We start from the raw sequence: 57472 nt of genomic DNA, 5'->3' as shown, positions 1-57472 counted from the left end.
TTCCTGGCGAGGAATGCGTTGGATGAAGCTGCCCGCCCCGCCATCTTCTGAACTCTCCGCTTGGCCTGCATCACCCGACATTTCAGATGCTGCAAGAAACCCATTCCGCTCAAGAAAACGCGGAAGCAGGGGAAGAGTTCCGGCAAGAACCACCGCGATGAGAAGATAGCGCCACATGCGGGCCGTACTCCGAGGTCTGAACACCCCCGGAGCGTAGACGACAAACCTTATTTTTCGCTGAAAACCCGATCAGCCATCGCCTGAATGGTTGCGGCATCCGGCGCACTTGTCTGAGCCCCCTGTGCCGTACACGCCAGACTACCAGCTGCAATCGCCTCACGCAAAGCTCGCTCTGTCGGCAGATCGCGCAGGCGGGCGGCACAATAGGCCCCGCAAAAGGCGTCCCCGGCCCCGGTCGTGTCCACAACCTCTATGGGAGGCGGCAACAGGCGATAGCGCACGCCCCCCTGTCCAGCGAGAATACCGTTGGCACCCAGGGTAACGATCACCAGAGCCCCCTTCGCACTCAACTGATCGATGAAAGCCTCAGGAGAGGACGGAAGGCCGAGCCGTTCGGCCAACTCGTCTGCTTCGCTCTCATTGACGATCAGCACATCGGTTTTGGCCACCAACGGGGCAAGATCGCCTGCTGGCACGGGCGCCGGGTTCCACACCACTGGACAGCCACGTTCAACCGCCAACTCGATGGCGCCAGCCGTTTCTTCTGGCCTCAGTTCCCCCTGCAGAAGAAGCAAGTCACCGGGCGCCAGGTCCGCTTCCAGCCACTGAGCCTGAACGTGAGCATTCGCCCCGCTGGCGACCAGAATCTGGTTTTCACCGCTGGTCTCCACACCGATGAAGGCAACGCCAGTCTTCCCTTCCAGCTGGCGCACGGGACGAAGATCGACCCCGCCATCGCGCATGTGCTGAAGGGCAGGGTCGGCAAAGGCGTCCGAGCCGACGGCACCCACGAAGCGCACTTCGGCCCCCGCCCGCACCGCTGCGGTTGCCTGGTTGGCACCCTTGCCGCCTGCCAGCAACCGGTAAGCCGGACCGACAGCCGTCTCTCCCCGCTGGGGCAAGCGTGGAACATCGACAACCAGGTCGAGATTGATTGAACCGAAAACCGTGAGCGCCATGCTGTGTACCTTACTTGGTTCCGTACATGCGGTCGCCCGCATCACCAAGACCAGGAACAATGTAGCCTTTTTCGTTCAGCTTCTCGTCAATCGAGGCGGTGAAGATCGGCACATCCGGGTGTGCCCTGTTGAACTTCTCAACGCCTTCCGGAGAGCCGAGCAGACACAGAAAGCGTAGATTGTTCGCACCACGCTCCTTCAGCTTGTCAACGGCTGCAATCGCGGAGTTTGCTGTTGCCAGCATAGGATCGACCACTACGACGAGACGCTCATCGAGGTTTTCCGGCGCCTTGAAGTAATACTCCACTGGCTCCAGCGTCTGTGGATCGCGGTAGAGGCCGATGTGGGCGACACGGGCGGCGGGGACCAAATCCAGCATGCCTTCCAGTAGTCCGTTGCCGGCACGCAGGACAGAGGCAAACACCAGCTTCTTGCCATCGAGGATCGGGGCCTCCATTTCCTGCAGCGGCGTTTCGATCTTCTGCATCACCACCGGCAAGTCGCGTGTCACTTCATAGCAAAGCAGCAGCGAGATCTCGCGCAACAGACGTCTGAACCCCTGGGTCGAGGTATCCTTGTCGCGCATGATCGTCAGCTTGTGCTGAACCAACGGGTGATTGACGACAGTAGCTCCGGACATGGTGTGTCTCTCTATTCAAGCGCCACAAGGGCAGGCTGCGTACAAAATTGGATCTGCTATGCCCGGAATGGTAGCCAAAAAACACCCCCGGGGGACAGGAAACTTGCCAGCTGGCGCTTCAGGTCAGAGTTTTCCAACGCTGCGGCCCGGGCGGCTGGTCTGGTTCCTGTCGCAATGACCACCGTCATCGGCAACATCGCGCCATCTGCCAGGAAGATCCGACGCAACTCCTCAGCAAGCCCGTCCACCGCTGCCAGGCTCAGCGCACGCAGTGCCAGGCCGGTTGCCTGTGCCTCCGCCTCACCCAACTCAGCATCTGATGCCTCCAGCTCCAGCACACCGGCCCCGATCAAAAGAGCAACATGGTCAAAGTCGGCAATCGGCGGCAGCACTTCGAGATTTTCCATCTCGATACCGGCCCAGGCAAGGGGTTCGAGCAGGCTATAGGCGATGCTCACCAACGGCGCCTGAAAGGAAAGAATACGCGACGGTGCAGGCTCTACATCATCCGCAGGAAAGTCTTCCCAAGCATCGGCCAGGATCAAGTCTCCACGTTCGGCCCCTCCCGTCCAGAGTGGCGCCAGCCCATTGAACAGGGTTTTGAAAAGCATCCCGGTATCAACAGCCATACGATCGGCTTCCTGCCACACCTTCAGGACGCCATGTCCCGGTCGCAGAGCTCCCTTCTGGCTGAACAGATCCGACCTGAGGCCAACCACCTCGCCGAACCGCTGAAGATGGCCAGTCATGCATTGCAGAGCCTGACTGTGGTCATCCCCCTCCATTTGCAATGCCGGTCCCAACTCCTCCTCGGAAAGGGCTAGCAAGGCCTCCGCGTTCACTTGAAAAGATCGGGCAGGGTCCGCTGAGAAATACCCACGCGACATCAGCGTCAGGGCAGCAATCGCCAGCCCTTTCTCGCCATTCACGTCGTTGCCGGTGAAAGGATCTTCAAACCTCCAGGTTGGAGCCACATCGATGTTCATGACAGCTGTCAGGACAGCAAGATCAGCGGCTGCGATCAACATCTCTTCGGCGGTCACAAACCCCACGCCCGATGCGACGATACCCCAGCGGTCGGTGTCGTCGGCTTCCAGCCATCGCCAGCACCCAAGTGGCGGCATCTGCATGTCTGGAAAGGCGCGTTCCATGCCCTCCGCCAGCAGCTGTGCCAAAGGGGCCAAGCGCTCTGCCCGCACGGTGATGCGTGGCACGTCGCCAGCGCAAGCCGCCACCCAGACCTCATGAGCAGCTTCGCGCATTTTCACAGGATCGGAAACAGCGGCGGTTTCTGGCAATGGGGAGGGTTCAGACATGGTCAGTCATACTCGTCAATTTATGCGGCACCGCAATATTTCCTTGCATCCAACAGCGGATCGGGGAACCATTAAAGCACCGGTTGTGTTGCTCAATTAGTCTTTAACGTGCCACGTGTGCAGGTGCGAATGGACACCAAGGTCCCATTCCGCTTCTTAGCCTGTCTCAGGCGCCGTGGCCAACAGCCTTTCGAAAGGCGCGGTTTCACATTGGCTACCCCAGCCCTGCAGGCCGCTGCTGCTTCTGCCACACTTGCCACATGCAAAGGTAGACATGTCTTCGATTTTTTCCATTGCCGCCCTTCTGACAGGCTCTGCCCTGCTGCTGCTCGCTGGTGGCTTGCACGGTCTTCTGCTTCCGCTGCGTGGACTGTCGGAGGGTTTCTCCGACAGCTCTCTCGGCCTGCTGGGCGCCGGTTGGGCCGCTGGCTACATGATCGGCTGTTTGGTCGTGCCGGTCATCGTCAAGCGCGTGGGCCACACACGCAGCTTCGGCGTCCTGTGTTCCCTCGCCGGCATCACGCTCCTGCTCAATCTGCTGCTGATGCATCCGCTTGCATGGATTATCTTACGCGCATTGTCCGGGTTCTGTTTTGCTGGCGCTGCAATGATCGTCGAGAGCTGGCTGAACGAGCGTGCCACGAGCAACACGCGTGGGCGGATTTTCGGCATTTACACGATGATCAACCTCGGCGCGACGACTGTGGGTCAAATGCTGCTGACAGTTGGTGACCCGACAGGCTTTGTCTTCTTCATCATCGGCTCGATCATCTATTCCCTGGCGTTGCTGCCCACCGCCTTATCGACGGCCGCAAGTCCTGCGCCGTTGACCCAGGCCCGCCTGGACCCGAAGAAACTCTGGAAGAACTCGCCCATCGCCGTGGTCGGAATCTTCCTTGTCGGCATTTCAAACGGTGCCTTCGGCACGCTCGGCGCAGTCTATGGGCGGCGCATCGGCTTGGAGGTCTCCGACGTCGCCATCATGATGTCGCTGGCGCTGCTGTCTGGAGCATTGATCCAGCTTCCAGTCGGCTATGCGTCAGATCGATTGGATCGACGGATCGTGCTGATTGCCATGGCCATGGCCGCAATGGCCCTTGGCTTTTGCCTGACACTGTTTGGCGGTATCAACCCGGTCGCGACCATTGCAATGGTCGCAGCCTTCGGCGGCATGATCTTCTCCATGCAGCCGGTGATCGTCGCCCACGCAAGCGATCACGCCGAGCCGGGCGAATTTCTCAAAACCAGCGGTGGGTTGTTGTTGATCTACGGCATTGGCACGATGGTCGGGCCAGTCGCGGCAGCCCCGCTGATGACTGCCACCTCCCCCAGTGCCTTGTTCCAGATCACCGCAGCCGCGCATCTGACAATTATCGTCTTTGCCGTCTGGCGCATGACCCAGCGAGCTGCAGTTGATGCAGACGAGCGCACAGACTTCGTTCCATCCCTGGCCACCGGCCGCTACAACACGCCGGAGACCAGTACGATGGATCCGCGCTATGACGAGGAGCTGGAAGATCAGGCGGATAGTGACGACGAGGCCTATCACGATCCTGCCGTCGATGAAGTTCGACCTGAGGCACCAGAGGCAGATCCCGACGGGCTGAATGCTGACGCTGGCAAAAAGATCTGACCCGACCCCGCGGTTTTGTTTGTAAAAAGGGTCAGGCGCTGTCGAGACGGACAATCAATCGTTGCTTGGTCGCTGCGTCGCAGAAGGCCGCCTCGATGGCTGTACGCGTGAGTGCCAGCTGTTCTTGCCGGCCCCAGCCAAACGTCGTGGACACGGAGGAATATTCCTTGCCCAGGGTGGTATGGAAGAACGGCGGATCATCGGAATTGAGCGTAATGCGGACGCCGGCCTTGCGCAGCATGTTGACGGGGTGGAACCGCAGAACCGAATAGACCCCGAGTGCGGTATTCGATCCGGGACAAACTTCCAGAACGATGCGGTCGCGGACCAGTCGCTCGACCAAAGACTTGTCTTCAATGGCCCGAACGCCGTGACCAAGCCGTTTAACGCGCAGAAAATCAAGCGCCGCGATGATGCTGTCCGGCCCGCCGAACTCTCCCGCATGGGCGGTAAGGCCAAGCCCGGCATCTCCGGCCATACGGAAGGCCTTGGCGAAATTCGCCGGGTGGCCGTCACGTTCATCGCCTGCCAGCCCAAAGCCTGTCACCATCTTGTGGGGATTGGACACCACAGTCTTGGCCACACGCTCCACCGCAGCAGCGCCGAAATGCCGGACGCCGATGGCGATCATTCGACCTTCAATGCCCGTCGCCTCCTTCGCCCGCTCGATGCCTTCGGCCAATCCCTCGACATAGGCAGAATAGGACAGGCCGGCGTTTTCGGCATGATCGGGCGAAATGAAAATCTCACCGTAGATCGCCCCTTCCGCCGCCAATAAGCGGAAGTAGGTTTCACTGAGCTCTGCATAATCTGCCTGAGTGCGAAAGACCGAGCTGGCCAGATCATAGGCCTGAAGGAAACTCGTAAAGTCCGACCACACATACCGCCGTTTGTTGTCGAGGATCGACGTCACGTCGATGCTGTATTTGGCCGCCATGCGCAACACAAGGCTCGACGGCGCCGCGCCTTCGATATGGCAGTGCAGTTCCGCCTTCGGCACAGTGATGTGTTCGATCATCCTGCTCTGCGCTCGTTCATTGTCCAACTGTGTAGAAAAGGGGCGACGGTCAATGTCATGAGAGCCGCCCCGCGACTCGATACCTAGCTTAGGAAACTCTGGCCGTGCTGCCCAGTCTCAAGGCCCAAATGATCGGCGATGCTTTCTCCAATATCCGCAAAAGTCTTGAGGCCGCCGATTGATCTTGCCTTGCGTGAGGGCGCAGCAACCAGCACCGGCACGTGCTCACGGGTGTGGTCCGTGCCTTCCCAGGTGGGATCGCAGCCATGATCTGCGGTGAAGATCAGAATGTCATCGGGCTGCAAGCGAGACAGCATTTCCGGGACACGCCGGTCAAACTGCTCAAGCGCCGCCGCATATCCAGGCACATCCCGGCGGTGGCCATACAGACTGTCGAAATCGATGAAGTTGGCAAAGACAAAATCACCGTCCTGCGCCTTGGCCATGGCCTCCAACGTCCGGTCGAACAACTCGTCGTTGCCAGCTCCTTTCAGCACGTCGGTAACGCCCTGATGTGCAAAGATGTCGGAGATCTTGCCAATAGTGATCACCTGACGGCCTGCGGCTTTGGCACGGTCGAGCAAGGTCGGCTCCGGTGGCAGAACCGAATAATCACGACGGTTTGAGGTTCTCTGAAAATCGCCGGACGACCGGCCGACAAACGGGCGGGCAATCACCCGGCCAATGTTATAGGGGTCCGCCAGTTCGCGCGTGATCTCGCACAGCTTGTAGAGTCGTTCCAGACCGAAGTGCTCTTCATGCGCCGCGATCTGAATGACGGAATCTGCCGAAGTGTAAAAGATCGGCTTACCGCTCTTCACATGCTCTTCACCCAGCTCTTCGATGATCACTGTGCCCGAGGCATGCTTATCACCGAGAATGCCGTTGATGTCGGAGCCTTCGACAATCTTCTCGATCAACTCTGCAGGAAAGGTCGGCACGGTATCTGGGAAGTAGCTCCAGTCAAACGGAACCGGAACCCCGGCAATCTCCCAATGACCTGACGGCGTGTCCTTGCCGTTGGAAACTTCCGCGGCATAGCCATAGAGGCCTGTCGGCTCCATCGTTCCGTTCAGCCCCGGCAGGTCTTGGCCGGTTGAAAGCCTGGCTGCGGCGCCCAGACCAAGGCGATCCAGATTCGGCAAATGCAGCGGGCCCTCCCGCAGGCCCTCCTGGTCTCCCCTTCCCTCGGCACAGGCCTTGGCGATGTGGCCGAGCGTATCGGACCCGGCATCGCCGAAGTCCGCAGCATCTGCCGCGCCGCCAATCCCGAAACTGTCCAGCACACACAAAATTGCTCGGGACATGGGTTTCCCTTCCTTCTTGCCGGCTGCTTTTGGGTTGCCGGCTATTCTTATTATTTTAAGGTTCAAGGGCGCCTTACGGCGCTATCCGCTCGACCACGGCGGGCCGCTCCGGCACATCGATCGGGGACCCGATCCGATAAGCGGCCTGAAGCGCCTGCGTGGCAAGCGCTACCTGAGATTGATCTCGGGCATGAACCAGCGCGATCGGCGCGTCCGCATCAACCGTGTGACCGACACCGGCCAGCTCGGTAAAGCCGACGGCCGGGTCAATCACATCGGCGGCTGCCTTGCGGCCACCGCCCAGCTCGACCACGGCAACACCAACGCCGCGCGCATCAACGCCCACGACGGTTCCGGCTTCCGCCGCATAGATCGGCGCGATGATCGGGGCTTTTTCCAGATGAAGTTCGGCTTTTTCCATGAAGTCCGTTGGACCACCGAGAGCCGACACCATCTGGCCAAACTTTTCGGCAGCCGCTCCGCTCTCCAAGGCCCGCGCCAGTTTGTCCCGGCCCTCTTCAGGCGTTGCCGCCAGACCTCCGGTGACCAGCAACTCGCCACCTTGCGCAACTGTGACATCCCACAGCCGATTGTCGATGTGGGTGCCCTTCAGGAAGTCGACCGCATTTTGAACTTCGACAGCGTTGCCGGCTGCCGAGGCTAATGCCTCGTTCATGTCGGTGAGAAGTGCCGTGGTCTTCAAACCAGCGCCATTGGCGACAAGCACGAGGCTTTCGGCGAGCGCCTTGGCATCTTCCAGCTTCGCCATGAAGGCACCGGTGCCCCACTTCACATCAAGCACCAGGCCCTGCAGTCCGGCGGCCAGCTTTTTGGAAAGAATCGATGCGGTGATCAGGTCGAGGCTTTCCACCGTCCCGGTAACATCGCGGATCGAATAGAACCGCTTGTCGGCAGGTGCCAGATTGCCGGTCTGACCAATGACGGCACAGCCGATCTCGGCAACGACTTTCTTGAAAAGAGCGTTGTCAGGCTGGGTCTGATAGCCCGGAATGGTGTCGAACTTGTCGAGCGTCCCGCCGGTATGACCAAGGCCACGACCGGAGATCATCGGCACGGCGGCACCGCAGGCAGCCAATGCCGGGGCCAGCATCAGAGAAACGTTGTCGCCGACACCGCCCGTCGAATGCTTGTCGAGCACCGGCGCGTCAACACCGGACCAGTCCATGACGTCGCCGCTGTCACGCATGGCCAGGGTCAGCGCAACACGCTCGTCAATGGTCAGCCCCTTGAAGAAAACGGCCATGGCAAGTGCCGATACTTGACCTTCCGTGATCGAGCCGTCGGCCAGTCCTTGCACGAAGAAGGACACTTCCTCAGCACTCAAAACACCACCATCACGCTTCTTGCGGATCAATTCCTGCGGCAGCATCTCAGTATCCTTCCCCAGCCGTTTCGCCTGAACCGGAGATCACCCCGGTGAGCGCATCCAGCAGGCCGCTGGCGCCAAAACGGAAGGTTGCGGCACAGACCCAGTTGTGGCCGAGGATCCTGTCGGTCAGCTCCAGATAGGCAGCGGCGTCTTCCAGGGTGCGGATGCCGCCGGCCGGCTTGAAGCCGATGTCCTTGAGCTGATCGCGACGGGTTTCCTCGATCAGCGTCAGCATGATTTCGGCGGCTTCCAGTGTCGCATTGACCTGCACCTTGCCGGTAGACGTCTTGATGAAATCTGCACCTGCAGTGATGGCAATTTCCGAGGCGATATGGATCAGCAACGGATCCTTGATCTCTCCTGTTTCCAGGATGACCTTCAGCAAGGCCGGAGCAGGAACAGCCTCGCGAACGCGGATGATCATCTCCTCCGCGTAGCCTTTGCGGCCAGCAAGAAACGCCTTGTACGGCATGACCAGATCAATCTCGTCAGCCCCGTCTTCCAGCGCCTTCACCGTTTCCGCCACGACAGCCATCGTGTCTTCGCCGCCATCGGGGAAGTTGACCACCGTGGCCACCTTGACGGTCGTGCCACGCAATTCAACGACCGACTGCGCGGCGAAGCGCGGCCAGACGCAGACAGCTGCCACAGAGCCATGTTCGCTGACGGCGCGCTGACACAGTTTGGTAATGTCTTCTGCCGTGCAGTCATCGTTGAGGTTGGTCAGATCGACCAGGCCCAGGACCCGTTTTGCCAGTTCCACCTGAGTGCTGTCAGTCATTACCGATTTCCTTTACGAAGCCCCGCACGAGCTGCTTCATCCGGTCCATGCCGGTCAGGGCAACGCTTTTCGTTTCGTCGTGGGACAGAGCTGTTGAATGCATGCCCGCCCCGTAATTCGTGATGATCGACATGGCCGCCACCTTCATGCCGAGGAAACGCGCCATGATCACTTCCGGTACTGTCGACATGCCAACCGCATCGGCGCCGAGCATCTTGGCCATGCGGATTTCAGCCGGCGTCTCGAAAGACGGGCCGGAGAACCACATGTAGACACCCTCTGCGACGGCTTCACCATTTTCGCGGGCGACTTTTTTCATCGTCTCGCGCAAGCCTTCGTCATAGGCCGTGCTCATGTCGAGGAAACGCTTTTCGTCCTCCTCGCCAATCAAGGGGTTCTTGCCGGACCAATTGATATGGTCGGAGATCAGCATCGGCGAACCGGGTGCAACCTCCTGGCGCAGGGAGCCTGCCGCATTGGTTGCCAGCAGAATGTCGCAGCCAAGTTCACGCAGGGTCTCGACCGGCGTGCGCATGATAGCCGGATCACCGTTCTCGTAATAGTGCGCGCGACCTGACAGAATGACGACAGGCACGCCTTCCAGAGTGCCGGCAACCAGCTCACTGGAATGCGAGGTCACGGTCGAGACCGGGAACTCGGGCAGTTTGGTGTAGGACAGATGAACCGCGTCTTCGACTTCCTCCGCCAGGCTGCCGAGGCCGGAGCCGAGGATCATGCCGATGCGATAGGAACCCGGACGAGCGGCGCGAACGATATCCGCGCACTCACGACCATATCCGCTCATGAGATCAAACCTTTTGTTCTTCGAGGACAAATCCTGCCGGCAACAGCTCCGCAACTGTCAAACTCCGGCGCACCCCGTTGAGATCCGCAATGTGAACCTTGACGTCGTCGCCTGCGAATTCCTTCAGCTTCTGCCGGCAGCCACCACAAGGTGAGCAGTTTGCCGCATCGCCGATCACAACAACCTCCGCGATCTTGCGACTGCCGCCGAGGACCATGGCGCTGATGGCGCCACCTTCGGCGCAGACACCTTCCGGATAGGCGCCGTTCTCCACGTTGCACCCGCAAAAGATCTTGCCGTCAGTGGTCAGGATGGCCGCACCAACCAGAAAGTTGGAATAGGGTGCATAAGCCATTGCACGGGCCGCTTTGGCCTTTTCGAAAAGTTCATCGACAGCGCTCATGTGCGCTCCTTCAGATAGGGCACACCGGATGCCTTTGGCGGAATGGCTTTGCCAATGAAACCAGCCAAAAGAATGACGGTGAGAATATAGGGAAGCGCCTGGAAAAACTGCACCGGCACCTCACCTATCAGCGGCAGCGCCTGCCCCTGCAGGCGAATGGCGATCGCATCGAGGAAGCCGAAGAGCAAGCAAGCGAACATGGCGTTGACCGGTTTCCACTTGGCAAAGATCAGCGCTGCGAGGGCGATGTAGCCCTTGCCCGCCGTCATGTCCTTGATGAAGCCCGACGATTGGGCGATAGACAGATAGCTGCCGGCGATACCGGTCAGGATACCGCAGATGATGACAGCCCGGTATCTCAGCAAAATGACCGAGATGCCGGCGGTGTCGACCGCGGCCGGATTTTCTCCGACAGCTCGCAGACGCAGGCCGAAGCGCGTGCGAAACAGCACCCACCAGGTGAGCGGCACTGCAGCGAAAGCCACATAGACCAGAATATTGTGTCCGGACAGCAGCTCGTAATAGATCGGACCAAGAAAAGGCACGTCCTTCACGGCTTCTGCGCCAGGCAGCACGATATCCTGGAAACGCCCGCCCTTGGGCAAGGGTGGCGTACGCCCTCCCTGATGGAACCAGCTTTGGCCCAGCAGTGCGGTCAGGCCGATTGCCAGGAAGTTGATCGCCACGCCGGAGACAATCTGGTTGCCCCGGTTGGTGATGGAGGCATAGCCGTGGAGCAACGCCAGCAGGATGGCCACGCCGATGCCCCCCAACAAGCCCAGCCAGGCATTCCCGGTGAGATAAGCAATAGCGCCAGCCCCGAAGGCAGCGCCCAGCATCTTGCCCTCCAGGCCGATATCGACGATGCCGGAGCGCTCCGAGTAGAGCCCAGCCAGGCAGGCAAGCAGCAGCGGCGTCGACAGGCGCACCGTTGAGTCCAGGATCAGAATGAGGGTTTGGAAATTCTCGAACATCTTCGCCTCCTATCCGGCCTGCACCGCGGGCACGCGGCTGGGGGTAAAAATCCGCACCAGAGCCGGGCGGAAGAGATTTTCCAAAGCGCCAGCGAAAAGGATCACCAGCCCCTGAATGACAACGATCATGTCACGGGTGATCGCCGGTTTTTCAAAGGAGAGCTCGGCGCCGCCCTGATAGAGCATGCCGAAGAGGATCGCCGCCAGGACGATGCCGACCGGATGGGCCCTGCCCATCAGCGCAACGGCAATTCCAACGAAACCGTAGCCTGCCACAAATTCAATCAACAGCCTGTGTTGAGACCCCATGATCTCGTTCAGCGCCATCATGCCCGACAGCCCGCCGGAGATCAGCATGGTGACAATGATGATCCGTACTGGCAACATGCCGGCATAGACAGCAGCTGTCGCATTGGCGCCGAAAGAGCGGATCTCATAGCCCAGGCGAGTCCGCCAGATCACCACCCAGACAAGCACGCAGGCAATCAGCGCAATGATCAGCGACAGGTTGACCGGCGCCGTGCCGAAATCGAACCAGGACTGCAGGTCATTGAGGAACGGCAGACGCCCCCCCTCTTCGAAGGTCCGTGTTTCCGGCTGCATCGAGCCGGGCTTGGCCATGACGTTGACCAGCAGATAGACCATCAGCGATGAGGCGATGAAGTTGAACATGATGGTGGTGATGACCACATGGCTACCGCGTTTGGCCTGCAGCCAGGCGGGAATGAACGCCCATGCAGCGCCCATCAGTGCGGCACCAATCACGGCCACCGGCATCGTCACCCACCAGGGCACATATTGATCCAGCGCCAGACACGCCAGTGCGACGCCGAGGCCGCCAACATAGGCCTGACCTTCGCCGCCGATGTTGAACAATCCCGCGTGAAAGGCGACCGCAACCGCAAGGCCGGTGAAAATGAAGTTGGTGGCGTAAAACAGCGTGAAGCCGACCCCCTCGCCAAAGCCGAGTGAGCCCCACAGCAGGATCTCCACCGCTTCCAGCGGATTTTCACCGATCAACAGCACCACAAGGCCCGAGACCAGAAAAGCGGCGGCCAAATTCAATAGGGGGATCAGGCCGTAGTCGACCCAACGGGGGAGCTGTCCCGCGCTCATGCTCTTTCTCCCTCAACGCCCGCCATCAGCAGGCCGAGTTCTGTTTCATCGGCGCCCGGCTCACGTTCGCCGACGATTGCCCCGTCGAACATCACGATGATGCGATCTGCCAGGGATCGAATTTCATCCAGTTCCACCGACACCAGCAGGATGCCCTTGCCCTGATCGCGCAGCTCGATCAGCCGCTTGTGAATGAACTCAATTGCCCCGATGTCGACACCACGGGTCGGCTGGCCCACCAGCAGGACCTCCGGATCTCGCTCGATTTCACGTGCAAGCACGATCTTCTGCTGATTCCCGCCAGAAAAATTGGCGGTTTTCAGATCCGGGTTCGGCGGACGAATGTCGTATTTCTCGATGGCATCGCGGGCTTCCTGCTTGATCGCAGAGCGGTCGAGAAGCCAGCCATTGCTGTATTGCTCCGACTGGTGGTAGCCGAGAATGGCGTTTTCATATTCCGAGAAGCTGTTGATCAGCCCCATGCGGTGCCGGTCTTCGGGGACATGTCCGAGCCCCATCCCCCGGATTTCTGCAGGATCAGGGCTTACCTTCGTCAGATCCAGGGTATTGCCAGCCAACGTGATGATGCCGTGATCGGCCTTGCGAATGCCCGCCAGAGTTTCCAGAAGTTCGGACTGGCCGTTGCCGGACACACCCGCGATACCGACAATCTCGCCAGCCTTCACCTGCAGGGAAACATCCTTGACCACACGCACGCCGCGACTGTCGGTCACCCGCAGGTTCTGAACGTCGAGCACGGTCTGCTTCGGCTGTGCCGGGGTCTTTTCCACCTCCAGCAATACGCTGCGGCCCACCATCAACTCCGCCAGCTCAGACATCGACGTATCCGCGGTCTTGCGGGTTGCGACCATTTCACCACGCCGCATGACCGAGACTTCATCTGTAATCGCCATGATCTCGCGCAGCTTGTGGGTGATCAGAAGGACCGTCTTGCCCTGATCCTTCAGTACGTTGAGGATCTTGAACAGGTGGTCCGCCTCAGACGGTGTCAGCACTCCGGTCGGCTCGTCGAGGATGAGAATTTCCGCGCCTCTGAACAAGGCCTTGAGGATTTCCACCCGTTGCTGCAGGCCAACGGCCAGCTCGCCGACGATCGCGTCCGGGTCGACCTTCAGCTCATAGTCCTGTTCCAGACGGTAGAGTTCTTCGCGGGCACGCTGGGTGCCGTCGGCAAGCCTTGCTCCGCCTTCGGCACCCAGAATGACGTTCTCCAGAACGGTGAAGGACTCCACCAGCATGAAGTGCTGATGGACCATGCCAATGCCCAGCCCGATGGCCTGACGGCTGTCGGAGATCTTCACCTCTACCCCATCGACATGGATGCTGCCGCTGTCAGCTTGATAAAAACCATAGAGAATGGACATCAGCGTGGATTTACCGGCGCCGTTTTCTCCAATGATGCCGTGGATTGTCCCCTTCTTGACGAGGAGATCGATATCCTTGTTGGCGTGAACCGCGCCGAAGCTCTTGTTCACTCCGCGCAGTTCGATGGCTGCTGTCTCAGTCATGCGCGCCCCGATTGTGAAATGGTTTTCATCTTGTCGTTTCCACTGCCGCCGCACACTGCTAGAGCGGGCAAGCTCCGTCGCTCACCACGTCATGAACCTGGATCTTGCCGCTGGCGATGGCTTCCGTCGCAAATCCAGCTGCCGACTTCATTGGTTCGGTAATCAGTTCATCATTGTTGTCGTCCAGCACCCAATCCATGCCGCCTTCAGCAAGACCCAGCACGCGGATGCCGGGCTTGAAAGTGCCTTCAGCAGAGCTTTTGAAGCTGTCGTAAACCGCCTGATCAACGCGCTTGCGGATCGAGGTCAGGATCTGGCCTGGATGCAGGCCGTTCTGGTTGGAATCCGTGCCGATACCCAGTGCACCCGCATCTGCCACCGCCTGCAGCACGCCAATTCCGGTGCCGCCGGCTGCCTGAATAATGACATCAGCCCCCTGTGCAATCTGGCTGCGCGCCAGCTCCGCGCCGCGGACCGGATCGGCAAAGGCAGCTGGCGTGTCACCGGCCATTGCCGACAGGACATTGATGTCCTTGCGACTGGCGGCAGCGCCCAGCTTGTAACCGCAGAGGAAGCGGCGAACGATCGGAATGTCCATGCCGCCGACAAAGCCGATGGTGCCGGTCTGTGTTGCCATGGCTGCCAGAAGGCCGGCCAGATAGGCCCCTTCCTGTTCCTTGAAGACATAAGAGGCGACGTTTGGCTGATCGACGACCATGTCTATGATGGCAAAGGGAGCATCGGGGAACTCCCGTGCTGCGGCCTCAACCGCCGAGGCCTGATTGAAGCCAATGGCAACAACTGGCACATGCCCACGACTGGCGAAATTCCGGAGGGCCTGGAGGCTTTGGGCATCCCTTTCCAGCTCGAACTCACGCACGTCTGCACTGGTCTCTTGACGGAAACGCTTCACACCCTGCAAGGCGCTTTCGTTAAAGGACCCGTCGAATTTCCCGCCGACGGAATAGACGATTGCCGGATCGGCACTGCCCCTCGTGGGGAGCGTGCAAATACCCAATGCAAACACAGCCATGGCGGCGAGCACGCGCTCTCTCAGAGTGACCATCGTTCCGGCTCCCCATTCAGTTGCGGCGAACCCCGCACCCGGACGAGCCGGATGCGGGGCATCAACACATCAGACCCTTACGGGCAGTTGCTGTCGCTCATGTAGTCGTGAACTTCGACCTTGCCGGAGATGATGTCCGCCTTGGCCTGTTCGACTGCAGCTTTCATGTCGGCAGAAATGAGCGAGGCATTGTTGTCGTCCTGCGCCCAGTCCACGCCACCTTCGGCAAGACCAAGAACCTGGACGCCAGAGGTCCACTTGTCGTTCATCGCATCTTCAAACGCCGTTGCAACAGCCACATCGACGCGCTTCAGCATAGAAGTCAGAACGGAACCCGGATGCAGGCCATTCTGGTTGCTGTCGACACCGATGCCGAGCTTGCCAGCATCAGCGGCGGCCTGAAGAACACCGATGCCGGTGCCGCCTGCAGCGTGGTAGACAACGTCCGCACCACGGTCGAACTGGGACTTGGCGAGCTCGCCGCCCTTGACCGGATCGTTCCATGCAGCACCAGTCGTGCCGGTCATGTTCTCGAAGACTTCAGCTTCCGGATTTGTCGCCAGCACGCCCTGCTTGAAGCCGCAGGAGAACTTGCGGATCAGCGGAATGTCCATACCGCCGATAAAGCCGACCTTGCCGGTTTCAGAGGCGAGTGCGGCTGCAACGCCGACCACATAGGAGCCTTCATGCTCCTTGAAGACCACGGAGCGAACGTTCGGCAGATCCACGACCATGTCGACGATGGCAAACTGAATGTCCGGGAATTCCTTGGCGACTTTCTCGACAGCATTCGCCTGGGAGAACCCGATGGCGATGATCGGGCTCTGGCCGCGCTTGGCGAAATTACGCAGCGCCTGCTCACGCTGGCTGTCGTTCTGAATTTCGAAGTCACGGTAGGCAACGCCCGTGTCTTCCTTGAACTTCTCTGCGCCAGCGAAAGCCGCTTCGTTGAATGACTTGTCGAATTTCCCGCCGAGGTCATACAGAACCGCCGGCTTAATGTCAGCTGCCATGGCGGCAGCGGTAAACGCCAGACCGGCTACGGCCGCGACGCTGATTGTCAGGAGCTTCTTCACGCTATTGTCCTCCGACACTGCTGGGTCACCTTTCGGCGCCCGTCTTAAATGACTTCCCCTCAAGACCCATCCGTCAGCTCTTATGCCGAACGGGCCAGCTGTGTTCCGGCCTGTGCCTTGAGAGCCCTTGCGAGCGTCTCATCGGCAATCAGGTCGGTTATGACACCGGTGCGCAGAGCTGCAAGAACGGCAGTTGCCTTGCTTTCCCCACCCACCAGCGCAATCACTCGGGCTCCCCTGACTTCATCAAAATGAAGTCCGACGGCGCAATCGCCCAGATGGGCGGGAGCCAACTTGCCGTCTGTTGTCAAAAAGCGCCCCATGAGGTCGCTGACGGCGCCACTGCGCGCCAGATCACCCTGCTCATCAGGGCTGATCATGCCACGTTCGATCAAGTGGCCTTCCGCCTCGACGGATCCAATCCCGATGATGAAAACATCGGCCTGCCGTGCCCGGCGCATGACTTCCTGAACGGATTTCTGGGCAAGGAAAACACGTTTTTCCTCTTCGTTCGCCGCAAAATACGGGACGGGCAGGTAATAACCTTCACCACCTGTGCGCCCCTGTAAAAGCTGCACCACATCATAAGGGTTGGCCGAGAGGCTGCGTGTCAGGGAGCCGCAGATCGAGACGATCTCAAGATCATCACGCGACTGACGCGGCATCGCCTCGAAGGCGGCCTTCAGGGTACGCCCCATGCCGACCCCGACACGCCGCACATCTTCAGAAGACAGAAGAGAGGACAGAACCTGACCGGCAGCTGATGACACGGCGCGAACGGCGGTTTCCTGATCGGCGGCTCCAAGATCAGGTGCCACGGTGCAACGCTGCAGCTGGAACGCTTTACACAAGTAGCTTTCCAGTTCGAGGCACTCCAGCGGGCGCCCTTCGATCTGGAACTTCACATGCCCAGCCTTCTGGGCATGGGCAATCAGGCGATGGACCTTGGCGGTGGAAATACCCATCTGCTCGGCGATTTCGCCTTGGGTACGCCCGCCAACAAAGGACAACCAGGCGGCACGGATCGCCTGATAGGTCGTCCAGTCTTCATCGCGTCCCTGCATCCAGCCTATGCTCCCTGCCATTCAATACCGGCCCCGCGATCTTGCGACCAGGACCACACTTAAAAGTTTGCCTTAGCGCCGTCATGCCAGAAGCATCAGGCAAGTCCCGCAGCGTTCTCCGATCGAGAGATGGATGCAACTGTGCGGAATTCACATTTTTCAGGCGAAGCATCCAAGTTTTCCACACTTCAAAACGACGCAGGAAAACCAGTCAGTGCAAGATTCTTCATTCCCTGAGAATTTCTTCAATTTGAGCCCTTTGCGCCAAAAAGGTCAAGCGCGAAGACTCAAAACCTCCTGATTAATGACTAATTTTACTGCACGCCGAAGAATTAACCAAAGTCAGGTGCAGCTCGCTCTGCGTGAGCCCGTGCCAGCAAACCTGACAAAAATTGCCGTGTCACTTAGAGCAAACCGAAATCTTATCAGCGACAAGCTTTGTGATTACGTCTTGCACCGCAACGGAAATTGATCAGTATTAGTTAGTCACTTCATTTGTTCGCACTTTCATCAATTACGGCAAGTGTATGTAAATAGGTGATTTTTACGAGAAACGATCAAATAATATTTTAATTTTAAACTGTGAGTACGGGGAGGAAAGGAGACCGGCCGAAAGGTCCTAAAAAGGAGAACAGTTATGCGTCTCGACTTGACGAGCAAGTTACGTGTTCGCGTTGCCGCCCTGGGTATTTTTGTCGGCCTGATCTCGAGTTCATTTCCTCTGACTGCGACCGCCCGGGACTTTATCCTTCCGGGCCGTGCCACTCTGCACGCGAACTACGATCCTGCGAATGAAGTCGACGTAGAGCTTCTTCTGGCTGTTGACGTTTCCCAATCCATGGACACGGACGAACAGGAAGTGCAACGCGCCGGCTATGTGGCCGCGCTGACTTCCGATGAAGTTCTCTCGGCGGTCAAATACGGACCGATCGGGCGGATTGCCGTGGCCTATATGGAGTGGGGCGGCATCGGTGAACAGTTCATTGTTGCCGACTGGATGGTCATCGAGGACGCAACCTCCGCTGCTGCCTTCGCCACACGAATCGCCGAAGCCCCGCTGCGACAAGTCCAGCGCACCTCCATCGCTGCAGCGTTGAAAAAGGCCGTCGAGCTGGTTGACAGCAACAAGTATGAAGGCCTGCGCCGAGTGATCGACATTTCCGGCGACGGCCCCAATAACCAGGGCGGATCCGTAACCAAAACCCGTGACGCCCTGCTGGCCTCCGGCATCACGATCAATGGGCTGCCCTTGATGATGAAGGCCAACGAGAGCACCTGGCAGGCCATGCTGCACCTCGATAAATACTACGAGGACTGCGTGATCGGCGGACCTGGCTCCTTTGCTATTCCCGTTCGCTCCAAGAAAGGCTTCGAGGATGCCATCCGGATGAAGCTGGTGATGGAGATCGCCGGATTGTCCTTCGAGGAGCCACTTGTCCATCGGGCTGCCGGGCGCCCCCCGGTCCGGTGCTCGATGTTCGACTGATCGCGATATCTGTGCCCTTTCCCTCAGCGCGGCAACCTCTTGGCCGCGCTGAGCGGCGACCATGGTGTCCTCTAGATGCCGCCAGGCCCTTTGCCTTCCGCCCCGTCCGGGGTAAAGCTAGCCGCCTCAGGTAGATGATCGGCTGAAAAGGGCCCGACAGGGATGACTGACAAACCAACTCTGGCGCTCGTTGCCCATGACTCCAAAAAGGAAGTCATGGTCGAGTTTGCATTGCGCAATCAGGAAAAGCTCGGGCATTTCGGTCTCGTGGCAACAGGCACCACTGGCGGGCGCATTCAGGAGAAATGCACCGACCTAACAGTCCGGCGCCTGAAGAGCGGTCCACTTGGCGGCGACCAGCAGATCGGCGCGATGATTGCCGAGGGAAAGCTGCAGGGCCTGTTCTTTTTCGTCGACCCGCTGAGCCCGATGCCTCACGATGTGGACATCAAAGCCTTGATGCGGCTCGCCCTGGTCTATGATATTCCCATGGCACTCAACCTTTCGACGGCTGAGATCCTCCTACGCTCAGCCAGATTGCAAGGGCTGAAAACCACCTCGGCAACCCCAGAAATCAAACTGACCGCCTCATGAGTTTCACAGACGCTTTCTCCAGCAATTTGTCCTTCCCGGTTCTGGTGGCAGACATCGGCGGAACAAATGCCCGCTTCGCCTTGGTTTCCAGCCCGGACGCCGAGCTGGAAATCTGTTCTGCGACCGCGACAGCGGATTATCCGGACATTTCCGCCGCCATCGAAGCCAACCTGCATCATTTCAAGGATCTGCGTCCCAAAACGGCAATCGTCGCGGTTGCCGGTCCTGTCACGGGAGACCGCATTCCACTGACCAATGCTGCCTGGGTGATCGAGCCACTCGACATGATCGTCAAGCTGGGGCTGGAAGATGTCATCATCCTGAATGACTTCGAGGCTCAGGCCCTGGCCTTGGCCGGCTACAAGGGAGCCGACATCGAGGCCATCGGCACGACCACGCCATCCAGCGTCGACCCGGCCAATGCAACCAAATTCGTGCTCGGACCGGGCACTGGCCTGGGGGCTGCGGCGATGATCCGCGCTGCCGGCACCTGGGTGCCGGTCCCCGGCGAAGGTGGCCATGTGGAAATTGGCCCGGTGGATGCCGAGGACTACCAGATCTGGCCGCACATCGAATTTTATGGCGGGCGCCTGGGCGCCGAGCAGATCCTTTCCGGCACAGGCCTCCCCCGTCTTGCCAGAGGCGTCGCGGCTTCCAAGTCAATGACCCGCAGTTTCAACACTGCGTCCGATATTACCGCTGCCGCCTCCGATGGCGATGAAGTGGCCGTGACCACCTTGCAGGTCTTTTCTCGTGCGCTTGGCCGGCTTGCCGGTGATTTTGCCCTCAGCCTGCTGGCACGCGGCGGCGTCTATCTGACCGGCGGCGTGACAGCACGCATCGACCAGTTCCTGATCGACGGAAGCTTCCGCCGATCGTTCGAGGCGAAGGCACCGCACGACGCGCTGATGCGCAGCATCCCGACTTTCATTGTTCGCCATCCCAACCCGGCGCTTGAAGGACTGGCGGCCTATGCCCGCATGCCTTCGGCATTTGCAGTGGAGACCGGTGGCCGGATCTGGAACAAATCCCAGGTATTGACGTCCGCAGGCTGAGCGGGTCGCCGCTTTTCCGGAAGCCAGAGAGCCCTTACCATGACGACTGCTGCGCGCATTCGTGCCGCTCTGCCCATCGATGCCGTCCTGCCGGACTTGCTGCGCGCCCTTGAAACATCCCCCAATGCGGTGCTGGTGGCTGATCCCGGTGCCGGCAAGACCACCCGTGTTCCGCTGGCGTTGCTGGATGCCGACTGGCGGGGTGATGGCAAGATCCTGGTGCTTGAGCCTCGCCGTCTGGCCGCGCGCGCTGCTGCGCGCCGCATGGCACAGGAACTGGGCGAAAAGACCGGAGAGACCGTCGGATACCGGGTACGCTTGGACAGTCAGGTCAGTTCTAAAACCCGGATTGAGGTGATCACGGAAGGGATTTTCACGCGGATGATCCTTGATGATCCGGATCTCACCGGAATCGCCGCAGTGCTCTTCGATGAATTCCACGAACGCTCGCTTGATGGCGACCTTGGATTGGCGCTGGCTCTGGAAGTGCAAGGCGCTCTGCGGGACGACATCCGTCTGGTTCCTATGTCCGCCACTCTGGACCATGCGCGTGTCAGCACGCTGCTCGGGGACTGCCCGGTCATCGCCTCGAAAGGCCGAAGTTTTCCGGTGGAAACGCACTATCTGGGACGCGACACCCAAAGCCGGATCGAACCGCAAATGGTCCGTGCCATCCGCAAGGCAGTCAGCGAAGAAACCGGTTCCATTCTGGCTTTCCTGCCGGGTCAAGGCGAGATCAAGCGCGTGGCGGAAATGCTGGGCGAGGCCCTGCCCGCCGACTGCATGCTGGCGCCTCTTTATGGTGGCCTGGACGGGAGAACACAGGATCTGGCGATCCAGCCTGCGCCAGCCGGCACGCGCAAGATCGTTCTTGCCACGGCCATTGCCCAGACCTCTCTGACCATCGAAGGCATCCGCATTGTCATCGACAGCGGGCAATCGCGGGTGCCGCGCTATGAACCACAGACCGGACTGACCCGACTGGAGACCGTACGCGTCTCACGGGCAACGGCTGATCAGCGCCGTGGTCGTGCGGGCAGAACAGAGCCTGGCATCTGCTACCGCCTTTGGGACGAAGCTCAGACCCTGGCGCTACCGGCTGCTGAAGAGCCTGAAATCCACAACACGGATCTGGCCGGGCTGGCATTGACACTGGCTCAATGGGGCAGCGTTGACCCTTCGGTTCTGAGCTTTCTCGATCCACCACCGGTGGCCGCCTATCAGGAAGCCGTCTCTCTGCTGGTGTCCCTGGGCGCACTTGACCCGGAACATCGGCTTACAACTGAGGGCAAGCGCATGGCGCGTCTGCCTCTGGCACCACGGCTGGCACACATGGTGATGAAAGCCGTGAAAGAGGGGCTGGGACATACCGCATGCCAAATTGCGTCGCTGCTCTCCGACCCAGGCCCAGGCGGGCGTGATGTCGATCTGCGCGACCGGTTGCGACGCCTGAGACACGACAAGTCGATCCGCGCTCGCGACACGCGTCAGGCGGCGCTCAACTGGGCTGCACTCGCCGGAGGGGATCGCAAGGCAATCGCCAGCGAGCGCATTCAGGAAGAAGCCTGTGGAGCACTTCTCGCACTAGCCTACCCCGACAGGATCGCCCAGGCGCGTGGCCAGCGCGGGCGGTTCCGTCTCGCCAATGGACGCGGGGCAGAACTTCCGGAAGAACAGAGCTTGAGCGCCAGCGCGTTTTTGGTGGTGGCCGATCTGCAGGGCAAGGCTGCCCATGGCCGGATCGTCCTCGCCGCACCGATTGAACGTGAGGATATCGATGCCCGGTTCGCTGAAGTCTATACAGAAGACGATGAAGTGAAGCTGGACGCCGAGGGGCGGGTTCGGGTCCTGCGCGTCTTGCGCTACGGAGCCTTGGATCTTGAAAGCCGCACCGTCACGGACCCCGACCCGGCAACGCTGGAACGCGCGATACTGACCGAAGTTCGCCGCCGAGGAGCGGAGCGCCTGCCCTGGACCAAGGATCAGAAACGCCTGCGCCGCAGGGTTGGCTACGTGCGGGCTCAACTGGATGACGCCTCCCTGACCGACATTCCGGATCTTTCCGATGCTGGGCTGACCGCGACAATGGACGACTGGCTGGCGCCCTATCTCGCCGGCATTCGCCATGTCAGCAACGTCGATGCAGACACGTTGGGGGCGGCCCTCAGCGGTCTGTTGTCTTTCGATCTGCAACAAAGACTGGAAGCAGAGGCCCCGTCTCATTTCACCGCGCCGACCGGGTCACGCGTGCCAATCGACTACGGGGGGGAAACAGGTCCAACTGTGGCGATCCGCGTGCAAGAGCTTTTCGGGCTGACAGCCCACCCCGCGATCTGCCGCGGCAAGGTACCGCTGACATTGGAACTGCTATCGCCGGCCCATCGCCCGATTCAGATCACCCGGGATCTTCCCGGCTTCTGGGCGGGATCCTGGCGGGATGTGAAAGCGGATATGAAAGGCCGCTACCCCAAGCACGTCTGGCCCGACGATCCGGCCCAGGCCAACCCGACTGCCAGAGCCAAACCCCGCGCCGGCCCCGGCCGCTGACCCGGATCCCTGCCCCCGTGCGCTCCGGCAGAATCCGTGGTACCCTTCTTTGACTCACCATATGTATGAGAGGCCCTTTCTTGAGCTCGGGGCAAATAACCAGACAAGGTATTATCGATGCGCTTGCAGCGCGTGATCATTTCCCTTGGGAAGTGATTGAAGGATGCCTGAGCGATCCTGATGAGTGCGTCCCCATTTTCCTGTTGTTGCTGGAGCGTGAGGCGCGGGGTCTCGAAATCTCTCCATCAGAGGGACGGGCTTGCTTCTTTGCTACCCATCTGCTCGCTGCATTACGCGTCACCGATGCACTGGCACCGCTGACCGCAATTCTCTGCAATTCGCCCGACCGCGCCAATCTGTTGTTTGGGGATGCCATCGGTGACAGCATCCCCATGGCCCTGATGGGACTCTGCGCGGGAAAAGCCGATGCAATCTGGGACCGTGTGGCTGCGCCTGGCGCCGATTGGGTCGTTCGGGAAGCCTATTTGCGTGCCTGGACCCATGAGGCTCTGCAGGAAAGAGTTCCCCCCGACCTGATGATTGAGCGCTTGCGTGGTTTTCCAAGCAAGATAGCGCCTGAGCCCGACAGCTACCTGTGGGCCGCGTGGATGACAGCCATCGCGGATTTGGGCCTGAGCGAGCTGAAGCCTCTGGTCGAAAGTTTGTTTCAAACCGGCCACATCGCCAGGGACCCTTTCGGCTACCTGCCGGTTGATCAAGCCGCTTTTTCGGAAGATCTTGCAGAGGCCGCGCTGCTGCGTCAGCAAGGAACAATCACATTGGCCAGCTGGGCGCAGCAAAAGGGCTACCGACCTTTTGCCCCCAAGGAAACCGATTTTCGCCATGCAGCACGGCATATCATGGCGCTTGGCCACTCAACGCGTCAGCAGCACCCCTATCCAGCTCCGCTGCTGCGCGTGGCGGAACCGGACGAGGACTTTACGCCTTAGAGCACTGCCTCAGCGGGCCTCCTATTCACAAAACTTAAGCGCAGTTCACCAAGGCGTGTCTTGCCCGGATCGACTTGACCACGCACATCAGGCCATCAGATTTCAAAGATCATGGCAGGTGGATCTTTACGGCATAACAAAAGAACGCCACCAAGATGCCGGACACGCCGCAGACCAACCGGGAGGACAAGACCTTGATGACAAGACGTGCCTTTTTGAAGACATGGAGCCTGCCCGGACTGGGGCTTGCTTTCGCCCTCATGAGCTCAGCGCTCATGGGCTCAGCCGTTCATGCCGAGGCGCGCAACTGGCAAGAGGTCTTGGATACGGCGCGCGGTCAGGAAGTCTATTTTCATGCCTGGGGCGGTGAGCCCGGCATCAATGCCTATATCTCCTGGGCAGCGGAAAAGGTCAGCGCGCAATACGGCGTCAGCGTTATTCAGGTGAAGGTTTCCGATACCGGCAATGTGGTCAGCCAGATCATTGGAGAAAAGGCTGCCGGACGCGAGACTGGCGGCAGTGTCGATCTGGTGTGGATCAACGGCGAGAACTTTGCCGCCCTGAAGCGTGCCGGGTTGCTGGCTCCGCCGGGTTGGGCCACCAGCCTGCCGAACTGGGCCAATGTCGACGTTGAGAACAAGCCGACGGTCGCCCTCGACTTTACCGTCCCGACCGAAGGGCAAGAAGCCCCTTGGGGCATGGCACAGCTGGTCTTCATCCATGACAGTGCCCGGGTTGAAACCCCACCAAAGACCCTTGCTGAGCTTGCCTCCTGCGCGGCCCGCAATCCTGGACGCATCAGCTATCCGCAGCCGCCGAATTTTCTCGGTTCGACATTCCTGAAGCAAGTGCTCATCAGCTTGATCAAGGAGCCGTCCAAATTGCAGCAGCCGGTGAACGAGGCGACTTTTGATGAAGATGTTGCACCGCTCTTCGCCTATCTGGATGCCCTGCATCCCAACCTTTGGCGTAAAGGCGCCGTGTTCCCGCAAGACAGCGCACAGATGCGTCAACTGCTGGCGGATGGCGAGCTGGATCTAGCCTTCTCGTTCAACCCGGGAGACGCCTCCAGTGCGATTGCCAGCGGATCGCTGCCCGAAACCGTCCGCACCTATACCTTTGATGGCGGAACACTCGGCAACACGCATTTTGTCGCCATTCCTTTCAACAGCTCAGCCAAGGAGGGCGCCATGGTGTTTGCAGACTTTCTGATGTCCGCTGAAGCTCAGGCGCACAAACAGGACCCCTCAGTTTGGGGCGACCCGACCGTGCTGAATGTCGCCGCCCTACCCGCTCCGCAAAAAGCACTGTTCGATGCATTGGATCTTGGGCCGGCAACCCTGTCGCCCGACGACCTTGGTCAGGTGCTGCCGGAGCCGCATCCGAGCTGGGTCAGCCAGTTGGAAAAGGCCTGGCTCCAGCGCTACAGCGACTCCTGAGCCAAGGTGACGCTGCGCACCGGGAAATTTTGGGTGGTTCTTCCCTGGGTCGTTCTGGGCCTGATACAGCTGGTTCCCCTGGCGGCAGGCGCCATTGGCCTGGTGCTGCCTTTGGCAGTGTCTCCGGCGTCAGGCCCGCTGGCTCCCGGCTTTTCCGGCCAGGGCCAAGCGTCCGCTGTGCAGCTTCTGCTTGCTCAACCCGGGCTGTCAAAGTCCGTGTGGCTCAGCCTGACAACCGGCCTGTTTGCCACCGCCCTTGCCTTTGCCGTCGTGGTTCTGCTGCTTGCCGGATGGATCGGCACACGGACACTTGGCATGCTACGACGCTGCCTGGGGCCGTTTCTGGCCTTACCTCATGCAGCAGCCGCCATCGGCCTGACGTTTCTGCTGACCCCTTCCGGCCTGATCTTCCGCGCGCTGTCACCCTGGGCCACAGGGCTTGATCGGGCACCGGACCTGACGATCGTGCAAGATCCGGCAGGGCTGTCCCTGATGTTGGCGCTGACCGCCAAAGAAATCCCGTTTCTATTGCTTATGGCCCTCGCCGCCCTGCCGCAAACCCGCTGCGAAGACTATTTGCGCACAGCCCAAAGCCTCGGGTACGGGCGTTTCAAGGCCTTCATTTGCCTCGGTCTGCCCGATCTCTATCCGCATCTGCGACTGCCCATTCTGGCAGTGTTGGCCTTTGCCGCCTCGAATGTCGATATGGCGACGATACTCGGTCCGACCCTGCCGGCCTCCCTGAGCGTGCGCATCGTTGCCTGGATGAACGATCCAGCGGCGGATCTAAGGACGGCTGCGGCCGCAGGCGCTGGCCTGCAAGGGCTTATCTGTGCCGTCTGCATCCTCCTTTGGCTGGCCGGCGAGCGTGTCGCCAGCACGGCCGTCAAGGCAATCGCGGTCGACGGAGCCAGAGGCCGTGCCGACCGGGTCTGGAAAGTCGTTGGCCTCAGCCTGACATGGGCGCTCTTCGCGTTGCTCAGCGGCGCCATCGTCTCCATCGCGCTTTGGTCAGTTGCCAGAGGCTGGTTTTTCCCCGACCTGCTTCCGGGCAGCTGGACGCTGGGCAGCTGGCGAAAAGTGTTGCTTCAGGACACCGGCCCGCTCGTCACCACCGTCGTGCTGGCTGCGCTCTCTAGCGGCCTGGCGCTGCTGCTGGTGATCTGGATCTTGGAAACCATGAGCCGGCGACAGCTGCACAACGGCTTGGCTCCGCGTGAGAGCTCGGCCTTGCGGGCCATGATGTTCTTTCCGCTGATCCTGCCGCAAGTCTCGCTGCTGCTCGGGATCCATGTATGGTTCCTCATTCTGCGGGCAGACGGCACCTTTTTCGGCGTCTTGTTCGCACATCTGATTTTCGTGCTGCCATATGTCTATCTGTCCATGGCAGGGCCGTGGTATCGGCTTGAGCCAAACCTGCTCCGCAATGCTCAAAGCCTGGGCCTTTCCGACAGCCACAGCTTTTTGCAAATCAAGCTGCCGATGTTGTTACGACCTCTCCTCACGGCTTTCGCCATCGGCTTTGCTGTTTCCGTGGCACAATATCTGCCAAGCCTGATGATTGGTGCCGGTCGCTGGCCAACCCTGACTACCGAAAGTGTGGCTCTGGCCAGTGGCGGCGCCCGGCGGCCTGCGGCGGTTTACGCCCTGCTGCTGATGGTGCTTCCTGCCTGCGTCTTTATCCTCGCTACTCTTATTCCCGCCGCAGCTTTCCGCCATCGTCGCGGCATGCGGCATTCCAGATGATCCGCCGACCATGAGCCAAACCCCAATGCCCCCTCACGCCAATACCTCAAGCGGTCTTGATCTGAATGCGGTTCATCTGCAGGTCGAAGGCAAAAGCCTGCTGACGATCGATCACGTGATTGCAGAGCAAGAAACGCTGACGGTAATGGGGCCCAGTGGCAGTGGTAAATCGAGCTTGCTCAATCTCATTGCCGGATTTCTACCTACCAGCTTTACGGTGACGGGAGATGTGAGGCTGGCGGGCCGCTCACTGCTCGGGCTCCCCCCGCAAGCCAGACACGTTGGCATCCTGTTCCAGTCGCCTCTGTTGTTCCCGCATCTATCCGTCGGAGAAAATCTTCTTGTCGGACTGAGGTCCGAGGCATTGGCAACAGGCTCATGGAAGCTGCGACGTGAGCGCCTTGCCGCACGCCGGACGACTGCAGAACAGGCACTGGCAAGTGTCGGACTGGATGGGTTCTTCGGGCGGGACCCGGCAACGCTCTCCGGCGGCCAGCAGACCCGGGCAGCGCTGATGCGGCTGCTGTTGAGCCAGCCGAAAGCCCTGCTTCTCGATGAGCCGTTTTCAAGCCTGGACACGGCGCTGCGCGGAGAAATCCGCAGCCTGACGTTTGAGCGGGCGAAAGCCGCCAGCCTACCGGTGCTGCTGGTCACGCATGATCTGGAAGATGCGGAAGCAGCGCAAGGGCCTGTCATCGATCTCGGTCGATAACAGATCGCCTCCTCACGTGGACTGCTGACCGGCCTATTCAGCTTACGAGAAAGCGCCGGGTGTGTCGGCAGGCACAGCGTTCAACTGACCATACTGATCGGACCCGATACGCTCGATAAGCTCAAGCTGGGTTTCGAGAAAGTCGATATGGGCTTCCTCGTCCTGAAGCAGGCTTTCAAAGAGTTTCATCGACACGATGTCGCCCGCCTCGACGCAAACCTGCCGCGCTTCGTGGTAAAGTGCCCGCGCCGTGTACTCTCCGGCCAGATCGCACTCGAGGCAGTCCTTCAGGCCAGTGCCGATCCGCAAGGGGTCAACCACCTGAACATTGGGCAAGCCTTCGAGGAACAGGATACGGTCCATCAGCTGTTCAGCGTGCAGGCGCTCCTCCTGGGACTCTTCCATCTCCTTGCGAGCCAGGGCCGCATAGCCCCAATCGTCCAGAAACCGGGCGTGCAGCCAGTACTGGTTGACGGCTGTCAACTCGTGGCGCAGTGCCTTGTTCAGGTATTCAATGACGCGTGGTTCGCCCTTCATCGAGCGTTTTCCTTTTCTTTTCAAAGCTCTCTATGAAGGTAGCGTTGCCTGCCCCTGTGAGCAAGCGCTTTGCAGCAGGCTTCAGGACGCAAGAGAGAAGCGCGAAAGGAGGTTTCGGCATCTTCAGCACTGGTCGCCGGCGCGTTTCGATCTATTTATAATCAGGCCCCAACAGCGAGACGAAGACGGCCATAGGCTGTGTTTTCGCCGGAGCGGTCTTCAGCTGTTTGTTCGTGGATGAGGCGAACAACATTCGGAAAGCAGTTGCCGCACTTTGGACGACAGCCTAAACGACGGAAGACAGCACCCGGTGTCGGCACTTTGCCCTGTGGGTCCGCCCGCATTTCGTCAGCCACCTTGCGCAGCTGTTTGTCCGACAACACATTACACGAGCAGATGATCATTCGGCCGTCCGGTTGTTGTTCGTTTTTGGTATGCGATCTGGCATAGATGAGATAGACCGCATATCTAAAGTGAACCCTTAAAGTCAACTTTTACTAACCTACTTGGCATCCCGAAATCAAGGCACCTCGCATGACCGCACAGACCTCCAAGGACGAACGGCCTACTATCGTATTGACTGGCGCAAGCCGGGGCATCGGCCATGCGACGGTGAAAAAGTTTTCTGCATCCGGTTGGCGCGTGATCACCTGTTCACGCCACGCTTTCTCTGACAAATGCCCTTGGCCGATGGGCCCGGAGGACCACATTCAGGTCGATCTCTCGGATCCGGAAAACCTCGGTTATGCCATCCAGGAAATGCGCAAACGGCTGGAACCCAACGGATCGCGGCTTCACGCACTTGTGAACAATGCGGGCATCAGCCCAAAAGGCGATGGCGGTGAACGCCTGAATTCCATGAACACGCCGATGCACACCTGGCGTCATGTCTTTCAGGTCAACTTCTTTGCGCCAATCATGCTGGGACGCGGTCTGTTCACAGAATTGAAGAACGCTGGCGGCAGTATCGTCAACGTCACCAGCATCGCAGGCTCGCGCGTTCATCCTTTTGCTGGAACGGCTTACGCCAGTTCAAAAGCCGCTCTGGCGGCGCTGACGCGCGAAATGGCCGCAGACTTCGGGCCGCATGGTATTCGCGTCAATGCCATTGCACCCGGTGAAATCGACACTTCGATCTTGTCACCGGGCACAGAGAAGATGATTGATGACCTGCCGCTGCGCCGGCTGGGCCGTCCGGACGAGGTCGCCGACACGATACATTATTTGTGCAGCGCACCATCTTCTTATGTAACCGGGGCCGAAATTCATATCAACGGCGGACAACACGTTTAAATAACAGATGATATTTGTGCCAAGGACAGTCTTAAGACTATAGTATATTTCCCTGTTATTTTAACTAGACCGATAGTTTACAGGGAATAAACGTTTCTACCCTAAAGTTCGGCCTTCAATAACGAGGTCGCATTGGGGCAGGAGCACCTATGACGAAATATTGGGGTGGATTGAACAACCTTCGTATCGGGAGAAAGATCGGAGGCGCGTTCACGGCAATTCTCATACTGACAGCGATTGTCGGAGCGGTGGGGATTGTTTCTTTGAACAGTCTGGAGTTGCGGATCCGCAACGTTGCGCAGGCGCTCGGCATCCTGGAAGATCTGAACAACGTCAACTCCGTTCAGCATGCCTATCTGGAAATGCCGACGGCAGACAATGCAGCCACCACCAGAGAAGCCATCGAGGCCCTCGGCAGCCACTTGAGCAAGCTGAAAGCCGATAACACCAGTCCCGCCTCAATCGCCAATATCTCGGAAGCTCAGGATGCCGTGACCGGGCTTGGCGGCACCTTCTCCAGTCTGACGTCCGCTTTCGATGCTCGCCTTCAGTGGGAAGCGAAGGTCGATACGGCCGTTCAAGACCTCAGCCAACTTGCTGCTGAAGTCGACAAGAACGCCGAGACACAGCGCCAGTCCGCCACTTCGGAAGCCCAGACTGCCCGCTTCAGCCGCGACCGCGCGACCCAGCTTTCCGGCTTGATCGGCGGCATCGAGCAAGGCGCTCTGCAAGTAGGGCAGCTGTTCACGGCCGCGGGTTCCTCGCACAACGGGCCGGAAATGCAACAAGCCCTGGCCAAGGCCGAAGGTCTTCTGCCCTCGGCAGAGCGAGTGATAGCCCAGGCCTCAGCCGAGCCCTCAGTTGAACTTGCTCCCTTGGGGGAAGCAACCGTACTGATGCACGAGAAGCTGAGCGCCCTGGTGGCCAGCACCGATTTCATGTCGATCTTTTCCATGAAGGTCGACGTGCAGGACATCGTCAAGAAAGTCATCGCCCAGGCTGGCACGGTTCGCGACAGCTTGCAGTCCAGCATTGTCTCGGTGGAAAAGACGACGGAGCAGGCCAATTCAAAACTGCAGGCGGCCGACAGTGTTTCACGCGCCGCCAGCGCCTTGAGTGCCGGTGCTGAGCGTGTCAAATCCGCCAGCCTCGAATATCTGACCAACCGCAACGGCACAACCGCAGACGATGTGCGCGCCCAGTTTGAGGCAGCCGTCGGTATTGAGCCTGACCTTGCGCGCCACGCGGCCCGGTTCAAGAGCCTGGAAGCTAATCTGGCCGGCTTCGCCGACATCAATGCGCGCTTTAGCGAAGCCTTCGATGGTATTGTTGCAGCCAAGGCAGAAGCCATCCGCCAACAGGATATCATGGCGGTTCTGGCTGAAGATGTGACCCGACTGGTCGACGCGCTTTCCACAAGCCAAACCAATGAAGCTTCCCAGTCCTCGCAGATGGCGATGATTGCCATCGGCGTCGCCGTGGTGGTGGCCTGCCTTCTCGGTGTGCTGCTGGCGATGGCTTTGAACATCGGCGTCTCGCGGCCAATCCGTTCGTTGACGTCCGTCATGTCCAGCCTTGCGGCCGGAGATCTATCCGTCACGATCGACGGTCTCAAACGCAAGGATGAGATCGGCGATATGAACCGGACGGTCCAGGTGTTCCGCGACAACGCTACGGAGCGTCAACGTCTGGAAGAACATGCAAAGGCCGAACAGGCAACCAACACGGCACGCCAGGCGCGTATTGAAGACCTGATCAACAGTTTCCGCAGCACATCCGCCGGGCTGCTCGGTTCTGTTCAAAGCACGGCCCGTGAACTGGATCAGACGGCCCATACGCTGGATTCGCTGGCCAAGACCAGTTCCTCCCATGCCACAGAAACCACGCAGGCCTCTGAAGTTGCGACAAGCAATGCCGAAACAGTGGCGAGTGCCGCAGAGCAACTCGCAGGCTCGATCGCTGAAATCTCACGCCAGGTGAGCAGCACGACCGATATCGTCGGGCGCGCAACAGAAGGTACCCGCATCACCAACCAGAAAGTGGAAGGTCTGGCGTCAGCCGCCAACAAGATCGGTGAAGTCGTGACACTTATTCAGGCCATCGCCGAGCAGACCAATCTGCTGGCACTGAATGCCACCATCGAGGCAGCACGCGCCGGCGAATCCGGCAAAGGCTTCGCGGTGGTCGCGGCAGAAGTGAAAGAACTGGCCAACCAGACCTCCAAGGCAACCGAAGAGATCGGCAGTCAGATCGCGACGATCCAGGGCGCATCGAAGGAATCAGCCAATGCCATCGCCGACATTGCCGGTATCATGGAAGAGGTTAACACCTACACGTCCTCCATCGCCTCGGCGGTAGAAGAGCAAGGGGCAGCCACGAACGAAATCACCCAAAGCATCCGCCTGACGGCGGAAGGAACGCAGGTGGTTTCGCGCACCATGAGCGAGCTGGCTCGCTCCGTCGACGAAAGCAACGAAGTCGCCCGCTCCGTCCTGCACTCATCCTCTGCTGTTGCCAGCAACACGGATGAACTCAACGCAGAAGTCGAACGTTTCCTCAAAGAGGTTGCCGCGGCTTAAGGCGGGACCGCGCCAACGTCTGATAGCAACGAAATATCAATGAAAAACGGGCGGCCCTGAGGGTCGCCCGTTTTTTGCATTCACTCAGAGTGACTAGCTCAACCAGCAGCAGCAACCGCGCGTTTGGCCATCACTGTCACCAGATTGGCGCGATACTCGGCCGTGCCGTGGATGTCGGAAAGCAAGTCCCCAGCATCAACGGAAATACCGGCAACGGCATCAGCAGACCAGGTCTCTGCAAGTGCCTGCTCCATTGCAGCGATGCGGAAGACGCCGTCCTGCCCTGCCCCTGTTGCGGCAACGCGGACGGACCCATCCTTGGTCTTCGCCACAAAGACACCGGCCATGGCATAGCGCGAGGCAGGGTTCGGGTATTTGGAATAAGCGCTCTTCTCTGGAACCGGGAACGATACCGCAATGACGATCTCGTCTTCTTCCAGAGCCGTTTCGAACATGCCAGTAAAGAACTCCTCCGCCGACAGCTCACGGGTACTGGTGGTCACTGTGGCGCCAAGTGCGACGAGGGCCGAAGGATAATCGGCCGCCGGATCATTGTTGGCGATCGAACCTCCCATGGTTCCCATGTGGCGCACCGCTGGATCACCGATGCAGGCCGCCAGATGGGCCAACCCCGGGATCAAACGCTTCACCACATCGCTCGTGGCGACATCATAGTGGGTGGTGCCCGCTCCGATGCGCAGCGCGCCACTATCTTCCGCGATGCCCTTGAGGTCATCAATGCCGCCCAGATCGACCAGATCCACAGGCGCCGCCAGCCGTTGTTTCATCGTCGGGATCAACGTCTGACCGCCGCCGAGGTATTTGGCATCTTCCGACCCGGTGAAGAGCTTGCCTGCCTCCTCCACCGAAGACGCCCGATGATAATTTGTCTCATACATGGTCAGGTTCCCTTATTCCGCGGCCTGGGGCAGTGCGCCCCGGCTGGCCCGCCACACGCGCTCTGCCGTGGCCGGCATGGCTAGGTCGTTGTTGTTGATCGCGTCGGTGATGGCGTTGATCACTGCCGGCGGCGAACCAATAGCGCCAGCCTCCCCGCAGCCTTTCATGCCGAGCGGATTGCCGGGGCAAAGCGTTTCGGTGGTCAGCAGCTGATAGGAAGGCACATCATCGGCCCTTGGCATCGCGTAGTCCATATAAGAGGCCGAGAGAAGCTGCCCGTTTTCGTCATAGGCAGCATTTTCCAGAAGAGCCTGGCCGATGCCCTGGGTCAGACCGCCATGCACCTGCCCTTCGACGATCATCGGATTGATGATCTTGCCGAAGTCATCGGCAGCAACGAAGTTGACAATCTCGGTCTTGCCCGTGTCAGGGTCAACCTCGACTTCGCAGGCATAAGTCCCAGATGGAAAAGTGAAGTTGGTCGGGTCGTAGAACGCCCCTTCCTTCAATCCTGGCTCCATTCCCTCGGGCAGATTATGTGCCGTATAGGCGGCAAGAGCGATCTCGGAGAACGACAGTTTCTTGTCGGTCCCCGCGACCTTCAGGACCCCGCCCTCGATCTGGATATCCCCTTCCGAGGCTTCCATCAGATGGGCGGCGATCCTCTTGGCCTTGGCTTCCACCTTGTCCAGCGCCTTGACGATGGCCGACATGCCGACGGCACCGGAGCGCGAGCCATAAGTCCCCATGCCGAACTGCACCTTGTCGGTGTCGCCGTGGACAATTGCCACCGTTTCCGTGCCAACCCCAAAACGCTCCGACACCAGCTGGGCAAAGGTCGTCTCGTGACCCTGACCGTGGCTGTGCGAGCCGGTGAGAACTTCAATTGTGCCAACCGGATTGACCCGCACTTCCGCCGATTCCCACAGACCAACTCCGGCCCCGAGCGAGCCGACAGCTGCCGAGGGTGCAATGCCACAGGCCTCAATGTAACAGGAGAGGCCCATGCCACGCAGTTTGCCACGGCTGGCGGCTTCCGACTTGCGCGCCGGAAATCCGTCATAATCGATGGCCTTCAACGCCGCATCCAGCGTCGCATCATGGTCGCCGGCGTCATAACACATGATCACCGGGGTCTGATGCGGGAAGGAGCGGACGAAGTTCTGGCGACGGAAGTCGACGGGTGACATGCCCACCTCCCGCGCCGCAGTCTCAATGATGCGTTCCACCACGAAAGTCGCTTCGGGCCGCCCCGCCCCACGATAGGCATCCACCGGCGTCGTGTTGGTATAAACCGCCTTGACGTTGGCATGGATTGCCGGGATGTCGTATTGGCCTGACAGCAGCGTCGCATAAAGGTAAGTCGGGACCGACGATGAGAAGAGCGACATGTAGGCGCCCAGGTTGGCGACGGTCTTTACCCGGAAACCAGTGATCTTGTTGTTGGCATCCAGCGCCAGTTCCGCCACCGTCTTGTGGTCGCGGCCATGGGCATCCGTGAGGAAGGCCTCCGTGCGATCAGATACCCATTTGACCGGACGCCCCACCCGTTTGGAGGCCCAGAGCGCCACGATTTCTTCCGGATAAATAAAGATCTTGGAACCGAAACCACCGCCTACATCCGGCGCAATCACCCGCAGCTTGTGCTCCGGCGCGACGTTGTAGAAGGCTGACAGCACCAGACGCGCCACGTGGGGGTTCTGAGATGTGGTGTAGAGCGTGTAGTGCTCTTCCGCCACATCGTAGTCCGCAACGGCTGCCCGAGGCTCCATCGGATTTGGTACCAGACGGTTGTTCTCGATCTCCATTCGAGTGACATGGGATGCTGAGGCGAAGGCCGCGTCCGTCGATGCTTCGTCGCCGATCTCCCAATCAAAGATCAGGTTGTTCGGCGCTTCGGGATGCAGCTGAGGCGCCCCATCCAGGAGAGCGGCAGACGCACTGACGATTGCCGGCAACTCTTCGTAGTCGACGTTCACCGCGTCGGCTGCATCACGAGCCAGTTCCTGCGTGTCAGCGATGACCACCGCAACAGCCTGGCCGGTGTGGCGGACAATCTCTGATTCAAGAGCGCGCCAGGCGCCCATGTTCATCGGCGATCCATCCTTGGAATGCACCATCCAGCCGCAGATCAGGTTGCCAATGCCGTCAGCGACCAGTTCATGTCCGGTCAGCACGGCTTCCACACCGGGCATTTCCAGTGCAGCACTTGCATCGATGTTGGTGATCTTGGCGTGTGCATGTGGCGACCGGACAAAGGCCGCATAGGTCATGCGTGGCAACACCTTATCGTCGGTGTATTTGCCTTTACCGGTGATGAAGCGCTTGTCTTCTTTCCTGAGGGCGCGTGCCCCAATACCTTCGACTCCCATAACTCTCCTCCCAAGACAGCTGGAACATGTTGCAGATGGCGATCGTCGTCTGGTCTTTCCGCGTTATTCTGCGGCGGTCTGCAGGGCTGACATCTGGTCGGCTGCAGCTTTGATTGCCTTGACGATGTTGTGGTAGCCGGTGCAACGACAGATGTTGCCTTCCAGCTCGTGACGGATGGTCTTCTCATCGAGATTTCCGCCATGCCGCTGGATCATGTCGACAGCGGTCATGATCATGCCGGGCGTACAGAAGCCACATTGCAGGCCATGGTGCTCCCGAAAAGCCGCCTGTACAGGATGAAGTTCGGCGCCATTGGCCAGACCTTCAACGGTCAAAACCTCGGCATTGCTCGCCTGAGCTGCCAGCATGGTGCAGGATTTCACGGCGCGACCATTCACATGCACGACGCAAGCGCCACATTGTGACGTGTCACAGCCAACATGAGTCCCCGTCAGGCCCTGTGCCTCGCGGATATAATGCACCAGAAGGGTCCGATCTTCCACATCGGCCGTCACCTTCTTGCCATTCAAAGTCATGGCAACTTTTGTCATTTATCTCTCCCTCAAGAAAAGACCGGACCTCTGTTTGATCTGGCCTCTTAATCCATCAATTTTCGGCCGGCTCCTTTTCCGGCTTCTCGTTTCTCGCTCGGCATGCACCTGGCTCCTCTTCCAGATACACGCCGACCGGCATTTGTCAGTTCATCACTGCCAATGCGGCAATCATCACAGCAAGAACGATAAGCCCCCACATGTAGGGACCTCCGAGAAACCCACGGCCTGCCGCGACTTCCACCCGTTCTTCAGCGTCCTGCAACTGTTCTTCGATAGCGTGCTCGACGTCTTCAACAGCGTCAGCCGTATGATAGGCCGCGTCTTCCGTTGCGATATGCCTGGCTTCTTCGGCTAGGGCCGGATCGAGCTCGTCTTGCAGCTCTGTAGCAAGCTCTTCCGACTGCGGACCGGCGACCTTCTCGGAAAAAGCCCGGAAGAAATCATCGGCCATCTTGCGCGCAGTGGAATCAATCAGCCGGCTGCCAAGCTGGGCCAGCTTGCCCCCCACCTGTGCCGAGGCCGTATAGGTCAAGATGGTGTCCGTGCCGTCTTCAGCCAAATGCACATCGGCCCCCCCCTTGGCAAAGCCGGCCACGCCGCCTTTGCCTTCACCAACAATACGATAGCTTTCCGGAGGGTTCAGGTCCTGGAGCGTTACTGAGCCTTTGAACTTGGCTTTCACCGGACCAATCTTCGAGGTGACAGCAGCCTGCATTTCGGTGTCGCTGGATTTCTCCAGCGTTTCACAGCCGGGTATACACTCCCGCAGAATTTGCGGATCGTTGAGCGCTAGCCAAACCGTTTCGCGCGGCGCGGCAATACGGTGCTCACCTTGAATATCCATGTCCTCGCCCATTTTCCTTTTTCAGCTGGATCTCGCGTCGATCCCACTTGAAAAAGCCCTGGCTTCTGTTTGGTTCCGCCCCTTGGGCCCCTGATCCAAGATCAGAAAACGACAGGATTTCCGAGCGGCACCAGAGCCGTTGCTTTGAGAGTGGCGCCTGAGCGCGGCCGGGGCAAGGGGCTTCGCAAAAGCTTGCTGAAAAATATGTCCGAACCGTATCAGGTCAGACAATGCCTTAAAGATGCAATGGGCAGGAGCAGGCGCCCCGGAGAAGGCAGCAGGGTTCAGCAGTCGGGGTCGGCAATACCGTATTGCTTCATCCGGCGGTACATGGTCGCCCGGGAAATTCCGAGATCCCTGGCGGCAGCCGAAACATTGCCCCGACGTCGCAACAAGGCGCGACGAATGTCGTTCGGTCCGCCTTTGGTGCCTGTGATCTGTGGCGGTTCTTCGCGACGCTGGATTTCGGCCAGCGAGGGAAGACGCGCCAGAACATCATCGCAGATCCCGAGGGTCTTGCGTGCCAGCCGCGTCGCGCCGAGCACAAGATCATTGTCATCCACGGCCAGCAGCGCAACACCTGAGGCTCCATGTCCCTCCGCCATCTGAATGCGACAGTTCGGGAAGGCTTGACGGAACAACTCGGTCTCGATCGCGTGAGCACTGTCGATGACCACCGTCGAAAGAACCAGCGACATGGCATAGGTCATGTCATCACGGCAGCTGGACAGATCGAGCGCTGCCACCAGCTCGCCAAAAGCGCCAAAGACCGGCGCAGACATGCAGCTCAGCCGGGTATTGCTCGTGAAAAAGTGCTGATCCTGATGAATGATCATCGCCCGTTTTTCAACCAGGCAGGTGCCAATGCCGTTGGTCCCCGCCAAAGCCTCACTCCAGGTGAAGCCTTTGGACAACCCCCAACGATCGAACTCGCGACTTTCCGCAGGGGCCGCCTGCGATTCGATGATCAGACCACTCTCGTCGGACAGGATCGCGCAGCACCCGACCTTGCCGGCCGAGCGGACCAGACGCTCCAGCACGGGAGCCGCCACCTGCAAAACGCTGTGGTTACGTTCCTGAACTTCTTCCAGCTTCGACGCCTCGACCCGCTCCGGTCGCTGCGGCGGCGTGGCGGGATCAAGCCCGTGATACATCATCGACCGGCGCCATGAGGCGGCAAGGCTCGACGTTGCGGCTTGCGCGCTGTCCTGGACCGTTTGCACGACCAGATCCACATGGGATCTCGTCACATTTACCGATTGCATCGAGATGGCTTTCACAAGAACTCTATCTACGTATTTCCCCTTTCAATCGATCAAATGAGGCGGGTCTTGTCAAAACTTTTTATGTACCGGTGCGTTTACCATGCCAAAGGTGACAATCCGGCAACGCACCGGACTGACGAAAAATCGGCCAGCTTCATTGACCCGGAGCGCTGCCGGGCCTAATGGCTTGTTGCAAAGAACCCCCTCAAGTCCCCCTGAGAAAGTGCTCCCTCGGCGACCATGACACGCACTGACACAACATCTGCAAGCTTTTCCAAGCCCGGCTCTGCGCCGCAGCAAAACTGGCCTGTCATTCTGGAGACAGCGGGATGGTCGGATTATCGACTGCTGGACATGGGGAGAGGCCGCAAGCTGGAGCGCTACGGGCGCTACACCATCGACCGGCCAGAGCCGCAAGCCATGGGCACACCGCGGCTGGACGACACCACCTGGCAGCGGGCAGACGGTGTCTTTACCGGCGACACCGATGAAGAGGGCCCAGGGCGCTGGAAATTTGGCGGCAGTGTCGATGAAACCTGGCAGATGTCCTATGGCCCGGCACGCTACATCGGTCGCTTCATGTCCTTCCGCCATGTCGGCGTCTTTCCCGAACAGGCAGCGCATTGGGATTGGGTCAACGACAAGGTGAAGCAGGACATCCCACGGCGTGGCGACCGCCCGCTGAAGATCCTCAACCTGTTTGGCTACACCGGTCTCGCCTCGATCCTTCCGGCAGCCCATGGCGCCCACGTTACCCACGTAGATGCCTCCAAGAAGGCCATCACCTATGCCCGCGAGAATCAGGAGCTTTCAGGACTGGAAGACCTGCCGATCCGCTGGATTTGTGAAGACGCCTCGAAATTCGTGGCCCGCGAAGTGCGACGCGGCAGTACATACGACGGGATCATTCTTGACCCGCCAAAGTACGGTCGTGGCCCCAAGGGCGAAGTCTGGGATCTTTACACCAGCCTGCCGGAGATGCTCGCCAACCTGCAGCAGCTTCTGGCCAAGGATGCGCTGTTCATGATCCTGACCGCCTATGCGATCCGTTCAAGCTTCCTGTCCGTGCACGAGTTGATGGCTGAAACCCTCCACACACAGGGCGGGCTGCTGGAGTCTGGCGAACTGGTCATCCGCGAAGATCAGGGCGAGCGGGCCCTCTCCACCTCACTCTTCAGCCGCTGGAGTAGCCGATGAGCGGTTTCGACAAGGTCAAGCGCGCCGGCGCGGTCAAGCAGGTCACCAGCCATTCCAATCCGCTGGTCAAGGAAATCAAAGGCCTGGTCTCGCAGCGCAAGCATCGCACCCAGTCGGGGTTGTTTGTTGCCGAGGGTCTGAAGCTTGCGACCGATGCCCTGGAGGCCGGCTGGGATGTACGCTATCTGGCCATCGGGCCGGAGGCACTGGAAAATCCTATCGCCCAGAAAGCCGCAGCCACGGCGAAGGCTCGAGGCGCACTGATCCTTGAGGTCAACACCGCAGTGCTGTCCGCGATGACCCGCAAGGACAACCCTCAGATGGTGGTTGGCGTTTACGAGCAGCGCCTGCACGCGCTTGCCGAACTGTCGCCGTCCCAGGGCACCGTCTTCGTTGCACTCGACCGGGTGCGCGATCCCGGCAATCTCGGCACCATCATCCGGACGGTGGACGCTGTCGGCGCCAGCGGCGTCATTCTGGTCGGCGATTGCACCGATCCGTTCGCAGTGGAAACCGTGCGCGCCACAATGGGGTCGCTGTTCCACATACCGCTGTACAAGACCACCAAGCCGGAGCTGAAGGATCTGATCAGCAAGTGGCCGGGGACTGTCGCGGCGACCCATCTGAAGGGATCGGTCGACTACCGCACGCCTGTTTATACGGACCCAACGCTACTGGTGATGGGCAACGAACAGCAGGGACTGGAACAGGATCTCGCCGATTGCTGCAAGACGCTGATCCGTATTCCCCAGACCGGGCAGGCAGACAGCCTCAATCTGGCCGTCGCCACGGGAGTCAGTCTCTATGAAATCCGGCGCAACCACCTGGAACTCTAGGACTTGACCCGCATGCGGCTTTTTGTTTTTGGCATTGGATTTTCCTCGCGCGCCTTCATTGAAGAGGTGCGCGACAAGTTCAACTGGGTCGGCGGGACGACGCGTTCGCCTGACAAAGCCGCAGATTTGAAGGCAGCAGGCATAGAAGCCCTTCTGTTTGACGGCGAGACTGCCTCAGCGGGACTGACAGACGCCCTGTCGAATGCGACGCACGTACTGGTTTCCATCGCGCCTGGCGAGACCGGCGATCCGGTTCTGGCCGCCTGTGCGCCTGCACTTCAAGCCGCGCGACCGGTATGGATTGGCTATCTTTCCACGGTCGGCGTCTATGGCGACCATAACGGGGCATGGGTAGATGAGGACACTGTCTGCAAGCCAGTGTCGAAACGCTCCGTGCAACGCGTTGCAGCAGAAACGGCCTGGCTGGAGTTTGCCGCTCAGAATGACCTGCCTGTCCAGATTTTCAGACTGTCGGGAATTTATGGCCAAGGCCGCAATACTTTCGTGAATTTTCAAAAGAACAAGGCCCGACGTCTAATCAAGCCGGGACAAGTCTTCAATCGCATTCATGTCGAGGATATTGCAGGGGCCGTAGCTGCATCACTGCGCAAGCCGATGACGCGCATATACAATGTGACGGACGATATGCCGGCACCACCTCAAGATGTGGTCGTCCTGGCCGCCAGCCTGCTGGGGGTCGCCCCTCCGCCTGAAATCGCCTTTGAGACGGCCGACCTGACTCCGATGGCTCGCTCTTTTTACGGAGAGAACAAGCGTGTCTCCAATCATCGCATGAAAGCCGAACTCGGCTACAACCTTCGATATCCTACCTACAAAGACTCACTACCGGTTCTCGTCACCGATTTCCTGTAGGTAACTGCCAAGTTTTCGCTGAAATTAGGGCGAGTTTATTCTTTGACACAACCTGAAATTTCAAACCAATATTAAAACTAGGTAATCCTACCCATAAGATTGTTTGAAATATTTCGTCTTTGTTTATTATTGAATGGCATTTTTATGGGAACCAAAAGCGAGGCCCAAAAGATGCTTCATGCACGTTCCCTTCTTGCGGCGGGGATTTTCTTCTTTTCCCTCCCCGCAGCCACATTTGCAGATTCGACCGCCCCTGACGCTAAGGCACTGATCACCGACAAGGTGATCGAAACCGCACGCGGCTGGCTGGCCAATCCTATTGTCGGCCTTTCGGTCAACAGCCAGAACAAGCGTCGAGGCGCTTTGAAAGCTGAAGATATCGAGGCGCTTGATCAGAAGTGGCGCACTGAGCGCGAGATGGACGACAAGCCACTGATTTCCGCGACCTTGAGTGCCCCGCTCTCCATCTATCTGTTGCGGATTCAATCGGAAGGCATCGGCCTTTATCGCGAGTTGTTCGTCATGGATGCCAATGGCCTCAACGTCGGGCAGAGCGCTATCACCGGCGATTACTGGCAGGGCGACGAAGCCAAGTTCCAGAAAACGTTCCCCGAGGGGAAGGGCGCCATTTTCATTGATGAGGCGGAATGGGACGAAGAATTCGGCATCTGGAAAGCGCAGCTGAACCTGACGCTCTCTGATGAAACAAGCGGAGAGCCCATTGGGTCCGCGACCATCGAATTCAACCTGACCGAATTGCAACGCCGTCAGGGCTTGTCCAGCTAAGCGTATTCTTGAGAGAGAGAAACATGTTCAAGAACTGGTCCGTCACTCAAAAGAGCGCTGCCGCCTTCATTGCCCTGGCACTGATTGGCGCGGCTGCCGGTGGGGTCACCTACTTCAAGTCTGCCACGGTCACGACCCAGGCAAACGTCGCCAGTGAAACCCGCGATGTCATCAAGCAAGCCTTGTCCCTGGAAAAGGAAATCCTGCTTCAGGCCATGACCGCAAAGACCTTCCTGCTCACAGGTGAGCAGTCTCTGCGATCCAAGACCATCGAGATCGGCAAGGACGTCGAGGCAAAAACCACCTCCATGAAAACGCGCATCAATGGCATTTCGCCAGCGTTGGCTGAATCGATGAATGAAATCGAGGCCGCATGGCGCACTTGGATGAGCCAGATCACGGATCGACAGTTTGCCATGATGCGGACGCCGGAAACCGTTGATATGGCGCGCGCCATCGAACTGACGCCAGAGTCGCAGGAAATGCTGACCAAGGTCATCAGCACGACTGATGAGCTGATCAAGCGGCTGGACATCATCGGCCAACAGACCGAGGCGACCCAGACCAGTGAGCTGAACCAAATGCAGTGGCTGGCCATGGGAAGTGCGACATCCATCGTCTTGCTCGCCATGGTTCTCGGCCTGGTCAACTTCCGCAGTGTCTCACGTCCTCTGGCCCAGCTATCGGGCGTGGTTGAAGGCCTGGCAGAAGGCGACACGACGCAGACCGCCGACATGGGTGATCGTCGTGATGAAATCGGGAAAATGGCCAATGCCCTCGGCATTTTCCGAAACAACCTGATCAAGACACGCGAACTGGAAGAGCGTGCCTCGCATCAGAAGGAAGAAGCTGAACGCAACAAGCGTCAGGAAATGGACCGTGTTGCCCAGGACTTCGAGAACACGGTGCTCTCTCTGAGCGATGAAATGATCACGTCCCTGGATCAGCTGTTCGAGAAGTCCGGCACCTTGAGCGCTCTCGCCGATGGGACGACCCAGCAAGCTCTGTCTGTCTCCGCAGCTTCCGAGCAGGCGACCAACAACGTCAATACGGTCGCTGGCGCAACAGAAGAACTGTCGGCCTCCATTCGCGAGATCAACGAACAGGTTCGCGCCTCGTCAAAGCTGGCAGCTGAAGCCACCACCGAGGTCGAGCGCTCCAACTATGCCGTGGAAACCCTGCAGCAGGTTGTCGCCAAGATCGGCGACGTCACCAGCCTGATCAACGAGATCGCCTCGCAGACCAACCTTCTGGCCCTGAATGCCACCATTGAGGCTGCACGCGCCGGCGATGCGGGCAAAGGCTTTGCGGTCGTGGCCTCCGAGGTCAAAGCCTTGGCGGAGCAGACATCGAAGGCAACGGAAGAGATTGATCGTTCAATTTCCGAAATGCGGGCTGCGGCCAGCGAGAGCATGGAAGCAACCAACAGCGTTGCAGAGATGGTCCGCTCCATTGCAGAGCGCGCGTCGCAGATGGCTCAGTCCACCGATCAGCAGGACGCCGCAACCCGAGAGATCGCGTCCAACGTGTCGGAAGCTGCCAATGGGACACAGTCGGTCTCCCATTCGATCTCCGAGGTCAGCAACGCTGCCAGCAGAACGAACGAATTGAGCACGGATATGCGTGGTGGAGTGGAACAGCTACACGGTCGGTCGTCGACCATGCGCGAAGCCATGAACCGATTCCTGTTGCAGATCCGGGCAGCCTGATAACGGCTTACCTGATACGGGCTGATGGAACTGACCTCCCTGACGTCCCGACGCCGCGGCTTGTCCGCGGCGTTTGCCGTTTAAAGACAGGCCCGAATGCTGCTTGCAGAGCCTCCCCTTGTAATTTGATCTCGAACCCTCATATAGTGTCTGAGTTGCTTCCCGATCTGATTTACGGATGCGCAACCAATGTTTCCATTTCTTTAACCTTAAATGGACAAACTCTCCCAATGCCGCAAGGTAAGGAGAAATCATATTCTTTGGGTTTGATGTCATCAAACCGTTTAGAATCTGAGCTATTTCAGCTCATGTATTATGTACGCAGATAGAAAGACGTTCACCATGCAACATGGCAATGTGAAATGGTTCGACACCAGCCGAGGTATCGGCCGGATCGAACCGGAAGATGGCGATGATATCGTCGTCAATGTTGCAGCACTTCGCCGGTCCGGCATTGACACTCTGAGCGAGGGCCAACTTGTGGTCTACGATCTCGAGTTCAGCCGCGGCATTGCTGTCGCAGAGGACCTCAAGGTCCTTTAAGAAAAACCAAGGTTTTTCATGGTTCGAAGGGCGGTTTGACCGCCCTTTTTGCTGTCTGGACCTTAGAGCCCATCAAGTAAAATTCCGCTCGTCAACCGAAGGTTTCCCTCAAGGTCCCTTGCCCTTCGGCGTCACCCTGCTACTGTCAGATGAATTACTTAACGTCATTTTTTCAATAGCACGAGGGAACGCATATGGTCGACGGCCACTGCCGGGTCTTGCTGGTCCATCCCAGGTTCAACTCCAGCTCGTTCTGGAATTACAAGGCAACCTGCGAGATGGTCGGCGCAAAATATCCCGCGCCACCTCTGGGATTGATAACGGTTGCTTCAATGCTCCCCAAGGAGTGGGACGTGCGGCTGATCGACCGTAATGCCGGCGAGCTGACGGATGACGACATCCTGAGCGCCGACATGGTGATGACCGGCGGAATGCTGCCACAGCAGGCCGATACGCTCTGGATCATTCGTCGATGCCGTGAGCTGGAAGTTCCCGTTGTGGTCGGCGGCCCCGATCCAATGACCAGCCCCCACATCTACGAGCGCGCTAATTTTCTGGTTCTGGGCGAAGCGGAGGGTATTCTCGACAAGTTTCTGGAGGCCTGGCAGGCAGGGGACCGGGAAGGTCGCTTCACGGCAGAAAAGTTCAAGGCCGATGTCAGCACCACCCCGATCCCTCGTTTCGATCTGCTGACCTTCAAGGACTACGTCCAGGTGGGTGTCCAGTTCTCGCGCGGGTGTCCATTCACCTGCGAGTTCTGCGACATCATCGAGCTCTACGGCCGGGTACCGCGCACCAAGTCCAGCGCCCAGATGCTGGCAGAACTCGATAATCTCTACGCGCTTGGCTATCGTGGTCATGTCGACTTTGTCGACGACAACCTGATCGGCAACAAGAAAGCGGTGAAAGCCTTCCTGCCGGAACTTATCGCCTGGCAAAAAGCCCATAACTACCCGTTCGAAATGTCGACAGAGGCCTCCCTCAATCTGGCTGACGACAAGGCGCTTCTGACGATGATGCAGGAGGCTGGGTTCTTCACTGTCTTCGTCGGTATCGAAAGCCCGGACCCTGAAGTTCTGATCGCCACCCGGAAGAAGCAGAACACCCGGCGCGACATCGCCAAGAGTGTTCACCAGATCTACAATGCGGGCATCACTGTCATTGCTGGCTTTATCGTCGGCTTCGACGAGGAGAGCGATCAGGTTGCGGATGAAATCACCGCGCTGATTGAAGAGGCCGCCATTCCCGTGGCGATGACCGGCTTGCTCTATGCACTGCCCACCACACAGCTGACGCGTCGTCTCCAGGCGGAAGGCCGTTTGCATGATGACTTTGGCCTGGACGATCCCGATACGCTTGATGGCGATCAGTGCACCGCCGGTCTCAATTTCGAGACCAAGCGACCGCGGGCCCAGATCCTGTCTGACTTCCGAAAGGTGGTCGACCGTGTCTATGCGCCCGACGCCTACTTCGGTCGTGTCAAGAAAGTCGCCAGCATGCTGAACACCAGCGGCGCAAATCAGGCGCTGCTTGGCGCGGGCTTCGGCCATGACTTGCAGATGTTCGGACGCCTCGTCTGGTCAATGACCTTTTCCAAACACGCCCAGCGCTGGCTGTTCTGGTCAACCATCTTCTGGTGCCTGACACACCGTCCCAGCACCTTGAAGCCGGTTCTGGTGATGATGGCACTCTATGTCCACCTTGGTCCCTTCTCCCGGTTCGTTCTGACACAAATCGATGCCCAGATCGCCGCCGTCGAGGATGGAAGTTGGGAAAAACCCGGGCTTGTGGCTGCGGAATGAGGAATGCCTTAAAACGGCCGCGAACCCGAATGGGCGGGTTCGACCGTTCGGCTTGAATATGCCCATCAGAACAAGAGGCAGCTGATGCATCCTGCCCCACAGTTTAGACTCATGCCACCGCATGAGGGCACACCGTCGCACCTGATGGTGCTGCTGCATGGCTATGGCGGCTGTGCAACCGATCTGCTGGTTGTTGCCCGAAGCTGGCAGACCCGCTTTCCATCTCTTGCCTGCTGGATTCCCAATGCGCCTGACCCATTGCCGCATCCGACCTTGAGCGGCCGGCAATGGTTCGACCTCACTGAAAGAGACCCACGCGAAATCGAAATTGGGGCAACAACGGCAGCTCCAGGCCTGATTCACCGCATCGAAGACGAGTTGCACCGCGACGGTCTGGATTGGGGAGAGCTGATCCTTGCCGGCTTCAGCCAGGGAGCCATGCTGGCCCTGCAGATCGGACTGCGACACCAGGCCGACACCGAGGTGCGCGATGTCGATGACCATTTCGGCAGTGCATCACCTGCCGCTATTCTCTCCTACTCCGGACGGCTCCCCGCGCCGCAGACACTTGACGGCCTGAACATTGACGCGCCCGTGCTGCTCGTTCACGGCCACGATGACGATGTGGTCGAGCCCTACCACTCCGAAATGGCCGCGATGATGCTTGCAAAGGCCGGCGCATCGGTCCGGCTGGAGCTGCTTGAAACGCTGGGCCACAACATTGACGAACGCGCCATTCGCATCGGTGCGGATTTTCTGGACAATCTCATCTCGACCTAAGCAGGTCTGCCAGGGCGGTTTTGTGCTTACGCTGGCAATTTGCAAATATTGCGCAGACAGCGACCTCAAACGGCCTGAAATTAAGGTCCCTTTAAGATTTAACGTAGAGGCTTCTGCCAAAGTTTCCCGCAACCCGGCAGCAACAGGTGGCTCATGCAGATCTCCATCGAGACGACGACGCAGACGTCCTCGACGCTGATTGCTTCCCTGTCGGCGACATCGGGAAAATCCGCCGCTTCCGGGCAGCAGACCGATAAGGCTGCGACGGCCAATCCCGTCACCTCTGTCTTGGAAAATGCCACCAAGAAGGCAGAGAAGGATGCCGTCGTGATTGCCGCGCTGCAAAAGGCGGTTGACCAGGGCAAAGGCGAGACGGAAGAGGACAGCGAGAAAAAGGCCCTCGCCTCCATCGCCGAATATCAGAAAACTGCTGGCAAGTTGCAAACCGCTCTCGGCGACAAAGGCATACGCGACGACGCCAGCACACAACTGCTGCAGTTCGAAAGCGCCAGTATTTCAACCACGACCATCGAAGCCGAGATCGGCGATCAGACAGTGTCGGCAGAATTCATTTCCATCGACCGGGTGTCGTATGACAGCCGAACCGGACTGAGTGCCCGTTCGGCGACAGCCGCCAACATCGAAGCAACATCCGGAAACAGCGCTCTCAGCTATCAGAGCGCGTCTGTCAGCTCGTTATATGCGGGAACCGGCGAGCAAGTCGGAAACCTCCTCGCCAGTTCTGCCTGAACTTGAACCAGGCGCTTACGCTGCTTCCATATAAGCTGCCAGAATATCGCAGGCTGCTTTCAGGTCGTCACGATGGATCATTTCCGTGACGGTGTGGATGTAGCGCGTGCCAACGACAATGCCGACCGCCTTGGCGCCGGCAGCCGACTGTTGCGCTGCCGCGCCATCCTGACCACCTGCCCGCAACATGGTGCGCTGGAACGGGATCTTTTCCTTTTCCGCCAGAGCTTCGATCTCTTTCACCAGATCACGATCGGCGATGAAGCTGGAATCCTTGACGTGCAGACCGAAGCCTTCGCCATGCACCGTCGTGCGATCCTGATCCGGCACGCCCGGTGTGTCACAGGCAAGTGTCGTATCAACGCCAAAGCCGATGTCCGGCTTGATCGCGAAGGCTGCAGTCCGCGCCCCGCGCAGGCCGACCTCTTCCTGACAGGTGAAGGCGACATGGATTTCGCACGTGTGCTTTGCCTTGCCCAACGCCTTGATGGCCTCGATGCCAAGCCAGCAGGCAATACGGTTGTCGAGCGCCTTTGAAACGATCTTGTTGCCAATCTCGATCAGCGGTTCGTCCATGGTGACCATGTCGCCGATTTTGATCTTGTCCTTCGCTTCTTCGCCCATTCCGACATCAATGATGAACTCATTCGGCTCCGGCACCTTTTTGCGTTCTTCTGCCGAGGAAATGTGGATCGGGCGGCCGCCCGGGTTCATCACCCCCTTGTAATCGCCATCGTCAGTGGAGACGAGAACGCGGCGGGAGAACAGATTGCGGGGGTCAAACCCACCCACCGGCTGGACATACAGGAAGCCCTTGTCAGTGATGTGGGAGACCAGAAAGCCGATCTCATCCATGTGACACAGCAGCATGACCTTTTTCGGATCGCTGCCATCCTTCGGCGCCGCACGCGACGCGCGCTTGCACAAAAGCGACCCCATCGGGTCAACTGTGACTTCGTCGAACAGGCCTTCGATTTCGCTTAGGATCAGCTCGCGGATCCGGTGTTCGTGACCGGGAACGCCGGGCGTTTCACACAGACGGCGCAATAGATCGATATTCATATGATGTCTTTCCTGTTGTTTGTGCCCGAGTTTAGGCGTTGGCAGCGCGAAGGCAACGGGCAATGCACTGTTAACGCCCTCTGGGGAAAAATCGCGCAGTGTGTCAAAAATCCAGCTTTGAATTGTTCCGCGACGGGACTTACTCGTTGCAATGTTGCAAGGTAGACAAACTCTGGTCCAGGCTGCCACAGCCCAGCCGCATTCGGCCCTGAGGATCCCCATGCATTCCTGTTTGGGGGTCATTGCGACCTCTGTCGGCCATTATCGGCCAGTCTTGCCGGAGGCCTGCAAACGTCTGCCCTGAATTGCCGAGTGAGGATCCTAATGTCGCGACAAAAACATGTAATCCTGTCCATCGACGGTGGTGGTGTCCGAGGTCTGATCCCCCTGCGTGTTCTGGAGAGCGTTGCCGCACGGATGGCGCATCGGGGACAGGACATGGTGCCTCATGCCTGTTTCGACCTGATTTGCGGCACCTCCACGGGCGGCTTGATCGCCGCCGGACTTGCCGCGCCAAAGCCTGGAGGTGCACGCGACGAACCAGCCGCAACGATCCAGGAACTGCGACAGTTCTATGAAACCGATGCGCGCGAGATCTTCAGCCATTCCTTCAGCCACAGGATCGGACGTGCCCTCTCCAATCCCTTCGGCTTGTTTGACGAGACCTATGACGCTCGCCCGTTTGAAAAACTGCTGAAGTCCAAGTTCGGCTGGACCTCTATGGCCTCCGGGCTGACACATCTGGTGCTCACTGCATATGATATCGAACGGCGCAAGGCCGTCTTCATGAGCAATACCCGCCAGCGTGAGGGCCATCGTAGCGACGACTATTATCTCTGGCAGGCCGTTCGCGCGACGACGGCAGCGCCTTCCTTCTTTGAACCGGCCAAGGTCGAAAACCTGACCAAGGCGCGCGAGGAAGCCTTGATCGACGGTGGGGTTTTCATGAGCGATCCGGCACTCGCCGCCTATATCGAAGCGCGCAAGCTGGGGTGGGCGGCTGAAGACATCATCTTGATCTCGCTCGGCACCGGTTTGAGTTCGGAAACCCCGTTCTCCTATCGCGACGCCAAGGGTTGGGGCGCGCTGGGCTGGATGCAGCCCTCGAACGGCGTACCTATTCTGTCGATTTTCGCCGATGGCCAGGCGCAGACGGCGGCCTATCAGGCCGAGTGCCTGTTCACGGATCTGGGCGAAACGCGCTACATCCGCCTCAACGGGACCCTGCCCGAAGGCGCAGAGGCGATGGACAATGCACGGCCAGGCAATGTAACCACGCTAAACGGCGTCGCTGACCGCATCATCAAGGACAACACATTGCTCCTCGATGAAATCGCAGAGCTTCTCATCGGTCAGACGACATCAACGGCTGCATGATTGTTGCAATGAAAGGCAGTGGGATTTTGACAAACGGCACTCGCACAATCCCTCGACTTCCGTTGCTTGCAGCTGTTCTGCTGGCATGTATGACCGGGGCGCGTGCTGCCCCTTCCGCTGTTCCGCCGGAAAAACCCGGAGTTGTTTCTGCAACACCGGCCCCCGCCGCCGGCGGGTCCCAGGCTTTCGGCGTGCAACTGCCGAGCGATATTCCCGCCCCCCCACAGAAGTGGCGTCCAATAACACCGGGCACACGGTTGACGTCACTCGATCCAAACCGGGCGGCGAAAGAGTATTTTGGCGCGATGCTGCGGCCCTCCAATGTGCGTGCTCGCTCCATCGGCTCCTATGCCAAGGGCTGTCTGGCGGGAGGGAAGTCCCTCCCCACCGACGGGCCGGGCTGGCAGGTCATGCGATTGTCGCGCAACCGCAATTGGGGCCACCCGGTGATGATCGACTATCTGGAGGATCTGGCCCGCGATGCTCCGGGACTCGGATGGCGCGGCCTGCTGGTCGGCGATATGGCGCAGCCGCGCGGCGGACCAATGACCTCAGGCCACTCCAGCCACCAGATCGGTCTGGATGCGGATATCTGGCTGAAACCTATGCCGGACCACCGGATGGATGCCGATGAGCGCGAGAATGTCTCTGCCGTTTCGATGCTGAAAGGGCCGATGGACGTTAAGGGCGCCGACCGATCTGTCGATCCCCGCAAGTTCACTGACACGCACGCCATACTGATCCGCCGCGCGGCACAGGATCCGCGCACCGCCCGCATCTTCGTCAGTCCGGCGATCAAGAAGGCGCTCTGTGCGTTTGAAACTGGCGACCGGTCTTGGCTTCGGGTCATCCGGCCGTGGTGGGGCCATCACTATCATTTTCATGTTCGGCTAAGCTGCCCAAAAGGCAGCAGCGGCTGCAAGGACCAGACCCCACCGCCACCGGGCGACGGCTGTGGCAAACATCTGGCCTACTGGCTTTCGGATGAACCATGGGTGCCGAAAGACCCGGACGCGCCTGTGGTCAAGCGCCGCCCTATGGAGCTTGCGGCCCTCCCCAACAGCTGCCGGGCGGTCCTGGAGGCGCAGTAGAACTGAGACGTAACACCGGGCTCAACACAACGCTGGGATCAGGCGGCAGGTGGCGTTGTCCGCTCGTCGAGAACCTTGGTCACCAGCACCAGATCGAGCCAACGGCCGAATTTCTTGCCAACCTGAGGCAGAGGCGTGGAGGCCGAAAACCCGGCCTTCGCATGCAGTGCCAGAGACGCCACATTGCTGGCATCGACGGCGCCGACCATGGTGTGGAACCCGGCTTGCCGTGCTTCGATGACAAGAGCATCCAGCAAAAGGCGCCCCAATCCCTGCCCTTGTGCCGCAGGCTTCACATAGACCGAGTGTTCCACCGTCAGGCCATAGCCATCGCGGCCGCGAAACGAGCCGAAGCTGGCGTATCCCTGAACGGCATCCGTCCCGTCCACGGCGACGATCACCGGATAGCCTTCCTCCCGTCGCCCCCTCAACCAGGCTCGGCGCCCTTCCAAGCTGTCCGCAGAACTGGTCCAGGACGCGGTGGTTTCGAGGACAGCCTGATTGTAAATTTCCAGGAGTGCGGGAAGGTCTTTTTCGTTTGCTACGCGCAGTTTCATGTCAGGCCTGCAAAGTGAACCGGGGACCTGTGGTGCATAAGCCCAAAGAACTGGACACGCAATCGCGCAAAACCCTTTGCGAATGGCCCTTGCAATGATAAACGAGCGCCATGACGACCAAGACGCTTTCCAACATCCGCAACTTCTCCATCGTGGCCCACATCGACCACGGCAAGTCGACGCTTGCCGACCGGTTGATCCAGATGACCGGCACGGTGACCGATCGGGAAATGACCGAGCAGCTCCTCGATAGCATGGATATCGAGCGGGAACGCGGCATTACGATCAAGGCGCAGACCGTGCGACTGATCTACAATGCCGAAGACGGTCAGCAATATATTCTCAACCTGATCGACACCCCGGGCCACGTCGACTTCGCCTACGAGGTCTCGCGTTCACTGGCCGCCTGTGAAGGCTCCTTGCTGGTGGTAGATGCCTCTCAGGGCGTGGAAGCGCAGACGCTTGCCAACGTCTATCAGGCCATCGACAACAACCACGAGATTGTCACTGTCCTGAACAAGGTCGACCTGCCGGCGGCAGAACCCGACCGGATCAAGGAGCAGATCGAAGACGTGATCGGGATCGATGCGTCCGAAGCCTGCATGATTTCCGCCAAGACCGGCCTCGGCGTCGAGACGGTTCTGGAAGCCATCGTCAAGAAGCTGCCGGCGCCACAAGGCGACCCCGACGACACGTTGAAAGCCATGCTGGTCGACAGCTGGTACGATACGTATCTTGGCGTGATGGTGCTTGTTCGGGTGATCAACGGCTCCTTGAAAAAAGGCCACAAGATCAAGATGATGGGAACAGGGGCGGCGTATGACGTTGATCGCGTCGGCGTCATGACCCCCAAGTTCCTGCAAGTTGAAGAGCTGCATGCCGGTGAAATCGGCGTGATCACCGGTTCGATCAAGGAAGTGGCCGACACCCGCGTCGGCGATACGATCACCCTGGAGAAGAAGCCATGTGCCGAAGCTCTGCCGGGCTTCAAGCCAGCCCAGCCGGTTGTGTTCTGCGGCCTTTTCCCGGTGGATGCCAACGACTTTGAGGATCTGCGCGCCGCCATGGGCAAGCTGCGCCTCAATGACGCCAGCTTCTCTTATGAAATGGAAACCTCGGCAGCCCTCGGTTTCGGTTTCCGCTGTGGCTTCCTTGGCCTGCTGCACCTGGAAATCATTCAGGAGCGCCTGTCCCGCGAATTCAATCTCGACCTGATCGCGACCGCACCCTCTGTGGTTTATCAGCTGTCGATGACCGATGGCTCGGAGATCGATCTGCACAACCCGGCCGATATGCCGGACGTGGTGAAGGTTGAAGAGATCCGAGAGCCGTGGATCCGCGCCAACATCATGACACCGGACGACTATCTCGGCAGCATTTTGAAGCTGTGCCAGGATCGTCGCGGGCTGCAGGTTGATCTGTCCTACGTCGGAACGCGCGCCATGGTCTCCTACGACCTGCCGCTCAACGAAGTCGTCTTCGATTTCTACGACCGGCTGAAGTCGATCTCCAAGGGCTATGCCTCCTTCGACTACCAGATTTCCGACTATCGCGCCGGGGATCTGGTGAAAATGTCGGTGCTTGTCAATGACGAGCCGGTGGATGCTCTCGCCATGCTGGTTCACCGCTCCCAGGCCGAGCGCCGTGGCCGTGCCATGTGCGAAAAGCTGAAAGAGCTGATCCCGCGTCACATGTTCAAGATCCCGATTCAGGCTGCCATCGGCGCTCGGGTAATTGCCCGTGAGACCCTGTCGGCCCTGCGCAAGGACGTGACCGCCAAGTGTTACGGTGGTGATGCCACCCGTAAGCGCAAGCTGCTGGAAAAACAGAAGGCCGGCAAGAAGAAGATGCGCCAGTTCGGCAAGGTGGAGATTCCACAGGAAGCCTTCATCCAGGCGCTCAAGATGGAAGATTGAGTGTCCTGACGACACCTATTCGAACCCCGGCCCCAGTGCCGGGGTTTTTGTTTGTACTGCGCCGGAGCATTTTTCGTGAATTGCCGGCCTCCCCTCAAAAGGACCTCCGATGAGCCTCGAAACCGATCTCCACGCCCGCGCTGATGGCAAATGTGAACTCTGTGGCGCAACGGATAACCTTGCTGCCATGACAGTGCTCCCCAGGGACGGCGACACGCTAGATGAGGCCATCCTGGCCTGCACCACCTGCCGGGAGCAGATCGAAGGCGCAGAGCTCAACGACACCCACTGGCGCTGCCTGAATGACAGCGCATGGTCGCAAGTTGCGCCGGTTCAGGTTACCGCCTGGCGGATGCTCAACCGGCTATCGGCAGAGACCTGGGCGCGTGACCTGCTCGACATGTTGTATCTGGATGAGGAGACCCTGGCGTGGGCCCAGGCCGGTCAGGCAGAAACCGCCGACGAAGACACAGCCGTCATTCACAAGGACACCAATGGTGCAGTTCTGGCCGTTGGCGACACGGTGACGCTGATCAAGGACCTGAAGGTCAAGGGCGCTGGCTTCACCGCCAAGCGCGGCACGGCCGTGCGCAACATCGGCCTGGTACCGGACAATGCTGCTCAGATCGAAGGCCGCGTCAACGACCAGCGCATCGTGATTCTGACCGAGTTCGTCAAGAAGTCCTAACGCCTGACCAAACGCCGGTATCAGCCGTCGACGATCACCACTTGTCCGTTTGGCAGGCCTTCAACGCATTTCGCATAGGCCAGACCAACGCGCGTGGCTGCGACCGGCACGTGGCCCGGAAAAAACTGACCATATTTTGCGGCAGAGACATCTAGTAGGCCGGGGCTCACGACGTTCAGGCGCAAGCCACGCGGCATATCGATGGCAGCTCCCTTCACAAAGCCTCCCAACGCAGCGTTGGCTGTCGCAGCGCCGACACCGACGGCCACTGGGTCACGGTCGAGAATGCCACTGGTCAAGGTCAAGGATCCGCCGTCACGCACCACATTCAGGCCGGCCAGAACCAGGTTGATCTGGCCCATCACCTTGTTTTGCAAACCGAACAGCATCTGATCGGGCGTGAACTCGGCCAGAGTGGCGAACTTGACCTCGCCGACTGCGGAGATAACCGCATCGACTGGACCAACCGCCTGATACAAGGCTTGCACCGAAGCAAGATCCGTCAGGTCCACCTGGTGATCGCCGGAAGTTCGTCCGGCGGTGATGATCTCATGGCGCGGCTGCAGCTCTGCGCAAATCGCCTGGCCAATATCTCCCTTGGCACCAACAACAAGAATTCTCATGCGATACTCCTTTCCAGCGCCTCATAGGTAGACACCTTGTGGGCGAGAACAAGCTCGCAGCAGTCCAATTCCTGGCGCCGAGTGCGAAGATGCTCCGCGTGTTGCAGCAGGAGAGCTGTTCTATCTCCTATGGTCTCTGCGCCCTGCTGATAAAGGCTGGCAAAACGATGCATGACTTTCATCGGCATGCCAGTCTGACGAAGCCAGTAGAGAAGAGTGAGCCACTCGACGTTTTCGGGCGAGAACCGGCGCAGGCCATCGGCGCCGCGCGCAATCTGGACGAGACCGGATTTTTCATAGAAGCGGATCGTATCCGGGCTAAGACCGCATTCTCCCGATGCTTCTGAAATTTTCATAACGCTCGCCTTTCTCTGACCAGTTCAACCTAGTTTCCTGGAGTTACTCCAAGTCAAGTTCTGATCATCAAAACAAAAACGGCGCCGAATTGCTTTCGGGCGCCGTTGGACGGTCGAATTTTCGAAGGCAAGTGGATCAACCGCGGTTGATCGGCAGGTCCGCCAGCTCACGTGCGCTCATGCGCTGAATGGCCGGATGATCCATCGGGTCTGTGCAGCGACCGCCGTGGGCGTCGTCTGTGGGATACCGGCGGGAAAAGATCGTTTTCAGCATCATCATTATTCTCCTTGTTATCGGCAATGCCGTAGGATCAGGCATGGCCAAGCCCTCATATGGATTTAGCTATTCTATCTATATAAGCTTGAGATCTGGCAGAAAAAATCGACTTCTTCTGCATCATGATATAGATTTTCTATATGAAAAATCTTAACCGCATTCACCTTTCAGGCCTGCGGGCAGTCGAGGCGGTCGGACGGCTAGGCTCTCTGAAGGCCGCGGCCGAAGAGCTTGGCGTCACCATCGGTGCAGTCAGCCAGCAGGTGCAGAAGGTAGAAGGCCAGCTCGCCCGACCGCTGTTTGAGCGCCGATCCCGTGGTCTGGTTCCGCTTGCCTTTGCCCTGCCCGTTCTGTCCCAGCTGACTCATGGCATGAGTGCACTGTCGACAGCGGTCGATATGGCCTCCCGCGAACGCTCCGGCATGCTCACCGTCTCTGCCGCGCCAGTCTTCGCCGGCAAGTGGCTGGTCTGGCACCTGAAGTCCTTCTCCAAGGCGCATCCCGATATTCGGGTGCGGGTGGAGGCCTCCGTCGCGCTGACAGATCCGAGCCTGTCGGATGTTGATCTGTGCATCCGCGTCGGTCGCGGCCCCTACCCAGGACTGAAGGCAACAAAGCTGCTCGACCAACGCATTTTTCCGGTGTGCAGTCCTGTGCTGGCCGAAACCTTCGAAAAGCCGGAAGACATGTTCAAGCTGCCGGTCATCCTGGATCCGGGACAGATGTTCACCTGGGAGGACTGGCTGCAGGCGACCGGTCGCGACCGGATACAGTTGCAGCCAGGCCCGAGTTTCTCCGACGGAGCGCTTTGCCTGGATGCAGCAGTTGCCGGACAAGGCGTCTTCCTCGCCTGGGAAACGCTTGCCTATTACGCTTTGACCAGTGGTCAGCTGGTGCGCCCATTCCCGGACATGATCGCGACCGGCATCTCCTATTGGCTGCTGCACAGCCCGCACAAACCTTTTGACGGACCGGCCCGTGCCTTTTCGGACTGGCTCAGGCAAGAGCTGCCGCAGTCGCTTGAACTGCCGCCGGAAATTTAGCGGTTGCGCTTGGAGGCTCCATGGATAAACTCGCCGCGCTATGAGTATGAACCTGACGCCTTCAGGCCCTCTGCAGGGCCCCACCGCGACGCCTCAGCCTGCGCTATTCGCCGGGAGCAGAATTTTGCATCTGGTGGCCCGCCGCTGTTCCACGCGTCAGGGACCGGCCTGCGGACGATTTAGCCAGTAACGACCGGCTGATGTGCCGTCCTGGCGCCCTCAACCGCTTTCTCCTTCAGAAATTCACGCCCGGCGTGGCATTTCAGGGCTTTTTTAGCTAAAAGACCCCCGACTTATTCAGACTTGAGGTTCTGCCCAGTCGCAGAGCCCGAACCATCGAGCGACCATGTCCGATCTGAACACCCTGGAAACAGAACTTCTCGCCTCCATTGAAGCGGCTGAAACCGAAGCTGCCCTTGAAGATGCCCGCGTTGCCGCCATCGGCAAGAAGGGACGTCTGTCGGAGCAGATGAAAACCCTCGGCAAGATGACCCCGGAAGAACGCCAGGTGATGGGCCCGGCCCTGAACGGCCTGAAAGCCAAGGTCACCGATGCGATCACTGCACGCAAGACTGTGCTGGCGGAAGCCACCCTGAATGCGCGGCTGGCCAGTGAAACCGTGGATGTCACCCTGCCACTGCGCCCGTCGCCGCTGGAGACCGGCCGCATTCATCCGGTCAGCCAGGTCATCGACGAGCTGACCGCAATCTTCGCCGACATGGGCTTCTCCATCGCCGAAGGTCCGGACATCGAGACCGACGAGCTGAACTTCACGGCGCTGAACTTCCCCGAAGGCCACCCGGCCCGTGACATGCACGACACGTTCTTCTTCAATCCGAAGGAAGACGGCGAACGGCTGCTGCTTCGCACTCATACGTCTCCGGTACAGATCCGTACCATGCGCAACCAGGAACCGCCGATCCGCGTGATCATTCCGGGCCGCACCTATCGCTGCGACAGCGACCAGACCCACACGCCGATGTTCCACCAGGTCGAAGGCCTCGTCATCGACAAGCAGGCGCATTTCGGCCACCTGAAGTGGGTTCTGGAAGAATTCTGCAAGGCCTTCTTCGAG

The 57472-nt window shown here is 59.3% G+C and carries 54 protein-coding genes (2 of these 54 only partly in view); 26 read left to right on the top strand and 28 right to left on the bottom strand.

What is annotated here, in order from left to right; all coding sequences use genetic code 11:
- The 4 genes in view from J0X15_RS10645 to J0X15_RS10630 are tightly spaced (at most 56 nt apart) and all read right to left on the bottom strand, a layout consistent with a single transcriptional unit that may run on beyond the window.
- Window positions 1-177 carry the 5' end (the start) of a retropepsin-like aspartic protease family protein gene (locus J0X15_RS10645; protein ID WP_206940504.1) on the bottom strand. Its footprint begins 342 nt before the window's first position, so the window shows 177 of its 519 coding nt (coding positions 1-177); it begins with the start codon at window positions 175-177; its stop codon lies beyond the left edge, outside the window.
- A gap of 50 nt (window positions 178-227) precedes the next feature.
- Window positions 228-1139, bottom strand: a complete 912-nt coding sequence (locus J0X15_RS10640) for a ribokinase (RefSeq protein WP_206940502.1) — start codon at window positions 1137-1139, stop codon at window positions 228-230.
- A 10-nt stretch (window positions 1140-1149) separates the two neighbouring features.
- A complete protein-coding gene (gene upp / locus J0X15_RS10635; RefSeq protein ID WP_206940500.1) occupies window positions 1150-1779 on the bottom strand; it encodes a uracil phosphoribosyltransferase in 630 nt (209 codons plus the stop codon).
- Between the two features lie 56 nt (window positions 1780-1835).
- On the bottom strand, window positions 1836-3095 hold the full coding sequence (locus J0X15_RS10630; RefSeq protein WP_206940498.1) for a DUF1688 family protein: 1260 nt from the start codon (window positions 3093-3095) through the stop codon (window positions 1836-1838).
- 274 nt (window positions 3096-3369) lie between these two features.
- Here J0X15_RS10630 and J0X15_RS10625 point away from each other — a divergent pair, with 274 nt between their 5' ends.
- Window positions 3370-4728 (top strand): MFS transporter, encoded by a 1359-nt coding sequence (locus J0X15_RS10625; RefSeq protein ID WP_206940496.1) that lies wholly within the window; start codon window positions 3370-3372, stop codon window positions 4726-4728.
- A 31-nt stretch (window positions 4729-4759) separates the two neighbouring features.
- Here J0X15_RS10625 and J0X15_RS10620 read toward each other — a convergent pair whose 3' ends face one another.
- The 12 genes from J0X15_RS10620 to J0X15_RS10565 all read right to left on the bottom strand — a co-directional run bounded on the left by J0X15_RS10620 (window position 4760) and on the right by J0X15_RS10565 (window position 17257).
- A complete protein-coding gene (locus J0X15_RS10620; protein ID WP_206940495.1) occupies window positions 4760-5746 on the bottom strand; it encodes an adenosine deaminase in 987 nt (328 codons plus the stop codon).
- Between the two features lie 83 nt (window positions 5747-5829).
- Window positions 5830-7053 carry a phosphopentomutase gene (locus J0X15_RS10615; protein ID WP_206940494.1) on the bottom strand — a complete coding sequence of 408 codons (1224 nt, stop codon included), beginning with the start codon at window positions 7051-7053 and terminating at the stop codon, window positions 5830-5832.
- A gap of 73 nt (window positions 7054-7126) precedes the next feature.
- Complete coding sequence (deoA, locus tag J0X15_RS10610; RefSeq protein WP_206940493.1) at window positions 7127-8443, bottom strand: thymidine phosphorylase; 1317 nt, start codon at window positions 8441-8443, stop codon at window positions 7127-7129.
- 1 nt (window position 8444) lies between these two features.
- Window positions 8445-9224, bottom strand: coding sequence for a deoxyribose-phosphate aldolase (gene deoC, locus J0X15_RS10605; protein ID WP_206940492.1), 780 nt, complete (start codon window positions 9222-9224; stop codon window positions 8445-8447).
- Complete coding sequence (locus tag J0X15_RS10600; RefSeq protein WP_206940491.1) at window positions 9217-10029, bottom strand: purine-nucleoside phosphorylase; 813 nt, start codon at window positions 10027-10029, stop codon at window positions 9217-9219. The genes deoC and J0X15_RS10600 overlap by 8 nt, the downstream gene beginning before the upstream one ends.
- Before the next feature lie 4 nt (window positions 10030-10033).
- Entirely contained in the window at window positions 10034-10432 is a 399-nt protein-coding gene (gene cdd, locus J0X15_RS10595; protein WP_206940490.1) for a cytidine deaminase, read from the bottom strand.
- Complete coding sequence (locus tag J0X15_RS10590) at window positions 10429-11406, bottom strand: ABC transporter permease (RefSeq protein ID WP_206940489.1); 978 nt, start codon at window positions 11404-11406, stop codon at window positions 10429-10431. Before J0X15_RS10590 ends, cdd begins: the two co-directional genes overlap by 4 nt.
- A 9-nt stretch (window positions 11407-11415) precedes the next feature.
- Window positions 11416-12522 carry an ABC transporter permease gene (locus J0X15_RS10585; protein WP_206940488.1) on the bottom strand — a complete coding sequence of 369 codons (1107 nt, stop codon included), beginning with the start codon at window positions 12520-12522 and terminating at the stop codon, window positions 11416-11418.
- Window positions 12519-14051, bottom strand: coding sequence for an ABC transporter ATP-binding protein (locus J0X15_RS10580; RefSeq protein ID WP_206940487.1), 1533 nt, complete (start codon window positions 14049-14051; stop codon window positions 12519-12521). The genes J0X15_RS10585 and J0X15_RS10580 overlap by 4 nt, the downstream gene beginning before the upstream one ends.
- A 58-nt stretch (window positions 14052-14109) precedes the next feature.
- Window positions 14110-15117, bottom strand: coding sequence for a BMP family lipoprotein (locus J0X15_RS10575; RefSeq protein ID WP_206940485.1), 1008 nt, complete (start codon window positions 15115-15117; stop codon window positions 14110-14112).
- A 77-nt stretch (window positions 15118-15194) separates the two neighbouring features.
- Entirely contained in the window at window positions 15195-16193 is a 999-nt protein-coding gene (locus J0X15_RS10570) for a BMP family lipoprotein (protein ID WP_206940483.1), read from the bottom strand.
- 80 nt (window positions 16194-16273) lie between these two features.
- A complete protein-coding gene (locus J0X15_RS10565) occupies window positions 16274-17257 on the bottom strand; it encodes a sugar-binding transcriptional regulator (protein ID WP_206940482.1) in 984 nt (327 codons plus the stop codon).
- Window positions 17258-17894: 637 nt separating this feature from the next.
- On the opposite strand from J0X15_RS10565, the gene J0X15_RS10560 reads away from it, so the two are divergent.
- From J0X15_RS10560 to J0X15_RS10525, 8 genes are all read left to right on the top strand, one after another.
- Window positions 17895-18743: a DUF1194 domain-containing protein gene (locus J0X15_RS10560; RefSeq protein ID WP_206940480.1), complete on the top strand. Its 849-nt coding sequence runs from the start codon at window positions 17895-17897 to the stop codon at window positions 18741-18743.
- Window positions 18744-18905: 162 nt separating this feature from the next.
- Complete coding sequence (locus J0X15_RS10555) at window positions 18906-19337, top strand: methylglyoxal synthase (protein ID WP_206940478.1); 432 nt, start codon at window positions 18906-18908, stop codon at window positions 19335-19337.
- Window positions 19334-20392 (top strand): glucokinase, encoded by a 1059-nt coding sequence (locus J0X15_RS10550; RefSeq protein ID WP_206940477.1) that lies wholly within the window; start codon window positions 19334-19336, stop codon window positions 20390-20392. The genes J0X15_RS10555 and J0X15_RS10550 overlap by 4 nt, the downstream gene beginning before the upstream one ends.
- A gap of 39 nt (window positions 20393-20431) precedes the next feature.
- Window positions 20432-22939, top strand: coding sequence for an ATP-dependent helicase HrpB (gene hrpB / locus J0X15_RS10545; RefSeq protein ID WP_206940476.1), 2508 nt, complete (start codon window positions 20432-20434; stop codon window positions 22937-22939).
- Window positions 22940-23019: 80 nt separating this feature from the next.
- Window positions 23020-23889, top strand: coding sequence for a DUF1186 domain-containing protein (locus J0X15_RS10540; RefSeq protein ID WP_206940475.1), 870 nt, complete (start codon window positions 23020-23022; stop codon window positions 23887-23889).
- 197 nt (window positions 23890-24086) lie between these two features.
- Window positions 24087-25328, top strand: coding sequence for an ABC transporter substrate-binding protein (locus J0X15_RS10535; RefSeq protein ID WP_209015281.1), 1242 nt, complete (start codon window positions 24087-24089; stop codon window positions 25326-25328).
- A 33-nt stretch (window positions 25329-25361) separates the two neighbouring features.
- Window positions 25362-27074, top strand: a complete 1713-nt coding sequence (locus tag J0X15_RS20370) for an ABC transporter permease (RefSeq protein ID WP_206940474.1) — start codon at window positions 25362-25364, stop codon at window positions 27072-27074.
- Between the two features lie 10 nt (window positions 27075-27084).
- Window positions 27085-27786, top strand: coding sequence for an ATP-binding cassette domain-containing protein (locus tag J0X15_RS10525; RefSeq protein ID WP_231710374.1), 702 nt, complete (start codon window positions 27085-27087; stop codon window positions 27784-27786).
- A gap of 42 nt (window positions 27787-27828) precedes the next feature.
- Here J0X15_RS10525 and bfr read toward each other — a convergent pair whose 3' ends face one another.
- Together bfr and J0X15_RS10515 are read right to left on the bottom strand one after the other, a co-directional pair.
- Window positions 27829-28323 (bottom strand): bacterioferritin, encoded by a 495-nt coding sequence (bfr, locus tag J0X15_RS10520; RefSeq protein WP_206940473.1) that lies wholly within the window; start codon window positions 28321-28323, stop codon window positions 27829-27831.
- Window positions 28324-28484: 161 nt separating this feature from the next.
- Window positions 28485-28727 carry a (2Fe-2S)-binding protein gene (locus tag J0X15_RS10515; RefSeq protein WP_206940472.1) on the bottom strand — a complete coding sequence of 81 codons (243 nt, stop codon included), beginning with the start codon at window positions 28725-28727 and terminating at the stop codon, window positions 28485-28487.
- Between the two features lie 130 nt (window positions 28728-28857).
- Here J0X15_RS10515 and J0X15_RS10510 point away from each other — a divergent pair, with 130 nt between their 5' ends.
- Together J0X15_RS10510 and J0X15_RS10505 are read left to right on the top strand one after the other, a co-directional pair.
- A complete protein-coding gene (locus J0X15_RS10510; RefSeq protein WP_206940470.1) occupies window positions 28858-29616 on the top strand; it encodes an SDR family NAD(P)-dependent oxidoreductase in 759 nt (252 codons plus the stop codon).
- A 149-nt stretch (window positions 29617-29765) separates the two neighbouring features.
- The gene (locus J0X15_RS10505) at window positions 29766-32195 is read left to right on the top strand and encodes a methyl-accepting chemotaxis protein (RefSeq protein ID WP_206940468.1); all 2430 of its coding nucleotides are present in this window, start codon (window positions 29766-29768) and stop codon (window positions 32193-32195) included.
- A 98-nt stretch (window positions 32196-32293) separates the two neighbouring features.
- On the opposite strand, the gene J0X15_RS10500 is transcribed toward J0X15_RS10505, so the two are convergent.
- The 5 genes from J0X15_RS10500 to J0X15_RS10480 all read right to left on the bottom strand — a co-directional run bounded on the left by J0X15_RS10500 (window position 32294) and on the right by J0X15_RS10480 (window position 38131).
- Entirely contained in the window at window positions 32294-33094 is an 801-nt protein-coding gene (locus tag J0X15_RS10500) for an FAD binding domain-containing protein (RefSeq protein ID WP_206940466.1), read from the bottom strand.
- A 12-nt stretch (window positions 33095-33106) separates the two neighbouring features.
- Window positions 33107-35467, bottom strand: a complete 2361-nt coding sequence (locus J0X15_RS10495) for a xanthine dehydrogenase family protein molybdopterin-binding subunit (protein WP_206940464.1) — start codon at window positions 35465-35467, stop codon at window positions 33107-33109.
- Window positions 35468-35530: 63 nt separating this feature from the next.
- The gene (locus J0X15_RS10490; RefSeq protein ID WP_206940462.1) at window positions 35531-36019 is read right to left on the bottom strand and encodes a (2Fe-2S)-binding protein; all 489 of its coding nucleotides are present in this window, start codon (window positions 36017-36019) and stop codon (window positions 35531-35533) included.
- 145 nt (window positions 36020-36164) lie between these two features.
- A complete protein-coding gene (locus J0X15_RS10485; protein ID WP_206940460.1) occupies window positions 36165-36866 on the bottom strand; it encodes an SRPBCC family protein in 702 nt (233 codons plus the stop codon).
- A 284-nt stretch (window positions 36867-37150) separates the two neighbouring features.
- Window positions 37151-38131, bottom strand: a complete 981-nt coding sequence (locus tag J0X15_RS10480) for a GAF domain-containing protein (protein ID WP_206940458.1) — start codon at window positions 38129-38131, stop codon at window positions 37151-37153.
- 240 nt (window positions 38132-38371) lie between these two features.
- Here J0X15_RS10480 and J0X15_RS10475 point away from each other — a divergent pair, with 240 nt between their 5' ends.
- From J0X15_RS10475 to J0X15_RS10435, 9 genes are all read left to right on the top strand, one after another.
- Window positions 38372-39328 (top strand): class I SAM-dependent methyltransferase, encoded by a 957-nt coding sequence (locus tag J0X15_RS10475; RefSeq protein WP_206940456.1) that lies wholly within the window; start codon window positions 38372-38374, stop codon window positions 39326-39328.
- Complete coding sequence (locus J0X15_RS10470) at window positions 39325-40164, top strand: TrmH family RNA methyltransferase (protein WP_206940454.1); 840 nt, start codon at window positions 39325-39327, stop codon at window positions 40162-40164. The genes J0X15_RS10475 and J0X15_RS10470 overlap by 4 nt, the downstream gene beginning before the upstream one ends.
- 12 nt (window positions 40165-40176) lie before the next feature.
- A complete protein-coding gene (locus tag J0X15_RS10465; RefSeq protein WP_206940452.1) occupies window positions 40177-41037 on the top strand; it encodes an SDR family oxidoreductase in 861 nt (286 codons plus the stop codon).
- Between the two features lie 171 nt (window positions 41038-41208).
- Complete coding sequence (locus J0X15_RS10460) at window positions 41209-41823, top strand: hypothetical protein (protein ID WP_209015246.1); 615 nt, start codon at window positions 41209-41211, stop codon at window positions 41821-41823.
- A 23-nt stretch (window positions 41824-41846) separates the two neighbouring features.
- Window positions 41847-43532 (top strand): methyl-accepting chemotaxis protein, encoded by a 1686-nt coding sequence (locus J0X15_RS10455; protein WP_206940450.1) that lies wholly within the window; start codon window positions 41847-41849, stop codon window positions 43530-43532.
- A gap of 342 nt (window positions 43533-43874) precedes the next feature.
- Window positions 43875-44075: a cold-shock protein gene (locus J0X15_RS10450; RefSeq protein WP_206940449.1), complete on the top strand. Its 201-nt coding sequence runs from the start codon at window positions 43875-43877 to the stop codon at window positions 44073-44075.
- 194 nt (window positions 44076-44269) lie between these two features.
- Window positions 44270-45877, top strand: coding sequence for a B12-binding domain-containing radical SAM protein (locus J0X15_RS10445; protein WP_206940448.1), 1608 nt, complete (start codon window positions 44270-44272; stop codon window positions 45875-45877).
- Window positions 45878-45988: 111 nt separating this feature from the next.
- On the top strand, window positions 45989-46657 hold the full coding sequence (locus J0X15_RS10440; protein ID WP_206940447.1) for an alpha/beta hydrolase: 669 nt from the start codon (window positions 45989-45991) through the stop codon (window positions 46655-46657).
- Between the two features lie 153 nt (window positions 46658-46810).
- Window positions 46811-47407: a hypothetical protein gene (locus tag J0X15_RS10435; RefSeq protein WP_206940446.1), complete on the top strand. Its 597-nt coding sequence runs from the start codon at window positions 46811-46813 to the stop codon at window positions 47405-47407.
- Between the two features lie 15 nt (window positions 47408-47422).
- Here J0X15_RS10435 and J0X15_RS10430 read toward each other — a convergent pair whose 3' ends face one another.
- Entirely contained in the window at window positions 47423-48469 is a 1047-nt protein-coding gene (locus J0X15_RS10430; protein ID WP_206940445.1) for a M42 family metallopeptidase, read from the bottom strand.
- Between the two features lie 324 nt (window positions 48470-48793).
- Here J0X15_RS10430 and J0X15_RS10425 point away from each other — a divergent pair, with 324 nt between their 5' ends.
- Both J0X15_RS10425 and mepA read left to right on the top strand, forming a co-directional pair.
- Entirely contained in the window at window positions 48794-49846 is a 1053-nt protein-coding gene (locus tag J0X15_RS10425) for a patatin-like phospholipase family protein (RefSeq protein WP_206940444.1), read from the top strand.
- Between the two features lie 89 nt (window positions 49847-49935).
- Complete coding sequence (gene mepA, locus J0X15_RS10420; RefSeq protein WP_206940443.1) at window positions 49936-50937, top strand: penicillin-insensitive murein endopeptidase; 1002 nt, start codon at window positions 49936-49938, stop codon at window positions 50935-50937.
- 38 nt (window positions 50938-50975) lie between these two features.
- Here the strand turns inward: mepA and J0X15_RS10415 are convergent, their stop codons facing one another.
- Window positions 50976-51494, bottom strand: coding sequence for a GNAT family N-acetyltransferase (locus tag J0X15_RS10415; RefSeq protein ID WP_206940441.1), 519 nt, complete (start codon window positions 51492-51494; stop codon window positions 50976-50978).
- Between the two features lie 110 nt (window positions 51495-51604).
- Here J0X15_RS10415 and lepA point away from each other — a divergent pair, with 110 nt between their 5' ends.
- Together lepA and J0X15_RS20175 are read left to right on the top strand one after the other, a co-directional pair.
- Window positions 51605-53410, top strand: a complete 1806-nt coding sequence (gene lepA, locus J0X15_RS10410; RefSeq protein WP_206940439.1) for a translation elongation factor 4 — start codon at window positions 51605-51607, stop codon at window positions 53408-53410.
- A 109-nt stretch (window positions 53411-53519) separates the two neighbouring features.
- Window positions 53520-54098: a PhnA domain-containing protein gene (locus tag J0X15_RS20175; RefSeq protein ID WP_206940437.1), complete on the top strand. Its 579-nt coding sequence runs from the start codon at window positions 53520-53522 to the stop codon at window positions 54096-54098.
- A 20-nt stretch (window positions 54099-54118) separates the two neighbouring features.
- Here the strand turns inward: J0X15_RS20175 and J0X15_RS10400 are convergent, their stop codons facing one another.
- The 3 genes from J0X15_RS10400 to J0X15_RS10390 form a co-directional block, all read right to left on the bottom strand.
- A complete protein-coding gene (locus J0X15_RS10400; protein ID WP_206940435.1) occupies window positions 54119-54721 on the bottom strand; it encodes a short chain dehydrogenase in 603 nt (200 codons plus the stop codon).
- Window positions 54718-55077, bottom strand: coding sequence for a MerR family transcriptional regulator (locus J0X15_RS10395; protein ID WP_206940433.1), 360 nt, complete (start codon window positions 55075-55077; stop codon window positions 54718-54720). Before J0X15_RS10395 ends, J0X15_RS10400 begins: the two co-directional genes overlap by 4 nt.
- Window positions 55078-55213: 136 nt before the next feature.
- Window positions 55214-55357: a hypothetical protein gene (locus tag J0X15_RS10390; protein WP_206941073.1), complete on the bottom strand. Its 144-nt coding sequence runs from the start codon at window positions 55355-55357 to the stop codon at window positions 55214-55216.
- 137 nt (window positions 55358-55494) lie between these two features.
- Here J0X15_RS10390 and J0X15_RS10385 point away from each other — a divergent pair, with 137 nt between their 5' ends.
- Entirely contained in the window at window positions 55495-56397 is a 903-nt protein-coding gene (locus tag J0X15_RS10385; RefSeq protein WP_206940431.1) for a LysR substrate-binding domain-containing protein, read from the top strand.
- Window positions 56398-56743: 346 nt separating this feature from the next.
- A protein-coding gene (gene pheS, locus J0X15_RS10380; protein WP_206940430.1) for a phenylalanine--tRNA ligase subunit alpha crosses the window boundary here: on the top strand, window positions 56744-57472 show its 5' portion. Its footprint extends 354 nt past the window's final position; the window shows 729 of its 1083 coding nt (coding positions 1-729); it begins with the start codon at window positions 56744-56746; the stop codon falls past the right edge of the window.

The sequence above is a fragment of the Roseibium limicola genome (assembly GCF_017313085.1).
Lineage (GTDB): Bacteria > Pseudomonadota > Alphaproteobacteria > Rhizobiales > Stappiaceae > Roseibium > Roseibium limicola.
This window is presented reverse-complemented; position numbering and strand designations above follow the sequence as displayed.

Bases quoted from the DNA above. Each gene is read 5' to 3' on its own strand.
- J0X15_RS10640 (WP_206940502.1), bottom strand. From the start codon at position 1,139: ATGGCGCTCACGGTTTTCGGTTCAATCAATCTCGACCTGGTTGTCGAT.
- upp (WP_206940500.1), bottom strand. From the start codon at position 1,779: ATGTCCGGAGCTACTGTCGTCAATCACCCGTTGGTTCAGCACAAGCTG.
- J0X15_RS10630 (WP_206940498.1), bottom strand. From the start codon at position 3,095: ATGTCTGAACCCTCCCCATTGCCAGAAACCGCCGCTGTTTCCGATCCT.
- J0X15_RS10625 (WP_206940496.1), top strand. From the start codon at position 3,370: ATGTCTTCGATTTTTTCCATTGCCGCCCTTCTGACAGGCTCTGCCCTG.
- J0X15_RS10620 (WP_206940495.1), bottom strand. From the start codon at position 5,746: ATGATCGAACACATCACTGTGCCGAAGGCGGAACTGCACTGCCATATC.
- J0X15_RS10615 (WP_206940494.1), bottom strand. From the start codon at position 7,053: ATGTCCCGAGCAATTTTGTGTGTGCTGGACAGTTTCGGGATTGGCGGC.
- deoA (WP_206940493.1), bottom strand. From the start codon at position 8,443: ATGCTGCCGCAGGAATTGATCCGCAAGAAGCGTGATGGTGGTGTTTTG.
- deoC (WP_206940492.1), bottom strand. From the start codon at position 9,224: ATGACTGACAGCACTCAGGTGGAACTGGCAAAACGGGTCCTGGGCCTG.
- J0X15_RS10600 (WP_206940491.1), bottom strand. From the start codon at position 10,029: ATGAGCGGATATGGTCGTGAGTGCGCGGATATCGTTCGCGCCGCTCGT.
- cdd (WP_206940490.1), bottom strand. From the start codon at position 10,432: ATGAGCGCTGTCGATGAACTTTTCGAAAAGGCCAAAGCGGCCCGTGCA.
- J0X15_RS10590 (WP_206940489.1), bottom strand. From the start codon at position 11,406: ATGTTCGAGAATTTCCAAACCCTCATTCTGATCCTGGACTCAACGGTG.
- J0X15_RS10585 (WP_206940488.1), bottom strand. From the start codon at position 12,522: ATGAGCGCGGGACAGCTCCCCCGTTGGGTCGACTACGGCCTGATCCCC.
- J0X15_RS10580 (WP_206940487.1), bottom strand. From the start codon at position 14,051: ATGACTGAGACAGCAGCCATCGAACTGCGCGGAGTGAACAAGAGCTTC.
- J0X15_RS10575 (WP_206940485.1), bottom strand. From the start codon at position 15,117: ATGGTCACTCTGAGAGAGCGCGTGCTCGCCGCCATGGCTGTGTTTGCA.
- J0X15_RS10565 (WP_206940482.1), bottom strand. From the start codon at position 17,257: ATGCAGGGACGCGATGAAGACTGGACGACCTATCAGGCGATCCGTGCC.
- J0X15_RS10560 (WP_206940480.1), top strand. From the start codon at position 17,895: ATGCGTCTCGACTTGACGAGCAAGTTACGTGTTCGCGTTGCCGCCCTG.
- J0X15_RS10555 (WP_206940478.1), top strand. From the start codon at position 18,906: ATGACTGACAAACCAACTCTGGCGCTCGTTGCCCATGACTCCAAAAAG.
- J0X15_RS10550 (WP_206940477.1), top strand. From the start codon at position 19,334: ATGAGTTTCACAGACGCTTTCTCCAGCAATTTGTCCTTCCCGGTTCTG.
- hrpB (WP_206940476.1), top strand. From the start codon at position 20,432: ATGACGACTGCTGCGCGCATTCGTGCCGCTCTGCCCATCGATGCCGTC.
- J0X15_RS10535 (WP_209015281.1), top strand. From the start codon at position 24,087: ATGACAAGACGTGCCTTTTTGAAGACATGGAGCCTGCCCGGACTGGGG.
- J0X15_RS10525 (WP_231710374.1), top strand. From the start codon at position 27,085: ATGAGCCAAACCCCAATGCCCCCTCACGCCAATACCTCAAGCGGTCTT.
- bfr (WP_206940473.1), bottom strand. From the start codon at position 28,323: ATGAAGGGCGAACCACGCGTCATTGAATACCTGAACAAGGCACTGCGC.
- J0X15_RS10515 (WP_206940472.1), bottom strand. From the start codon at position 28,727: ATGATCATCTGCTCGTGTAATGTGTTGTCGGACAAACAGCTGCGCAAG.
- J0X15_RS10510 (WP_206940470.1), top strand. From the start codon at position 28,858: ATGACCGCACAGACCTCCAAGGACGAACGGCCTACTATCGTATTGACT.
- J0X15_RS10505 (WP_206940468.1), top strand. From the start codon at position 29,766: ATGACGAAATATTGGGGTGGATTGAACAACCTTCGTATCGGGAGAAAG.
- J0X15_RS10500 (WP_206940466.1), bottom strand. From the start codon at position 33,094: ATGTATGAGACAAATTATCATCGGGCGTCTTCGGTGGAGGAGGCAGGC.
- J0X15_RS10495 (WP_206940464.1), bottom strand. From the start codon at position 35,467: ATGGGAGTCGAAGGTATTGGGGCACGCGCCCTCAGGAAAGAAGACAAG.
- J0X15_RS10490 (WP_206940462.1), bottom strand. From the start codon at position 36,019: ATGACAAAAGTTGCCATGACTTTGAATGGCAAGAAGGTGACGGCCGAT.
- J0X15_RS10485 (WP_206940460.1), bottom strand. From the start codon at position 36,866: ATGGATATTCAAGGTGAGCACCGTATTGCCGCGCCGCGCGAAACGGTT.
- J0X15_RS10480 (WP_206940458.1), bottom strand. From the start codon at position 38,131: ATGCAATCGGTAAATGTGACGAGATCCCATGTGGATCTGGTCGTGCAA.
- J0X15_RS10475 (WP_206940456.1), top strand. From the start codon at position 38,372: ATGACACGCACTGACACAACATCTGCAAGCTTTTCCAAGCCCGGCTCT.
- J0X15_RS10470 (WP_206940454.1), top strand. From the start codon at position 39,325: ATGAGCGGTTTCGACAAGGTCAAGCGCGCCGGCGCGGTCAAGCAGGTC.
- J0X15_RS10465 (WP_206940452.1), top strand. From the start codon at position 40,177: ATGCGGCTTTTTGTTTTTGGCATTGGATTTTCCTCGCGCGCCTTCATT.
- J0X15_RS10460 (WP_209015246.1), top strand. From the start codon at position 41,209: ATGCTTCATGCACGTTCCCTTCTTGCGGCGGGGATTTTCTTCTTTTCC.
- J0X15_RS10455 (WP_206940450.1), top strand. From the start codon at position 41,847: ATGTTCAAGAACTGGTCCGTCACTCAAAAGAGCGCTGCCGCCTTCATT.
- J0X15_RS10450 (WP_206940449.1), top strand. From the start codon at position 43,875: ATGCAACATGGCAATGTGAAATGGTTCGACACCAGCCGAGGTATCGGC.
- J0X15_RS10445 (WP_206940448.1), top strand. From the start codon at position 44,270: ATGGTCGACGGCCACTGCCGGGTCTTGCTGGTCCATCCCAGGTTCAAC.
- J0X15_RS10440 (WP_206940447.1), top strand. From the start codon at position 45,989: ATGCCACCGCATGAGGGCACACCGTCGCACCTGATGGTGCTGCTGCAT.
- J0X15_RS10435 (WP_206940446.1), top strand. From the start codon at position 46,811: ATGCAGATCTCCATCGAGACGACGACGCAGACGTCCTCGACGCTGATT.
- J0X15_RS10430 (WP_206940445.1), bottom strand. From the start codon at position 48,469: ATGAATATCGATCTATTGCGCCGTCTGTGTGAAACGCCCGGCGTTCCC.
- J0X15_RS10425 (WP_206940444.1), top strand. From the start codon at position 48,794: ATGTCGCGACAAAAACATGTAATCCTGTCCATCGACGGTGGTGGTGTC.
- mepA (WP_206940443.1), top strand. From the start codon at position 49,936: ATGACCGGGGCGCGTGCTGCCCCTTCCGCTGTTCCGCCGGAAAAACCC.
- J0X15_RS10415 (WP_206940441.1), bottom strand. From the start codon at position 51,494: ATGAAACTGCGCGTAGCAAACGAAAAAGACCTTCCCGCACTCCTGGAA.
- lepA (WP_206940439.1), top strand. From the start codon at position 51,605: ATGACGACCAAGACGCTTTCCAACATCCGCAACTTCTCCATCGTGGCC.
- J0X15_RS20175 (WP_206940437.1), top strand. From the start codon at position 53,520: ATGAGCCTCGAAACCGATCTCCACGCCCGCGCTGATGGCAAATGTGAA.
- J0X15_RS10400 (WP_206940435.1), bottom strand. From the start codon at position 54,721: ATGAGAATTCTTGTTGTTGGTGCCAAGGGAGATATTGGCCAGGCGATT.
- J0X15_RS10395 (WP_206940433.1), bottom strand. From the start codon at position 55,077: ATGAAAATTTCAGAAGCATCGGGAGAATGCGGTCTTAGCCCGGATACG.
- J0X15_RS10390 (WP_206941073.1), bottom strand. From the start codon at position 55,357: ATGATGATGCTGAAAACGATCTTTTCCCGCCGGTATCCCACAGACGAC.
- J0X15_RS10385 (WP_206940431.1), top strand. From the start codon at position 55,495: ATGAAAAATCTTAACCGCATTCACCTTTCAGGCCTGCGGGCAGTCGAG.